The 55,156-nt window shown below is 69.9% G+C and carries 55 protein-coding genes (1 of these 55 cut by a window edge); 24 read left to right on the top strand and 31 right to left on the bottom strand.

The genetic code is table 11. The annotated features are described in order from the left end of the window. Positions 1-103: 103 nt before the first annotated feature. The 4 genes from ACFYXH_RS28310 to ACFYXH_RS28325 all read right to left on the bottom strand — a co-directional run bounded on the left by ACFYXH_RS28310 (position 104) and on the right by ACFYXH_RS28325 (position 4,209). Positions 104-1,099 carry a carbohydrate kinase family protein gene (locus ACFYXH_RS28310; protein WP_389568568.1) on the bottom strand — a complete coding sequence of 332 codons (996 nt, stop codon included), beginning with the start codon at positions 1,097-1,099 and terminating at the stop codon, positions 104-106. A gap of 68 nt (positions 1,100-1,167) precedes the next feature. Further along, positions 1,168-2,394 (bottom strand): methionine adenosyltransferase, encoded by a 1,227-nt coding sequence (gene metK / locus ACFYXH_RS28315; protein WP_385311901.1) that lies wholly within the window; start codon positions 2,392-2,394, stop codon positions 1,168-1,170. 94 nt (positions 2,395-2,488) lie between these two features. After that, positions 2,489-2,941, bottom strand: coding sequence for an SCP2 sterol-binding domain-containing protein (locus tag ACFYXH_RS28320; RefSeq protein WP_327327196.1), 453 nt, complete (start codon positions 2,939-2,941; stop codon positions 2,489-2,491). Continuing rightward, positions 2,938-4,209 (bottom strand): NAD(P)-binding domain-containing protein, encoded by a 1,272-nt coding sequence (locus ACFYXH_RS28325; protein ID WP_389568572.1) that lies wholly within the window; start codon positions 4,207-4,209, stop codon positions 2,938-2,940. The genes ACFYXH_RS28320 and ACFYXH_RS28325 overlap by 4 nt, the downstream gene beginning before the upstream one ends. A gap of 152 nt (positions 4,210-4,361) precedes the next feature. Between ACFYXH_RS28325 and ACFYXH_RS28330 the strand changes: the two genes are divergently transcribed. The 9 genes from ACFYXH_RS28330 to ACFYXH_RS28370 all read left to right on the top strand — a co-directional run bounded on the left by ACFYXH_RS28330 (position 4,362) and on the right by ACFYXH_RS28370 (position 15,285). Continuing rightward, positions 4,362-4,841, top strand: a complete 480-nt coding sequence (locus tag ACFYXH_RS28330; protein ID WP_389568575.1) for a hypothetical protein — start codon at positions 4,362-4,364, stop codon at positions 4,839-4,841. Then, the gene (locus tag ACFYXH_RS28335; protein ID WP_389568578.1) at positions 4,838-6,457 is read left to right on the top strand and encodes a multicopper oxidase family protein; all 1,620 of its coding nucleotides are present in this window, start codon (positions 4,838-4,840) and stop codon (positions 6,455-6,457) included. Before ACFYXH_RS28330 ends, ACFYXH_RS28335 begins: the two co-directional genes overlap by 4 nt. A gap of 145 nt (positions 6,458-6,602) precedes the next feature. Further along, the gene (locus ACFYXH_RS28340; protein WP_389568581.1) at positions 6,603-7,790 is read left to right on the top strand and encodes a nucleotide disphospho-sugar-binding domain-containing protein; all 1,188 of its coding nucleotides are present in this window, start codon (positions 6,603-6,605) and stop codon (positions 7,788-7,790) included. Continuing rightward, positions 7,778-9,628 (top strand): asparagine synthase (glutamine-hydrolyzing), encoded by a 1,851-nt coding sequence (asnB, locus tag ACFYXH_RS28345; RefSeq protein WP_389568583.1) that lies wholly within the window; start codon positions 7,778-7,780, stop codon positions 9,626-9,628. The genes ACFYXH_RS28340 and asnB overlap by 13 nt, the downstream gene beginning before the upstream one ends. A gap of 15 nt (positions 9,629-9,643) precedes the next feature. Next, the gene (locus ACFYXH_RS28350) at positions 9,644-10,312 is read left to right on the top strand and encodes a TenA family protein (RefSeq protein WP_389568586.1); all 669 of its coding nucleotides are present in this window, start codon (positions 9,644-9,646) and stop codon (positions 10,310-10,312) included. A gap of 41 nt (positions 10,313-10,353) precedes the next feature. Next, a complete protein-coding gene (locus ACFYXH_RS28355) occupies positions 10,354-11,556 on the top strand; it encodes a cytochrome P450 (protein WP_389568589.1) in 1,203 nt (400 codons plus the stop codon). A 10-nt stretch (positions 11,557-11,566) separates the two neighbouring features. Then, positions 11,567-11,806: a ferredoxin gene (locus ACFYXH_RS28360; protein WP_362676415.1), complete on the top strand. Its 240-nt coding sequence runs from the start codon at positions 11,567-11,569 to the stop codon at positions 11,804-11,806. Then, positions 11,803-13,929, top strand: a complete 2,127-nt coding sequence (locus ACFYXH_RS28365) for an MMPL family transporter (RefSeq protein ID WP_389568593.1) — start codon at positions 11,803-11,805, stop codon at positions 13,927-13,929. Before ACFYXH_RS28360 ends, ACFYXH_RS28365 begins: the two co-directional genes overlap by 4 nt. A 138-nt stretch (positions 13,930-14,067) precedes the next feature. Continuing rightward, on the top strand, positions 14,068-15,285 hold the full coding sequence (locus ACFYXH_RS28370; RefSeq protein ID WP_389568595.1) for an FAD-dependent monooxygenase: 1,218 nt from the start codon (positions 14,068-14,070) through the stop codon (positions 15,283-15,285). A gap of 57 nt (positions 15,286-15,342) precedes the next feature. Here the strand turns inward: ACFYXH_RS28370 and ACFYXH_RS28375 are convergent, their stop codons facing one another. Beyond that, positions 15,343-15,888, bottom strand: a complete 546-nt coding sequence (locus ACFYXH_RS28375; RefSeq protein WP_389568598.1) for a VOC family protein — start codon at positions 15,886-15,888, stop codon at positions 15,343-15,345. A gap of 167 nt (positions 15,889-16,055) precedes the next feature. On the opposite strand from ACFYXH_RS28375, the gene ACFYXH_RS28380 reads away from it, so the two are divergent. The 5 genes from ACFYXH_RS28380 to ACFYXH_RS28400 all read left to right on the top strand — a co-directional run bounded on the left by ACFYXH_RS28380 (position 16,056) and on the right by ACFYXH_RS28400 (position 21,282). Continuing rightward, positions 16,056-16,193, top strand: coding sequence for a hypothetical protein (locus ACFYXH_RS28380; protein WP_389568601.1), 138 nt, complete (start codon positions 16,056-16,058; stop codon positions 16,191-16,193). A 113-nt stretch (positions 16,194-16,306) separates the two neighbouring features. After that, positions 16,307-17,710: an NAD(P)/FAD-dependent oxidoreductase gene (locus tag ACFYXH_RS28385; protein ID WP_389568603.1), complete on the top strand. Its 1,404-nt coding sequence runs from the start codon at positions 16,307-16,309 to the stop codon at positions 17,708-17,710. Continuing rightward, the gene (locus ACFYXH_RS28390; RefSeq protein WP_389568605.1) at positions 17,707-19,257 is read left to right on the top strand and encodes a peptide MFS transporter; all 1,551 of its coding nucleotides are present in this window, start codon (positions 17,707-17,709) and stop codon (positions 19,255-19,257) included. Before ACFYXH_RS28385 ends, ACFYXH_RS28390 begins: the two co-directional genes overlap by 4 nt. Then, positions 19,254-20,273: a methyltransferase gene (locus ACFYXH_RS28395; protein ID WP_389568608.1), complete on the top strand. Its 1,020-nt coding sequence runs from the start codon at positions 19,254-19,256 to the stop codon at positions 20,271-20,273. Before ACFYXH_RS28390 ends, ACFYXH_RS28395 begins: the two co-directional genes overlap by 4 nt. Before the next feature lie 151 nt (positions 20,274-20,424). Further along, positions 20,425-21,282 carry an LLM class flavin-dependent oxidoreductase gene (locus ACFYXH_RS28400; protein WP_389568611.1) on the top strand — a complete coding sequence of 286 codons (858 nt, stop codon included), beginning with the start codon at positions 20,425-20,427 and terminating at the stop codon, positions 21,280-21,282. Between the two features lie 71 nt (positions 21,283-21,353). On the opposite strand, the gene ACFYXH_RS28405 is transcribed toward ACFYXH_RS28400, so the two are convergent. Together ACFYXH_RS28405 and ACFYXH_RS28410 are read right to left on the bottom strand one after the other, a co-directional pair. Further along, a complete protein-coding gene (locus ACFYXH_RS28405; RefSeq protein ID WP_389568614.1) occupies positions 21,354-22,649 on the bottom strand; it encodes a cation:proton antiporter in 1,296 nt (431 codons plus the stop codon). Positions 22,650-22,743: 94 nt separating this feature from the next. Further along, entirely contained in the window at positions 22,744-23,265 is a 522-nt protein-coding gene (locus ACFYXH_RS28410) for a hypothetical protein (protein ID WP_389568617.1), read from the bottom strand. Between the two features lie 112 nt (positions 23,266-23,377). Between ACFYXH_RS28410 and ACFYXH_RS28415 the strand changes: the two genes are divergently transcribed. Next, positions 23,378-23,839, top strand: a complete 462-nt coding sequence (locus tag ACFYXH_RS28415) for a MarR family winged helix-turn-helix transcriptional regulator (protein ID WP_389568620.1) — start codon at positions 23,378-23,380, stop codon at positions 23,837-23,839. 21 nt (positions 23,840-23,860) lie between these two features. Here the strand turns inward: ACFYXH_RS28415 and ACFYXH_RS28420 are convergent, their stop codons facing one another. Together ACFYXH_RS28420 and ACFYXH_RS28425 are read right to left on the bottom strand one after the other, a co-directional pair. Continuing rightward, positions 23,861-24,892: a methyltransferase gene (locus tag ACFYXH_RS28420; protein ID WP_389568623.1), complete on the bottom strand. Its 1,032-nt coding sequence runs from the start codon at positions 24,890-24,892 to the stop codon at positions 23,861-23,863. A 14-nt stretch (positions 24,893-24,906) separates the two neighbouring features. Then, positions 24,907-26,529 (bottom strand): FAD-dependent monooxygenase, encoded by a 1,623-nt coding sequence (locus tag ACFYXH_RS28425; RefSeq protein ID WP_389568626.1) that lies wholly within the window; start codon positions 26,527-26,529, stop codon positions 24,907-24,909. 208 nt (positions 26,530-26,737) lie between these two features. Here ACFYXH_RS28425 and ACFYXH_RS28430 point away from each other — a divergent pair, with 208 nt between their 5' ends. The 3 genes from ACFYXH_RS28430 to ACFYXH_RS28440 all read left to right on the top strand — a co-directional run bounded on the left by ACFYXH_RS28430 (position 26,738) and on the right by ACFYXH_RS28440 (position 30,174). Continuing rightward, positions 26,738-27,754: a methyltransferase gene (locus tag ACFYXH_RS28430; protein ID WP_389568629.1), complete on the top strand. Its 1,017-nt coding sequence runs from the start codon at positions 26,738-26,740 to the stop codon at positions 27,752-27,754. A gap of 44 nt (positions 27,755-27,798) precedes the next feature. Continuing rightward, positions 27,799-29,397 carry an FAD-dependent monooxygenase gene (locus tag ACFYXH_RS28435; protein WP_389568632.1) on the top strand — a complete coding sequence of 533 codons (1,599 nt, stop codon included), beginning with the start codon at positions 27,799-27,801 and terminating at the stop codon, positions 29,395-29,397. Between the two features lie 90 nt (positions 29,398-29,487). Further along, on the top strand, positions 29,488-30,174 hold the full coding sequence (locus ACFYXH_RS28440) for an SDR family NAD(P)-dependent oxidoreductase (RefSeq protein WP_389568635.1): 687 nt from the start codon (positions 29,488-29,490) through the stop codon (positions 30,172-30,174). 80 nt (positions 30,175-30,254) lie between these two features. Here the strand turns inward: ACFYXH_RS28440 and accC are convergent, their stop codons facing one another. From accC to ACFYXH_RS28495, 11 genes are all read right to left on the bottom strand, one after another. After that, the gene (accC, locus tag ACFYXH_RS28445; protein ID WP_389568638.1) at positions 30,255-31,604 is read right to left on the bottom strand and encodes an acetyl-CoA carboxylase biotin carboxylase subunit; all 1,350 of its coding nucleotides are present in this window, start codon (positions 31,602-31,604) and stop codon (positions 30,255-30,257) included. Continuing rightward, entirely contained in the window at positions 31,601-32,128 is a 528-nt protein-coding gene (locus ACFYXH_RS28450) for an acetyl-CoA carboxylase biotin carboxyl carrier protein (RefSeq protein ID WP_389568640.1), read from the bottom strand. Before ACFYXH_RS28450 ends, accC begins: the two co-directional genes overlap by 4 nt. A gap of 65 nt (positions 32,129-32,193) precedes the next feature. Further along, positions 32,194-33,885: an acetyl-CoA carboxylase, carboxyltransferase subunit beta gene (gene accD / locus ACFYXH_RS28455; RefSeq protein ID WP_389568643.1), complete on the bottom strand. Its 1,692-nt coding sequence runs from the start codon at positions 33,883-33,885 to the stop codon at positions 32,194-32,196. Between the two features lie 14 nt (positions 33,886-33,899). Further along, a complete protein-coding gene (locus tag ACFYXH_RS28460) occupies positions 33,900-34,190 on the bottom strand; it encodes an antibiotic biosynthesis monooxygenase family protein (RefSeq protein ID WP_389568647.1) in 291 nt (96 codons plus the stop codon). Between the two features lie 10 nt (positions 34,191-34,200). After that, the gene (locus tag ACFYXH_RS28465; RefSeq protein WP_389568651.1) at positions 34,201-34,581 is read right to left on the bottom strand and encodes an antibiotic biosynthesis monooxygenase family protein; all 381 of its coding nucleotides are present in this window, start codon (positions 34,579-34,581) and stop codon (positions 34,201-34,203) included. Then, on the bottom strand, positions 34,581-35,333 hold the full coding sequence (locus ACFYXH_RS28470) for an SDR family NAD(P)-dependent oxidoreductase (protein WP_389568654.1): 753 nt from the start codon (positions 35,331-35,333) through the stop codon (positions 34,581-34,583). Before ACFYXH_RS28470 ends, ACFYXH_RS28465 begins: the two co-directional genes overlap by 1 nt. Before the next feature lie 19 nt (positions 35,334-35,352). After that, on the bottom strand, positions 35,353-35,814 hold the full coding sequence (locus tag ACFYXH_RS28475) for an anthrone oxygenase family protein (protein ID WP_389568657.1): 462 nt from the start codon (positions 35,812-35,814) through the stop codon (positions 35,353-35,355). Between the two features lie 10 nt (positions 35,815-35,824). Further along, a complete protein-coding gene (locus tag ACFYXH_RS28480) occupies positions 35,825-36,292 on the bottom strand; it encodes an SRPBCC family protein (protein WP_385306736.1) in 468 nt (155 codons plus the stop codon). A gap of 36 nt (positions 36,293-36,328) precedes the next feature. After that, positions 36,329-37,561, bottom strand: coding sequence for a ketosynthase chain-length factor (locus tag ACFYXH_RS28485; RefSeq protein WP_389568661.1), 1,233 nt, complete (start codon positions 37,559-37,561; stop codon positions 36,329-36,331). Between the two features lie 2 nt (positions 37,562-37,563). Next, on the bottom strand, positions 37,564-38,841 hold the full coding sequence (locus ACFYXH_RS28490) for a beta-ketoacyl-[acyl-carrier-protein] synthase family protein (protein WP_389568662.1): 1,278 nt from the start codon (positions 38,839-38,841) through the stop codon (positions 37,564-37,566). Further along, positions 38,838-39,272, bottom strand: a complete 435-nt coding sequence (locus tag ACFYXH_RS28495) for a cupin domain-containing protein (protein ID WP_266538673.1) — start codon at positions 39,270-39,272, stop codon at positions 38,838-38,840. Before ACFYXH_RS28495 ends, ACFYXH_RS28490 begins: the two co-directional genes overlap by 4 nt. Positions 39,273-39,453: 181 nt before the next feature. On the opposite strand from ACFYXH_RS28495, the gene ACFYXH_RS28500 reads away from it, so the two are divergent. Then, positions 39,454-39,840: a SchA/CurD-like domain-containing protein gene (locus ACFYXH_RS28500; RefSeq protein WP_327327160.1), complete on the top strand. Its 387-nt coding sequence runs from the start codon at positions 39,454-39,456 to the stop codon at positions 39,838-39,840. Positions 39,841-39,850: 10 nt separating this feature from the next. Further along, positions 39,851-41,269: a multicopper oxidase family protein gene (locus tag ACFYXH_RS28505; protein ID WP_389568663.1), complete on the top strand. Its 1,419-nt coding sequence runs from the start codon at positions 39,851-39,853 to the stop codon at positions 41,267-41,269. Positions 41,270-41,307: 38 nt separating this feature from the next. Here the strand turns inward: ACFYXH_RS28505 and ACFYXH_RS28510 are convergent, their stop codons facing one another. From ACFYXH_RS28510 to ACFYXH_RS28560, 11 genes are read right to left on the bottom strand one after another with little or no spacing between them, the layout of a single operon-like run. Further along, positions 41,308-41,763 (bottom strand): DUF1772 domain-containing protein, encoded by a 456-nt coding sequence (locus ACFYXH_RS28510; protein WP_389568665.1) that lies wholly within the window; start codon positions 41,761-41,763, stop codon positions 41,308-41,310. A gap of 5 nt (positions 41,764-41,768) precedes the next feature. Next, positions 41,769-42,143, bottom strand: coding sequence for a SchA/CurD-like domain-containing protein (locus ACFYXH_RS28515; protein WP_389568667.1), 375 nt, complete (start codon positions 42,141-42,143; stop codon positions 41,769-41,771). After that, positions 42,143-42,898 (bottom strand): SDR family NAD(P)-dependent oxidoreductase, encoded by a 756-nt coding sequence (locus ACFYXH_RS28520; protein WP_389568670.1) that lies wholly within the window; start codon positions 42,896-42,898, stop codon positions 42,143-42,145. The genes ACFYXH_RS28515 and ACFYXH_RS28520 overlap by 1 nt, the downstream gene beginning before the upstream one ends. After that, complete coding sequence (locus ACFYXH_RS28525; RefSeq protein WP_327327155.1) at positions 42,895-43,155, bottom strand: acyl carrier protein; 261 nt, start codon at positions 43,153-43,155, stop codon at positions 42,895-42,897. The genes ACFYXH_RS28520 and ACFYXH_RS28525 overlap by 4 nt, the downstream gene beginning before the upstream one ends. Further along, positions 43,152-43,460, bottom strand: coding sequence for a TcmI family type II polyketide cyclase (locus ACFYXH_RS28530; RefSeq protein ID WP_389568673.1), 309 nt, complete (start codon positions 43,458-43,460; stop codon positions 43,152-43,154). The genes ACFYXH_RS28525 and ACFYXH_RS28530 overlap by 4 nt, the downstream gene beginning before the upstream one ends. Positions 43,461-43,468: 8 nt before the next feature. Continuing rightward, the gene (locus ACFYXH_RS28535) at positions 43,469-44,683 is read right to left on the bottom strand and encodes a hypothetical protein (protein ID WP_389568676.1); all 1,215 of its coding nucleotides are present in this window, start codon (positions 44,681-44,683) and stop codon (positions 43,469-43,471) included. Further along, on the bottom strand, positions 44,680-45,873 hold the full coding sequence (locus ACFYXH_RS28540; protein WP_389568679.1) for a beta-ketoacyl synthase N-terminal-like domain-containing protein: 1,194 nt from the start codon (positions 45,871-45,873) through the stop codon (positions 44,680-44,682). The genes ACFYXH_RS28535 and ACFYXH_RS28540 overlap by 4 nt, the downstream gene beginning before the upstream one ends. After that, a complete protein-coding gene (locus ACFYXH_RS28545; protein WP_389568682.1) occupies positions 45,873-47,255 on the bottom strand; it encodes a class I adenylate-forming enzyme family protein in 1,383 nt (460 codons plus the stop codon). The genes ACFYXH_RS28540 and ACFYXH_RS28545 overlap by 1 nt, the downstream gene beginning before the upstream one ends. Then, positions 47,252-48,949, bottom strand: a complete 1,698-nt coding sequence (locus ACFYXH_RS28550; RefSeq protein WP_389568685.1) for a thiamine pyrophosphate-binding protein — start codon at positions 48,947-48,949, stop codon at positions 47,252-47,254. The genes ACFYXH_RS28545 and ACFYXH_RS28550 overlap by 4 nt, the downstream gene beginning before the upstream one ends. Then, the gene (locus ACFYXH_RS28555) at positions 48,946-49,545 is read right to left on the bottom strand and encodes a hypothetical protein (protein ID WP_389568688.1); all 600 of its coding nucleotides are present in this window, start codon (positions 49,543-49,545) and stop codon (positions 48,946-48,948) included. Before ACFYXH_RS28555 ends, ACFYXH_RS28550 begins: the two co-directional genes overlap by 4 nt. Then, entirely contained in the window at positions 49,542-50,795 is a 1,254-nt protein-coding gene (locus tag ACFYXH_RS28560; protein ID WP_389568690.1) for an aldehyde dehydrogenase family protein, read from the bottom strand. The genes ACFYXH_RS28555 and ACFYXH_RS28560 overlap by 4 nt, the downstream gene beginning before the upstream one ends. Before the next feature lie 240 nt (positions 50,796-51,035). Here ACFYXH_RS28560 and ACFYXH_RS28565 point away from each other — a divergent pair, with 240 nt between their 5' ends. From ACFYXH_RS28565 to ACFYXH_RS28580, 4 genes are all read left to right on the top strand, one after another. After that, positions 51,036-51,191, top strand: a complete 156-nt coding sequence (locus tag ACFYXH_RS28565; RefSeq protein ID WP_389568693.1) for a hypothetical protein — start codon at positions 51,036-51,038, stop codon at positions 51,189-51,191. 26 nt (positions 51,192-51,217) lie between these two features. Further along, a complete protein-coding gene (locus ACFYXH_RS28570; protein ID WP_389568696.1) occupies positions 51,218-52,585 on the top strand; it encodes a hypothetical protein in 1,368 nt (455 codons plus the stop codon). A 78-nt stretch (positions 52,586-52,663) separates the two neighbouring features. Next, a complete protein-coding gene (locus ACFYXH_RS28575) occupies positions 52,664-53,938 on the top strand; it encodes an MFS transporter (protein ID WP_389568699.1) in 1,275 nt (424 codons plus the stop codon). Between the two features lie 3 nt (positions 53,939-53,941). Beyond that, positions 53,942-55,156, top strand: partial view of a condensation domain-containing protein gene (locus ACFYXH_RS28580; RefSeq protein ID WP_389568702.1) — the 5' portion only. It continues 129 nt past the right edge of the window; 1,215 of the gene's 1,344 nt are visible here — the first part of the coding sequence; it begins with the start codon at positions 53,942-53,944; its stop codon lies off the right edge, out of view.

Here is a 55,156-nt window from a genome sequence, read left to right on the forward strand (position 1 = left end):
TCAAGCGTCGGATCCTGCGCCTGCAACATCGTGCCCATCGCACCATCAGCCACCACCACACGCGTGGCAAGCGCCTCACGGAGGGCGTCGATTCGAGCCGCGCTCATCCCGCTGCCGCCATGTGCGGAGTGACATACGCCGACAGTTCGGCGGCGGCCGCCGCGCCGTACGTGCCGCGTACCCGGGCCAGCAGGCCGGCGCCGTTCAGCTCGTCCGGCTGCGTGCCCGTGGTCTCCAGCACGGTGGTGGCCAGTGCGCTGCCCAACTGCGTTGCGCGTTCCAGGCCGAGGCCCCACGCCGTGGCGGCGAGGAAGCCGGCCCGGAAGGCGTCTCCGGCACCGGTCGGTTCGGTCGTGCCCACCGGCGGGACCGACGGTACGTCGATGGGCCGCAGCCCGGCCCCTTCCACGCGTGCGCCGTCCGCGCCCCGGGTGGTCACCCAGGTGCCCACCCGGCCCAGGATCTGCTGTTCGGTCCAGCCGGTCTTCTCCTGGATGAGCACACTCTCGTACTCATTGGTGAACAGATAGGCGGGTCCCGCGAGCAGTTCGCGCACGTCGTCACGTTGCATGAACGCGAGCTGCTGCGAGGGGTCGGCGGCGAACTGCAGGCCGAGCTCCGTGCATTCGCGGGTGTGGCGGACCATGGCTGCGGGATCGTTGGGCGAGATCACCACCAGGTCGAGGCCGCCGACCCGCTCGTGCAGCGGCCGCAGTTCGATGGTGCGTGCTTCGCTCATGGCTCCGGCGTAGAAGGAGCCGATCTGGTTGTGGTCCGCGTCGGTGGTGCACACGAAGCGCGCGGTGTGCAGCGACTCGCTGATGTGCACCGAGTCGGTGTCGACGCCGTTCTCCTTGAGCCAGACCTGGTAGTCGGCGAAGTCCGTGCCCACCGCTCCGACGAGGTGCGGGCCGAGACCCAGGCGGCCGAGGCCGAAGGCGATGTTCGCTGCGACGCCACCGCGCCGGATATCGAGCTCCTCGACGAGAAAGGAGAGCGAGACCTTGTCGAGGCTGCCGGCGATGAGCTGCTCGGTGAACCGGCCGGGGAAGACCATGAGGTGGTCCGTTGCGATCGAACCAGTTACGGCTATGCGCACGGTCACTGCTCCTTGGTTCTACGGTGGAAGTTGCGTTGTTCCGTCGGCCGGCCGGTCCGTTCGGACGGTCAGTCGGCGATGGCTGCCTGGCGGAGCTTCTCGGCGCGGTCGGTGGCCTCCCAGGTGAAATCGGGGAGGTTCCGGCCGAAGTGCCCGTACGCGGCGGTCTGTGCGTAGATGGGCCGCAGCAGGTCGAGGTCGCGGATGATGGCGGCCGGGCGCAGGTCGAAGACCTGGTCGATGGCGGCCTGGATGCGCGGCACGGGTACGGTCTCGGTGCCGAAGGTCTCGACGAAGAGTCCGACCGGCTCGGCCTTGCCGATGGCGTACGCGACCTGAACCTCGCAGCGTGCCGCGAGGCCGGCGGCCACCACGTTCTTGGCGACCCAGCGCATCGCGTACGCGGCCGAGCGGTCCACCTTCGACGGGTCCTTGCCCGAGAACGCGCCGCCGCCGTGCCGGGCCATGCCGCCGTAGGTGTCGATGATGATCTTCCGGCCGGTCAGACCTGCGTCGCCCATCGGGCCACCGATCTCGAACCGCCCGGTCGGGTTGACCAGCAGCCGGTAGCCATCGGTCTGCAACCGCACGCCCTCTTCGGCGAGTTCGTGCAGCACGGGCTGCACCACGCAGTCGCGGATGTCGGGGATGAGGAGCGAGTCCAGGTCGATGCCGGGAGCGTGCTGCGAGGAGACGACGACGGTGTCCAGCCGGATCGCCTGGGCCCCGTCGTACGCGATGGTGACCTGTGTCTTGCCGTCCGGTCGCAGATACGGGATGGTCCCGTTCTTGCGGACCTCGGTGAGCCGTGCGGAGAGCCGGTGGGCGAGGGTGATGGGCAGCGGCATCAGCTCGGGTGTCTCGTCGCAGGCGTAGCCGAACATCAGGCCCTGGTCGCCGGCGCCCTGCTTGTCGAGCTCGTCCCCTCCCTCACCTGTGACGGCACCCTCGACGCGCTCCTCGTACGCGGTGTCGACGCCCTGCGCGATGTCCGGCGACTGCGCGCCGATGGAGACCGAGACACCGCAGGACGCGCCGTCGAAGCCCTTGGCGGACGAGTCGTAGCCGATCTTGAGGACGGTCTCCCTGACCAGGCTCTGGATCTCGGCGTAGCCCTGGGTGGTGACCTCGCCGGCCACATGGACCTGGCCGGTGGTGATCAGTGTCTCGACGGCGACCCTCGACTTCGGGTCCTGGGTCAGCAGCGCGTCGAGGATCGCGTCGCTGATCTGGTCGGCGATCTTGTCGGGATGACCCTCGGTCACAGACTCCGAGGTGAACAGACGAAGGGACACGGAACCTCCAAGTGAGGCGCGCAGTTGCCGGACGGTCGTTCCCGGCAGACTGCGCGCCACTGCTGCAGGAGGGCTCAAAGGCAGCTAAACACCGTCAGTCGTCCTTGGGCGGTGTGCTGCGGGAGCCGAACCACTCGATCCAGTTCATGGCGAAGAAAACATCGCCGGAGATCTTCAGACGTCCGTTGACGAACGCGTCCGTGCCCTTGAGTTCGCCGACGGCGAGGGCGACGAGATCGCCGAGGTCCACGCCGATGGTGGCGTCCGCCGGGCGGTCGACGGAGGTGGTGGCGGTGCAGGTGCCCGGGTCGCTGTCGACGACGATGTACCAGTGCCGTACGCCCAGGGGGGTGTTGACCGCGTAGCGGAAGATGCCGGACCGGCCGTGGGCACGCTCGGGGCTGAAGCAGGAGCGGAACCATTCGAAGACCAGCCCCAGCAGCCGCTCGATGTCGTCGTCCGGAAGCGAGAGGCTGCCGCCGGCCGCCGCGCCGGCCTCGGCGAGATGCTTGAGCTGGAGGTGGCGCGCGTCGGGCGGCCGCGTCATGACACGGCGCCTTGGGAGGAGGCCGCCGCGGTCGTGTGCTCGATCAGGACGGAGGCGTCCTTGTCACCGTCGCCCGCAGCGACCACGGCGGCGAAGCCGGCCCGGACCGTGTCCAGGACGGGGAGTTCGACTCCTGCCACGGTGGCGTCGTCGATGGCCAGGCGCAGATCCTTCTCCATGAGGGTCGAGCGGAAGAAGGCCGGTTCATAGCTCCCCTTGCGCATCAGCTCGGCGCGGAAGCGCATGACGATCGAGCTGAAACCGCTCCCGGCGATGGCGGAGAGCAGCCGGTCGCGGTCGAGTCCGGTCCGTACGCCGTACGCCACCGCCTCGGAGAGCGAGGCGACCTGGGCACCCAGCAGGAGGTTGAAGATGAGTTTGAGGGTGGCGGCGGTGCCGGGGGCTCCGAGGTGCAGGACCTCGGCGCCGATGGTGTCGAGCACGTCCGCGACCTCTGCGACGTCCCGCTCCGCTCCGCTGGTGTAGACACGGAGCTTGCCCTCCCGGGCCTGGAAGGGGTTGCCCACCACACAGGCTTCGACCCGGCGCAGTCCGGCGTCGGCAAGGCGGCCTGCCGCCTTGCGCGCGTACGCCGGGGAGACGGTGGAGGTGTCGATGACGATGCTGCCCGGCGCGAGCACCGGCACGATCTTGTCGAAGAGCACATCGTCCACGGCGGCTTCGTCGCTCAGGCTGAGCAGAACGATTGAGTGTCCCGCGGCAGCGTCCGCGGGGCTGCCGGCCGCGGTGGCGCCTGCGTCCACCAGGGGGCGGGCCTTGGCGGCGGTGCGGTTGTGGACGGTGAGGCGGTGGCCGGCGTCGATGAGCGCGTGAGCCATGCCGCGGCCCATGTTGCCGAGGCCGATGAAGGCCAGCGGCGCGCGGTCCGCGGTGGCGGACGGCGCTTCGGGCCCGGGTACGGCTCTGGGTCCCGGAACGCCTTCGGGCTGCGGCGCCGGCGGGATGTCGTGCACGGTCTGCGTCGTGATCATCTCGCCGCTGGTGCGGTACTTCCCGAGCCGACGGCGGTGCTCGACATGGGCCTCGCCGATTTCGAAGGCCCGGAACGCCGCCTCGTCGGTCCAGTCGGTGATCACGTAGTAGACAGGGGAATCGCCCTCCGTCGCACGCGTCAGCGTCTGTCCGCGGTTGGCGGGCTGCCGGGAGATCGCCGATCCCACCTCCCACCATGTCCTTTCGAACTCGTCCTGGGTTCCGGACTGGATTTCCATCCGCAGGATCACGCGGAAGAGGGGGGTCTCGGCCATCGGTCAGCCTCCAAGGCGTAGGGATGCTGCATTACGTTCTCCGCCGCCGCTCGACGGCGGATCGAGGACCGGTCCGGCCCTCGTCCCGCTCAAGTCCCACTCGAGTCGCGCCTGTCACCGTCGAAGGTGTCGACGACTTGGAGGAGTTCCCCATGAGCCAGACACCGGACGTCCGCCCTGCGGACTCCTTGGACCCTGGCGCGGCGGCGCGTTCATCCCCTCGGCGGCGGGCGGGTGGGACATCGGCGGTGCGGAAGGTCCGGCGGTGGCCACTGATCGTGCTGCGCTGCGTGATCACCGCGTTCCTGTTGCTGACTCTGGTGCAGCCGGTGCTGGCCGGGATGTTCATCACGGGCGATGTGGATCTGCTGGACCTGCACGAGATCAACGCCCACACCATCAGCTTCCTGAGCTGGCTGCTGGTCATCAACACCGTGCTCCTGTGGCGGCCGGGACGCGGGCCGGCCTGGCCGATCGCGCTGGCGGTGGTGGTCGCCTTCCTCGTACAGACACAGACGGGCTCGGGCTACTCGAGGGCGTTGGGTCTGCACATACCGCTCGGGGTCGCGCTGGTCGCCGGTGCGACCGCGCTCACCTACTGGGCCTTCGCGTACCGCGGCGGCCGCCGATGAGCGCGGGGCGCGGCCGGTCCGAACTGTCCCGCCGGCGGCTGCTCGGGGTGGCCGGCGCCGCGGGTGTGGCCGCCGCGGCCGGAGTCGCCGGCTGCGGCAGCATGACCCGGGAGGTCTCCGGCGAGCTGCTCTCCAGCGGCGGCCGGCTGCCGGAGCCGTTCCGCGTGCCGCTGCCGGTGCCGAGGACGGCCGTGCCGGTGCGTACGACGGGCGGTGTGGACCACTACGAACTGGTGCAGCGCGTCGCCGACATGGAGATCCTGCCGGGTCGGAAAACCCGGGTGTGGGGGTACGACGGGAGCTTCCCCGGCACCACGATCGTGGGCCGGTCGGGGCGTCAGATCGTCGTGCGGGTGCGCAATGAGCTGCCCGTACCGACGTCGACGCATCTGCACGGCGGGATCCAGGCCCCGGAGTCGGACGGCTATCCGACAGATCTTGTGGTGCCGAAGGGGTACCGACACAATCCCGCGGCGCACGGCAAGGGCGGCCATGGGGCCGGTCACGGCGGGGCGATGCAGGTCGCGCCGGCCGACTGGAAGCTGTCGCAGGGCGCCAAGGACTATACGTATCCGCTCGATCAGCCGGCCGCGACGCTCTGGTACCACGACCACCGGATGGACTTCAGCGCCCCTCAGGTGTGGCGCGGGCTCGCCGGGATGTTCCTTGTGCGCGACGACGAGGAGGAGGCGCTGCACCTGCCGGCGGCCGAGCGGGACATCCCGCTGATGATCTGTGACCGCTCGTTCGAGGAGGACGGCGCGCTGCGCTATCCGTCCGTCGATCCCTCGCTGACCGGCGTCCCGGGCGTCGAGGACGCCTATATGGAGGGCGTCATGGGCGATGTGGTGCTGGTCAATGGTGCTCCGTGGCCCGAGCTCGAGGTGGACGCCGCCCGCTATCGCTTCCGGCTGCTCAACGCCTCCAACGCGCGCCGCTACCGCCTTGCGCTGGAGCCCGGTCCGCGCGAGGGCGCCCCCTTCGTGCAGGTGGGCAGTGATGCCGGGCTGCTGGCCGCACCGCGCTCGCACAAGGAGCTGCCGATCGCTCCCGCCGAACGCTTCGATGTGGTGGTCGACTTCTCGGCGTATCCGGTGGGGTCCACGGTCACGCTGGTCAATACGCTCGGCGAGGACGGCACCCGGCGGGTGATGCGGTTCAGGGTCGCCCGGCGTGCCAAGGACGACAGCAGGGTGCCTGCCAGGCTTGCCGACGTCGAGCCGCTGCGTGCCGCTTCGGCCGTGGCCGAGCGGCAGTTCAACTTCCGTCAGACGAGCACCTCGGACGGCACCAAGATCTGGACGGTCAACGGAAAGCCCTTCCGCTCCGCCGAGTTCGCTGCCCGGCCGCGGCTCGGCACGGTGGAACGGTGGCGCTTCACCAGCGACTTCCATCACCCCGTGCATCTGCACCTGGCCCACTTCCAGGTGGTGGCGCGCAGCGGCAGGGCTGCGCTGGACACGGACGCGGGCTGGAAGGACACCGTCGATGTGCGGCCCTTCGAGGTGGTCGATGTGCTGGCCCGCTTCTCGGGCCACCGCGGCCGGTACATGTTCCACTGCCACAACCTGGAGCACGAGGACATGGCCATGATGGCGAACTTCCAGGTCGTCTGAGGGCATTGGCGTCGGCCGGTCCGGCCTGCTTCGAGTGGGCTGCGACCGGACCGATAGGCCGCTGCGTCACCGTCGGCGCATCGCGGACCCGGCCCTGTGTCACGGGCGGGGACGCAGTCGGCACTGAGAGGGGTTGGGGCGAGCCATGCGCGTACTGTTCACGACCTGGGCCTGGCCTTCGCATCTTTATGCGGTGGTGCCTTTGGCATGGGCTTTCCGGGCCGCGGGTCATGACGTGCTGGTCGCGAGCCAGCCGGCCCTGCGCGAGGAGACGGCGAGGACCGGTCTGCCCGCCGCGTCCGTCGGCAGGGATGTCGACGCCGTGGGGATGGTGCGCGGTTACGTCCTCCCCACCGCGAACGACCCGGCGGACGGCGGCGGGCAGGCTCCGCGCAGCGGCAAGGGTCCGCGCGCGATGCAGATGTTCTACGCGCACGCCGACTCCATGACGGACGATCTGGCGGCGCTGGCCCGCGACTGGCGTGCGGACGCGGTGGTCTTCGAACCGACCGCGCTGGCCGGGCCGTTGGCAGCAGCGGCGGCCGGTATCCCCGCCGTGCGGCTGCTGTACGGCACCGATCTGATGGCGCGGGCCCGCGGCCTGCTGCCGCAGGTGCTCGCCCCGCTCGCCGAACGCAACGGCGTCGGCGACTTCGACCCCTTCGGCCTGCTGACCGTCGACCCGTGCCCGGACGACTTCCAGGTTCCGGTCGACCATCCGCGTCTGGCCATGCGGTACGTCCCCTTCAACGGCCCCGGCGGGCCGCTTCGTCCCCCGCTCGGCCCGCCGGGGACCACCAGGCGCCGTGTGGTGGTGACCTGGGGTCACACGATGGCGCGGCTGGCCCCGGAGCGGTTCCTGGCCGGACAGGTCGCCGCCGCCCTGGCAGGGCCCGGGACCGAGGTCGTCCTCGCGGTCACCGCAGGGCAGCGTGCGCTGCTCGGCGAGGTGCCGGGCGAGGCCGCAGGGGATGTACGTGTCGTCGAGGACACTCCGCTGCATCTGCTGGTCGACGACGCCGATCTGGTCGTCGCGCACGGCGGCGCGGGCACGGTGCTGACCTCACTGCGGGCCGGCGTGCCGCTGCTGCTCGTACCCCAGCTCCCCGACCATCTCGGCCATTCGGGCCGGGTGCTGGCCACCGGCGCCGGCGAGGTGCTCACCCGCGACGAGGCGACACCGGAGCGGCTGCGCGCCGAGGCGGACAAGCTCCTCACCGGCGATGCGTACCGCGCCGCCGCTAACAAGCTGCGCGAGCAGATGCTGAGTCTGCCGTCCCCGGCCGAACTGGTCGCCGAGATCGAGTCGAGGGTGGTCGCATGTGCGGCATAGCGGGCTGGGTCGACTTCGAGCGCGGGCTCAGGGAGGAGGCCTCGACGGTACGCACCATGGTGGGAACTCTCGCCAACCGCGGGCCCGACGACGAGGCCGTGTGGACCGATGAGCGTGCCGCTCTCGGTCATCGCAGGCTCGCCGTCATCGACGTGGACGGCAGCCCGCAGCCGATGGTCGCCGAGGAGGACGGCCGCACCCTCGCGGTCCTGGTGCACAACGGAGAGATCTACAACTTCCGCCAGGTGAGGGCCCAGTTGGAGTCGCTCGGCCACCGCTTCCGTACGGCCGGGGACACCGAAGTGGTGCTGCGCGCCTATCTGGAGTGGGGCGAACGGTGCGCGGAGCGGCTGGAGGGCATGTTCGCCTTCGCCGTCTGGGACCCGCGCGCCGGGAAGCTGGTGATGTTCCGGGACCGGCTCGGCATCAAGCCGCTGTACTACGCCAGGGCCCGCCGGGGCCTCGTCTTCGGCTCCGAGCCGAAGGCACTGCTCGCCCATCCGTCGATCGAGTGCGCCGTCGACACGGAGGGCCTGGCGGAGCTGCTCGCGTACATCGCCACCCCGGGCCATGCCGTCTACCGCGGGATGCGCGAAGTCCCGGCAGGCCATGTGACGGTGGTACGGGACGGCTCGGTCACCGAGTCCCGGTACTGGACGCTGCCGAACCACGAGCACCCGGACGATCTCCCGACCACGGTGGACACGGTGCGGGGCCTGCTCCAGGAGGCCGTCTCCAGCCATCTCGTCTCCGATGTCCCGCTGTGCACGCTGCTCTCGGGCGGCGTCGACTCCAGCGCGATCGCCGCGTTCGCCGCCCAGTCCGTCACGGACGGCCGGCGGCCCAAAACCTTCGCCGTCGACTTCGAGGGGCACACCGAACGGTTCCGCAAGGACTTCTGGCACGAGGACCCGGACGCTCCGTACGCCGCCGAGGTCGCCCGCCATGTCGGCACCGACCATGAGCCGGTGGTACTGCGCACCGCCGACCTCGCGGATCCGGTGGTCGATGCGGCGGCGCTGCGCGCACAGGATCTGCCGCGCCCGATTCCCGACATGGACCGCTCGCTGTATCTGCTGCTGCGTTCGGTGCGCCAGCGCTCCACGGTCGCTCTGATGGGCGAGGTCGCCGATGAACTCTTCGGCGGCTACCAGTCGTTCCGCGATCCGACGCTGGTGGACACCGCGAACTTCCCCTGGGTCACCATGGGGCTGCGGGTCGCCCCGCACGGCATGAGCACGGGTCTGCTCGACCCCGGCTTCCTCAAGAAGATCGATGTGCCCGGGTACTCGGCACAGCGGTACGCCGAGACGGTCGCCGAAGTCCCGCGGGTACCGGGCGAGTCCGACCAGGAACACACCATGCGGGTCGTCGGCCATGCGCATCTCTCGCGCTGGCTGCCGCTGCTCCTCTCCCGCGACGACCGCCTCAGCATGGCCGTGGGCCTGGAACTGCGGGTGCCGTACTGCGACCACCGGCTGGTGGAGTACGTCTACAACATCCCGTGGGGGATGAAGACGGCCGACGGCCGGGAGAAGAGCGTGCTGCGTTCGGCGGTCGCCGATCTGCTGCCCGCATCGGTGACCCAGCGCCGCAAGAGCCCCTTCCCGATCACTCAGGACCCGCGCTACGGCGAGGTGTTGCGAGACCGCTTCAACGCCGTCGTCGCAGACCGGTCCAGCCCGGTGCGTCCGCTCCTTGACAGCCCGGCCTGCGCCGAGCTCGCCAAGGAGGACCGGCCGATCGCGGTCGACGGCTGGGGCGAGCGGAGGAACGTGGAGATGGTGCTCCAACTGGACGCGTGGCTGCGGCACTACCGCGTACGACTCGACATCTGAGAGGGGCAAGGGCCCATGCTGCAAGAAGAGCTCAAGGAGCTCGCCGCGCCGATCCTGGACAAGGTCACGGCGCATCCGTTCTGGTCCGGCCTGCGGGACGGGTCGCTGCCCGGTGAGTCGCTGGCCCATTTCGTCCAGCAGGACACCGGATACCTGCTGCCCTCCTACACCCGGGGCCTGGCGCGGGCGGCCGCGGCCGCCCGCAGCGACGAGTGCACCTCGCTGCTCGGGCGGTCGATCACCGGGACGCTCGAGGCGCGTGACAAGCTGCGCGAGGCATACGGAAATCTCGCCGGGGAGCTGGGCGCCCCGGCACTGGTGCCCGACGCGCCCGTGGACCCCGCCACCCATGCCCACTGCTCGTTCTTCCAGGCGGCGACCGCGACGTCGTTCGCCGCCGGCTTCGGGGCGCTGCTGCCGATGGTCTGGTTCAACTACCAGGTCTCCAATGATCTGTTGGAGCGGCACACGCCCGGCTCGCGATATGCGCCCTGGATCGAGATCTACCACCCGGGCGAGGGCTACAGCTACGCGGTGAAGGCCTTCATGGGCCTCGCCGACCGGCTCGGCGACGAGCTTTCCGGGGCCGAACGCGCCGAGCTCGTCGACCACTTCGCCGTCAGCACCCGCTACGAGTGGGCCTTCGCAGAGGCCGCCTGGTCCAGGCCGTCCTGGCCGTTCTGACGCTACAGCTACCGCATACACACTGATCGGAAGGGACTACCGTGAGCACCCAGACCCCGCCCAGGTATCCGTTCGCGTGGACCCCGCCCATGCAGGTTCCCGAGGCGCTGCGGAACGTACACAAGACGTCGGCGATCGAAGTGACCCTGCCGAGCGGGGACGTCGCCACGCTGGTGACCCGTTACAAGGATGTGCGGGCCCTCTTCGCCGACAAGCGGCTCTCCCGCAACATTGCCCGCCCCGACTGCGCCCGGATCTCCAAGGACAACGACCTGTTCATGGATCCGAACATCGACCCGGACCCGCCGGAGCACACCCGGGTGCGGTCGCTGGTCACCAAGGCGTTCACCGCCCGCCGGATCGAGGCGCTTCGGCCGTATGTGCAGCAGGTCGCCGACCAGTTGCTGGACGAGATGGCGGCCGGCCCCCAGCCGGTCGAACTGAACGAGGCGCTGGCCTTCCCGCTGCCGATCATGGTGATCTGCAAGCTGCTCGGTGTGCCGCCGGAGGACCGTGACCAGTTCCGTGCGTACGTCGACGGCTTCCTGTCGGTGACCAAGCTGCCGCCGGAGGAGGTCGGCAAGTGCCGGCAGAATCTGTGGAAGTACCTGGGCGACCTGATCGACTCCAAGCGTGAGAACCCGGGCGACGACCTGGTCAGCGAGCTGATCCGGGTGCGGGACGACGAGGACGACAGCCGGCTCAATGAGCATGAGCTGCACTTCTGGACGCAGGGTCTGCTGATCGCCGGCTATGTCACGACGGCGAGCCAGATCGGCACCGGCACGGCGGTCCTGCTGCACCACCCGGAGTTCGTCCGCGCGATCCAGGCGGACTGGTCGCTGGTTCCGTCGACGGTCGAGGAACTGCTGCGTACGCAGATCATGGGCTCGTCGGTGGGCACGATGCGGTACGCCATCGACGACATCCCGCTCTCGGACGGGTCCGTCATCAAGAAGGGCACCAGCGTTCTGCTCTCCGAGGAGGGCGCGAACATGGACCCGGAGGTCTTCGACTGCCCCTTCGAGCTGGACATCCGCCGCAAGGAGAACCACCACATGACCTTCGGCGCGGGCCTGCACTACTGCGTCGGCGCGGCGCTGGCCCGGATGGAGCTGCAGGTCGCCACGGAGTCCCTGCTGCGCCGGTTCCCGGACATCAGGCTGGCGGCGCCCGCCGAGGAACTGCCCCGTGCACTGGGCGGGTTCATGGAGGGCTTCACCGAGATCCCGGTCGAATGGTGAGGAGAGTCCGATGCGTGTGACGGCCAACTCCGATACCTGTGCGGTGAGCAGTCTCTGCGTCTACCGCGTGCCGGGGGTCTTCGACCAGGACGAGGACGGGCTGGTGCTCGTCCTGGACGAGTCGCCGGCCGAGGCCCTGCACGAGGAGATCCGACGGGCCGCCCGGGGCTGCCCGACGAAGTCCATCCGGGTCGTCGAGGAGTCGGCGGCCGAAGAAGCAGTCGAATTGGCACGGGGAGATGCCGGATGAAGCGCCTGGCGACCGTCCCGGGCGGCAGACGGGCCAAATGGTTCGTCCTGGCCGGCTGGCTGATCATCGCGATGGCTCTGGGGCCGCTGGCCGGCAAGGTCGCCGACGTCGAGGACAACAACGCCAATGCCTATCTGCCGGGCAACGCGGAAGCCGCCCTGGTCAACGACCGGTTGGAGGAGTTCCGTACCGACGAGGTCATGCCCGCCGTCATCGTCTATGTGCGCGACAGCGGCATCACCACGGCGGACCGGGCGAAGGCGGAGGCAGACCGCAAGAAGCTGACCCCGCTCGTTCCCGGCGGAGCGATCGAGGCCGTGACGCCGTCCAAGGACGGCAAGGCGCTGCTGCTGACCGTGCCCGTTCCGTACAGCGACGAGTTCTCCGACACGGTGAACGCGGCACGCGATGTCGCCGGCGAGGACGTGCCGACCGATCTGCGGGTCAAGGTCGCCGGCCCCGCCGGCGCACTCCAGGACACCATCGACGTCTTCGACGAGCTGGACGGGACGCTGCTGCTCGGAAGCGCGCTCGTGGTCGCCCTGCTGCTTCTCCTGATCTACCGCAGCCCGGTGCTGTGGTTGGTGCCGCTGATCTCGGTGGGCTTCGCCGCCGTGCTGTCCCAAGTAGCTACGTACCTGGGCGGGAAAGCCGGCCTGCCGGTGGACGCTCAGAGTTCAGGCCTGCTGACAGTGCTCGTCTTCGGTGTGGGCACGGACTACGCCCTGCTGCTCATCGCCCGCTACCGGGAAGAGCTGACCCGCAACGAGGACCGGCACGGCGCCATGCAGATCGCGCTCCGCCGTTCAGGACCCGCGATCCTCGCCTCGGCGGGGACGATCGTCATCGGGCTGCTCTGTCTGCTGCTGGCCGACCTGAACTCCTCGCGCAGCCTGGGCTGGGTGGGCGCGGCAGGTGTGCTGTCCGGCTTCCTCGCCATGGTCACCGTACTGCCCGCGCTGCTGGTCATCCTGGGGCGCTGGATCTTCTGGCCGTTCGTCCCCCGATTCGGGCAGACGCAGCGGGCCGGGCACAGCGGCTGGGCGCGCGTCGGCGCGGCCGTGGCGCGGCGCCCCCGGCTGTCCTGGCTGGCGGCCACGGTCGTCATGGGAGCACTGGCACTGGGGGCGACGGGCATCAGCTTCGGTCTGACCCAGTCGCAGATGTACACCACGACTCCCGATTCGGTCGCCGGTCAGCGGCTGGTGGCTGCTCACTATCCGGGCGGGGAGTCGGCGCCGGCGGATGTGATTGCGAAGGCCCCGTCCGAGAAGGCGCTCGTCGCGGCCGTCGGGCGGCTCGACGGCATCGCCGAGGTGCAGCCGGTCGCCTACTCGCGCGACCGTGCACTCGTCCATGTCCCCGTGGTGCTCAAGGACGACCCGGACACTCCCGCCGCCGAGCGCACCGTCGACAGGCTGCGGGACACGGTGCACGGGATCGCGGGCGCGGACGCCCTGGTCGGCGGGACCACCGCGAGCGCGCTGGACACACAGCGAGCCGTCTCGCGGGACAGCAAGCTGGTCATCCCGGTGGTGCTCGCCGTGGTGCTGCTGGTGCTGATCGCCCTGTTGCGGGCGCTGGTTGCGCCTCTGGTGCTGCTGGCGACCGTGGTGCTCTCCTACTTCGGAGCGCTGGGAGCGAGCAGCCTCCTCTTCGGGCATGCATTCGACTGGGCCGGGGTGGATCATTCTCTGCCGCTGCTCGGCTTCGTCTTCCTCGTGGCGCTGGGCATCGACTACAACATCTTCCTGATGACCAGGGTCCGTGAGGAGGTCCGTCTGCTGGGCCACGTGCACGGAGTGCAGTCCGGCCTGACCAGTACGGGCGGCGTCATCACCAGCGCGGGCCTCGTCCTTGCCGCGACCTTCTCCATCCTGGTCTCGCTCCCCCTGGTGACCACGGCCGAACTAGGCGTACTGGTGGGCCTGGGCGTCCTCCTGGACACTTTCCTGGTGCGCACCGTCCTGGTACCCGCTCTCTCGTTGGACATCGGCAAGAGCATGTGGTGGCCGGGCGCTCTCCACCGCCTGCTGCGCGACGGCGGTCCGCCCCAATCAGGGGGATCTCAGGGTCATATCGCCGACAACTCTCGCCCGCGGGGGGAAGACATCCCTCTCTGAGTACACATCGCACCGGCCGGTCCGCCCTGTTGGGAGGACCGGCCGGCTCCAGGCCCCTGGCCCCGGTGTCCGCCGGGGCCAGGGGCCACACGACCGAACCGGCACAAGCACACGAACGCACAGGAAGTGAGACTGAGCATGGGCAACACAGCAGCGGCAGGAACGCGGAGGGCCGTGCTGATCGGCTGCGGCATCGCGGGCCCGGTACTGGCCATGTTCCTGCAGCGCATCGGCGTCACCGCCGTCATCTACGAAGGGAGCAGCGTGCCCCGGGACGAGGCCGGGGCGTTCTTGAACCTGGCCCCCAACGGAATGGCCGTACTGGACACGCTGGGCATCCGTGACGAGGTGGAGAAGTACGGCACCCAGACCACCAGCACCGCCTTCCTCAACCACAAGGGCAAGCAGCTGGGACTCAACCCGGCCGAAACCCTGCTGATCAAGCGGGGGTTGCTCAACAAGGCGCTGCGCGACGCGGCCGTCTCCCGCGGAGTGCAGATCGAATTCGACAAGTTCTTCGAGAGCGTGGAGCACACCGCCGACGGGATCGTCGCCCGCTTCAAGGACGGTTCCACCGCCGAGGGCGACTTCCTGATCGGCTGCGACGGCATTCACTCCAAGACCCGGTACACGGTGCTGCCGGACGCTCCGCACCCGCAGTACACCGGGGTCGTCGGCACCGCCGGCTACACGCGCAGCGACCAGGCCGCGCCCGCGGACGGTGTGATGCGGATGTCGTTCTGTCTGGAGGGCTTCTTCGGCTACCAGACCACCTCGTCGGGCGAGATCTATTGGTTCGAGAACTTCCACCAGGCCAAGGAGCCCGCGCGCGGCGAACTGGAGCGGACCCCGCACGAGGAGTGGAAGCCGAAGCTGCTGACCAAGCACCGCAGGGACCATCACCCGGTCTCGGCCATCATCGAGTCCACCGAGAGCGGCATCCTCGGATATCCCATCTACGACATGCTCTCGATCCCGAAGTGGCACAAGGACCTGGTGTGCCTGGTCGGGGACGCGGCCCACGCCACCTCGCCCCACGTGGGCCAGGGTGTCTCCATGGCCATGGAGGACTCGATCGTGCTCGCCAAGTGCCTGCGCGATCTGGACACTCCGCAGCAGGCGTTCGCCGCTTTCCAGTCGATCCGCAAGGACCGGGTCGAGAAGATCATCAAGGAGGGCCGCAAGACCGGTAACCAGAAGGCCGCGTCGAACGGCTTCCAGCGTGGCGTACGCGACCTGGTGCTGCCGTTCTTCCTCAAGCTCGGCGTCAAGGCGACCGAGCCGGTCTACTCCTACCGCGTCGACTGGGACGAGACGGTCACTCCGGCCCATGTCGCGGCGGCCGCAACGCACTGAGGCACGCGCCCCGAGGGGCGCGTGCCTCGTGCACCACCTGTGACGCCGGCTCTCCGGTCAGCCTTCGGTGTGGGTGGAGATCTGGACGAAATTGCCCTCCGGGTCGGCCACATACGCGGACCGCTCGCCCCACGGCTGATTCTTGGGCGCCATCAGGATCTTCGCCCCTGCCCTCTTCGCCCTGGCGAAGAGGGCATCGACGTCCGGTGTGAGCACGGCGACCTCGGACTGGTGAATCCTGGTCCGACCGATGCCCGGAATCCCGGTCGCCTGCTTCACCGTGTCGTACGTGGTGAAGGTGATGTAGTAGTCCGTCCCCAGCCGGACCGTTCCGAACAGCGCCGGGCCCGTCTCCGGCAGCCGGAACAGCACCTCGAATCCGAGGGCGTCCCGGTAGAAGTTCAGCAGTGTGTCGACGTTGGTGGTGTAGAGGGTCGTCTGGCCGTGTCGGACCTCCGCCGTCGGCGTGGCCGTGGCCGTGGGCCTGGGCCGGGGCTTGGCGGTCTCGGCGCCCGCCGTCGTGCCGGCGGCGACCAAACTCACGGCCAGCAGCGCGGTCGCCGTCGTGCCGGCCGCCCACATCCGGGCCGTACGTGCAGCCATCAGGCTCTCCCTTGTTCGATGGAATCCGGCCATTACTGAGCCAGAACTCGGCAGGGTCTCGCTCGAGCGACGCTCGACTCCGGTCGGTCACACTCCCCCCAACTCCCGATGTCTGCACCAGAAGCGAGGCACGGCATGACGACCGCCGACCAGAACAGGACGACGGAGTGACCGGCCCGAGCACCGCGGCGAGCCCGCCTTCGGCCTCGGGCTTCAGCTGGTTCACGATCGGCGGGCTCGTCCTGGTCGCGCTGGTGGCGCAGGCGATGCCGCGCCGGGTGGCCGGGTACGCCGACACCGGCTGAGCCGGAGCGGAGCGGGCATCAAGTTCTTCTCCAGTACTCCTCCGGCGCCCCGGTGCACGGTGCAGCGGACGGTCAGAACTCCGTTTCGCGTGCTCGGAGGATTGGAGAAATACATGCGTGGTTCCACCCAGATCCTCGTCATCGGGGGAGGGCCCGCGGGCTCCACCGCTGCAGGTCTCCTGGCCAAGGAAGGTTTCCAGGTCACGCTGCTGGAGCGTGACCAGTTCCCCCGCTACCACATCGGCGAATCGATCCTCCCCTCGTGCCGGCCGATCCTGGAACTGCTGGGCGTCTGGGACAAGGTGGAGTCGCACGGCTTCCAGCCCAAGGGCGGCGCCTACTTCTTCTGGGGCCCGGAGGAGTGGGAGGTCAAGTTCAACAGCCTCGGCGACGACGGCGCCAACGCCTGGCAGGTCGTGCGCTCCGAGTTCGACGAGCTGCTGTTGCGGCACGCGGCGGAACTCGGCGTCGAGGTCGTCGAGAACATCACCGTCAAGGAACTCGAATTCGACGGCGAACGCCCGGTGGCGGCCCTGTGGGCGGGCACCAAGGACGCCTCTCAGAACGGCCGTATCGCCTTCGACTACGTCATCGACGCCTCCGGCCGCGGCGGGGTCTTCGCCGCCCGGCACCTCAAGAACCGCGAGTACCACGAGATCTTCCGCAATGTCGCGGCCTGGTCGTACTGGAAGAACGTCAAGCCCCTGGACCGCGGGCCCGACGGTGCGATCGCCGTCCTGTCCTCGGCCGACGGCTGGTTCTGGAACATTCCGCTGCACAACGGCACCACCAGCATCGGACTTGTCACCGGCCGGGACATCTTCAACGAGAAGAAGAACTCCCTCGGCGGCATCCAGCAGGTCTACGACAAGGCCATCGCGGAGTGCCCGCACCTGCTCACCCTCCTCGAGGGCGCCGAGCAGGTCTCCGGCATGAAGGTCGAGCAGGACTACTCGTACACGGCCGAGAGCTTCGGCGGCCCCGGCTATCTGCTCAGCGGCGACGCCGCCTGCTTCCTGGACCCGTTGCTCTCCACCGGTGTGCACCTGGCCACCTACAGCGCGATGCTCGCGGCCGCCAGCGTCTCCAGCGTGCTGCGCGGCGAGGTGGAGGAGAAGGAGGCCTGGGACTTCTACAACACCGTCTACCGGCATGCGTACGAGCGGCTGCTGGTGCTCGTCTCCGTCTTCTACGAGAGCTACCGCGGCAAGGAGCACCACTTCTACAACGCCCAGAAGCTCACCAGCGCGCAGCGCGAGAACCTCAGCATCCAGGACGCCTTCGACCGCATCGTGACCGGCATCGCCGACCTCGAGGACGCGCAGGACGTCTACTCACGGGTGCACGCCCACCTCAACGGCGCGGAGAGCGGCGACCCCAACCCGCTGGCCAACCTGAACAAGGTGCACGAGCAGAAGCAGGCGCCGATGAATCCGCAGAACGCGGTCGGCGGCCTGTATCTCTCCTTCCGGCCCCGCCTGCACCTGGCGCGTACGGAGGGAGAGAACACCGCATGACCACCGCACGCGCTGATCAGGATCCCGGTGTCGGCGGGGCCGGCACCGGATCCGTCAGAAGCTGGCCGCCGTGGTACCGCACGCTGTTCATGAGCGATGTGTGGGAGCGCTTCGGCTTCTTCGGGATGCAGGCCATCCTGGTCCTGTACGCGGTCGCCCCGCGCTCCGAGGGCGGACTGGGGCTGGCGAAGGCCGACTCCGCGGCCCTGTTCGGCGCGTGGATCGGGCTCGCCTTCATGCTCTGTCTGCCCGGGGGCTGGGTGGCCGACCGGCTGCTCGGCCCGCGGCGGACGCTCATCATCGGGGCCTGCGTCATCACGGTCGGCCATTTCGCGCTGGCCACACCCTGGCTGTGGACGACGCCGCTGGGACTCGTCCTGCTCGCGCTCGGCCTCGGCCTGTACAAGCCGAACCACCAGGCCATGCTCAACCTGATGTTCGGCAAGGACAGCGGCCGGCGCGAGGCCGGTATCTCGCTGATGTACGTCGGCATCCAGGTGAGCGCCCTGCTCTCGCCGCTGATCGCCGGATTCCTCGGCGAGCGCGTCGACTGGCAGCTCGGCTTCGCCGTCTCCGGTACGGCCATGCTGCTCGGCACGATCCAACTCTGGGTCAGCCAGCACCAGTTCAGGGATGTCGGGAGCCGCCCCGGGCGACCGCTGAACCCTGATGAGTCCCGGCGCGCGTTCCGGCTGATCGGCACGACCGCCGCCGTGGTGATCGTGCTGGTGACGGGCGGAGTGGTGTCCGGCGGACTGAACGCGGGCGGCGCCATCGGTCTGGTCGGCACCGTCAGCATCCTCGCCCCGGTCCTCGCCTACCTGGTGCTCTACCGCAGCCATGAGCTGAGCACCGGGGACCGCAGGCGGCTGCGCGCCTTCCTCTGGATCTTCCTCGGCTCGACCCTGTTCTGGTCGATGATCGCTCAGGACGGCTCCTCGCTCACTCTGTTCGCCAAGGAGTCGACGGACCGTCATGTGTGGGGCTTCGACGTGCCGGTGAGCTGGCTGCAGTCGGCGACGCCGCTGTTCATCCTGGTCCTGGCGCCGGTGTTCGCCTGGGCGCTGCTGAAGTACGGCGGCGGCCGCAACGGTGTGCCGGTGAAGTTCTCCGTCGGACTGACGCTGACCGGCGTCAGCTTCCTGATCATGGCGTTGGCCGCGACGCTCGCGTCGGGCGACGAAAGGGTCTCCCCGCTGTGGCTCCTCGTCGTCTATTTCATGCATGCCTGCGGTGAGCTGATCGTCGCCGCGGTCGGCATCGCGGCGGTCGCCGACGTACTGCCGCGGAAGTTCATCGCCCATATGCTCGGACTGCTGTGGCTGTTCGCCGCGCTGGGTGGCGGCGCGGGCAGCGGCATGGTCCGGCTCATCGACGTCATCCCCGAGCCCGCCTACTACCTGATGCTCGCGGTGATGGCACTGGCCATGGGTGGTGCCCTCGCGCTGCGGCGGCACGCCGTGCAGCGGGGCCTGTCCGGCGACGAAGAGCACGTGCCGGGCGACGACACGGACGACACGCCCCTCAAGGAGGACAGCCCGGCATGACCACCACACATCTCGCGACCGACCCCAAGGACCCCTTCGGCATCAGCCAGTTGGGGCTGGGGTTCGCGTCGTCGAAACTGCTGCTGACCGCCCTGGAGCTCGGGGTGTTCAGCACGCTAGCCGAGACCGCCGACAGCGAGGCGGAGGTGGAGGAGCTGAGGGCGGCGCTCGGGCTGCACCCGCGGGCCGCCACCGACTTCTTCGACGCCCTGGTCGCACTCGGCCTGCTGGAGCGCTCGTCCGGCCGCTACCGCAACAGCGAGGCCGCGCAGCGGTACCTCGTACACGGGGAGGAGTACGCGGGCGGCTTCCTCGAAGGTGCCAACTTCGTGCTGTATCCGGCTTGGGGGCGCCTCACGCAGGCGCTGCGCACCGGCACCCCGCAGGCCGAGGGTGACTTCGAGGCGATGCTCAGCGATCCGGCGGCGCAGCGGGTGTTTCTGACCATGCAGGACTCGCTGAGCGCTCCCCTGGTTCCGTATCTGCTGGGGGCCGTGGAGTGGAGCGGCTGGAGCACACTGACCGATGTCGGCGGCGCGCGGGGCAATCTCGCGGGGCTGCTGCTGCGCGCCCAGCCGCATCTGAGGGGCCGGGTCTTCGACCGGCCGCAGAACCAGGCGCCGTGCGCCGAGCACGCGCAGACGCTCGGCGTCGCGGACCGGCTGGCCTTCACCGGCGGAGACTTCTTCGCCGACGAGCTGCCCGGGGCCGACGTCGTGGTGATCGGCCACGTGCTGGCGGACTTCTCGTTGGAAGAGCGCAAGCAACTGATCGACAAGGCGTTCAAGGCGGTACGGCCGGGCGGTGCGCTGCTCGTCTACGACCCGATGCCCGGCGACAAGCCCGATCTGGCCAGTCTGGTCGCGAGCCTGCACATGCTCGTGATGACGCCCGCCGGGGCTGGCTACCACCCGGGCGACTGCGGCCAGTGGATGGTGCAGGCGGGCTTCACCGGCATCACCGAGCACGAACTGCCGCTCGGCAACACCCTGGTGACCGGCCGCAAGCCGCGCTGACGTAAGCCCTCGAACCCGTACGGCCTTCGGCCGTGTCCTCAATCGCCGGACGGGCTTGAGTTGCCGGACCGGCAACCCCGAGCCCGCCGGCGATTGAGTGCGGAGGCTCGGGGGCGGAGCCCCGAACCAAACCGACGATCAAGGAGACCCCGTGGAGATCGGAGTGGGCCTGCCCACCACAGTGCCGGACATCGACGGGCGCCGGCTCGTCGACTGGGCGCGGCTGGCGGAGAACCACGGGTTCTCCAGCCTCGGCACGCTCGACCGTCTGGTGTACGACAGTTATGAGCCGCTGACCTCGCTCGCCGCGGCGGCCGCGGTGACCGAGCGGATCCGGCTGACGACATCCATTCTGCTCGCCGCCTACCGTCCCGGCACCCCGTTGCTGGCCAAGCAGCTCGCCACGATCCATGAGATCTCGGGCGGCCGGCTGACGGTCGGAGTGGCGGCCGGCGGCCGCGACGACGACTTCCGGGCCACCGGCGCCCCGTACGGCGACCGCGGGAAGCGTCTTGACTCCATCCTCACCGAGCTGGCGGAGGTCTGGGGCGGCAAGGGCCCGGTCCCCGGCATCGGCCCCTTCCCGAAGGGCGAAGGGCCGGAGATCATCGTGGGCGGCCACACTCCCGCGGCGATGGCTCGCGCGGCCCGGTTCGCCGGCGGCTGGATCGCAGGCGGCAGCTCGGCGACCGCCTATGCCGAGCTGGCCCGCCAGGCCCGTGCGGCGTGGCAGGCCCGGGGCCGTACGGACGCACCGCGGCTGGTGGCGCTGGTGTACGCCTGCCTGGGGCCGGGCGCCCAGGCGGTCGCCGAGTCGTATCTGCGGGCGTACTACTCGTTCATCGGCCCGAAGGCGGAGATGGCGGCGAAGGCGGTCATCACCGATACGGCACGGCTGCGGGAGACGGCCGCGGCGTACGAGGCGGCGGGCTGCGACGAGCTGCTGGTCTTCCCCTGCACCGCCGAGGCGGGGCAGCTGGAGCTGCTGGCAGGGGCGACGCTCGGCTGAGGGACCGGGCGCCGCACACAGGAGGGTCCGCCGGCGAGGCCGACGGACCCTTCTGTTCTTGCTGTGTTCGCTCAGCCCGCGGGCCGGCCGGCCGACGCGACGGGCCGCTGCTTGTCCACCTCGCTCTCCGGCACGGCCTCGGCGTAGTCGCCGATGGCTTCGGAGCCGCCCGCGCGCCGCTTCAGCAGATGCAGCAGCGGTCCGGCCATCGCGGTGGTCACCAGGGCCATGACCACCATCAGGGCGTACAACCCGGCGTCGATGACGCCCAGTTGGAGTCCGATGGTCAGGATGACGATCTCGGTGAGCCCGCGGGTGTTCATCAGGGTCGCGAGCACTCCGCTCTGCAGCGCGGGCACACCGTTGGCCCGCGCTCCGACGAAGGCGCCGATGAACTTCCCCGAGATGGCGACGAGCAGAATGAGCCCGAGCTCGCCGAGCCCCTTCAGACCGGTCTGGGAGAGATCGACCTTGAGGCCCGCGACGACGAAGAACGCGGGGAGCAGCAGCAGCCGGCTGAGGTGTTCGAACCGGTCGACGACCTGTATCCGGACCAGCTCGGTGGTGCTGCGGGGCATCACGACGCCGAACAGGAACGCGCCGAAGACGAAATGCACCCCGAGCCATTCCGTGGCCCAGCAGGACAGCATCAGACCGCCGAGGACGACGATGAGCCGGTCGGCGGTGATCCGGCCGCTGCCCCGGCGTTCGTCGAACAGCCACCGCAGACCTGGCTTGACCGCGAAGAACATCACGGCCAGATAGACCGGCGCGAGCAGCATGGCCCACTGCCCGCCGCCGCCCGAGACCGTGACCACGACGGCCAGCAGCGACCAGGCCACGATGTCGTCGAAAGCCGCGCTGGCGAGCGCGATTCCGCCGATTCTGGTCCGGCCAAGACCGCTGTCGGCCAGGATTCTGGCGAGTACGGGGAAGGCGGTGACGGACATGGCCGCGCCCAGGAAGAGCACGAACCCGGTCCGGTTCCCGGTGTGGTGACTGCTGCTCAGATGGAGAGCGAGCAGCACTCCGAGGGAGAACGGCAGTACGACCGAGCAGAGCGAGACGCTCGCCGCGACCTTTTCCTTGCCGCGCAGCAGGGCCAGATCGAGTTCGTATCCGATGACGAACATGAACAGGACCAGGCCGAGGTTGGCCAGTGCGGCGAGCAGCGGGCGGATGTCGATGGGGAAGAGGAATTCGGCGACGGCGCCACCGAACAGGCTGGGCCCCACCAGAATCCCGGCGAGTATCTCGCCGACCACGGGTGGCTGCCCCAGACGGCGGGCGGCGGCGCCGAGGACCCGGCTGAGCACGAGAATGGCCGCGAGTCCGATGAACAGAGACTGAACCTGATGAGGTGTCATACGCATGCCCCCTAAGCCTGCGGAGAGCTGCCGGGGGGACCCGGAAGCAGCTGCTCCGAAGCTAAGGGGGCACACTCAAGGCCCTGTTGAGGGATCAGTGGGCATCCCTCGGGGTTCCCTCGCGGACACTCTCGGGGGCATGGACGGTGGGCAGAGTGCCGTCTCGGTGTGCCGTACGGCAGTCGTCGACGAACTCACGGGAGAACATCGCGGTGAGGGTCGCCACGCCGCCGCGGACGATACGGACCTCGCTGCGCTTGAGGAGGCCGGTCAGCCGGAGGACACGGCCGCCGGAGGCGGTGTGCCGCTGCATGTCCTTGACCTTGGAGCGGCCGACGTACTCCAGCTCCGACTCGTCGACCACGGTGCCGTCCGGCACCAGGATCTTGAGGATGGAGCGCTCGCCGGCGATCCGGACCTCGATGTCGCCCTCGGGGATTTCGGCGGACCGCAAGTCCATTTGGACCGAGCTGCGGCGGGCGGTCACTTCGATGGTGCGGGCGGCGGTCCAGTGGCCGAGTCGCTTCTCATTGGTGTAGTACGCCTCGATTCGTGCGGCTTCCTCCGTCCCGGCAGTGCCGGTCTTGACCGTGGAGACAGTGTGCTGGGTGTTCATCGCAGTGTTCCTTCCTGGAACCCGGGCAACGACCCGATCTTGACTTCCCTTGGAGCTCGACTATCTTGATAGCCAAGCTATCGATATTTATCTTGAAGGTCGAGTTACTTGGATGTCAAGCGATAAGAGAAAAGATCTTCAGCAGGAGCTCGCCGGCGAGATCCGCGCGCTCCAGACAGCAGTCGACTCCTTCGATGCCGCGGCCGCCGAACGGCTGGGAATCAACCGCACCGATCTGCACTGCCTGGACATCCTCATGCAGCGCGAAAGCGCCGCACCCAGCGAACTGGGTGCGGCGCTCGGACTCACCACGGGCAGTGTCACGGCCCTGCTGGACCGCCTGGACCGGCTCGGCTATGTGACCCGCTCCCCCGATCCCAGGGACCGGCGCAAGTCGGTGGTGCGGCCGGCACCGGAAGCCGTACAGGCCGTGGCGGAGCTCTTCGGCCCGCTCGCGCAGGACGGCTTCCGGCATGTCGCGCGCTACACCACCGAGCAGCTGGAACTGCTGCTGGACTTCATGCGCAGCAGCCGGGAGCTGCAGGAGCGGCACCTCGACCGGATCCGGTCCTGACCCCGCGACCCCACGAACCGCTCAGTCCTTGTGGGCGATGACCAGAGTGACGTCGTGCCCGAGTGAGGTGCGGGTGACCTCGGCATAGCCGGCCTCCCGCATCCACTCGGCACACTGCTCGAACCGGTAGCCCTTGCCGTGCGGCGTCATCAGCTGCAGGTTCAGACTGCGGATCAGATTGCGCAGATAGCTCTCGTCGTCATCGACGATGACCGGGTCCCAGACCAGGAACGCCCCGCCGGGACGCACCGCGGCGAAGGTGTTCTTCACCAGCTGCTTGCGCTGCTCGTCGTTCCAGTCGACCAACGCATGCCCGATCATGAGCACATCGGCCTGCGGCAGCGGATCGGCGAAGAAGTCACCTCCGTGGTAGCGGACCTTGTCCGCCATGCCGATGGCGGACATATGGGCGGTGAAGTCCCCATCCAGCTGCGGCAGGTCGAAGACACACGCATCCAGATGCGGATGCGCCTTCACCAGCCCGGCCAGTACGTTGCCCCGGCAGCCGCCGAGTTCGAGGACCGAGGAGTACTTCGCCCATCCGAACGACTCGGTGAGCGCCGGGATCAGCGGGCGGCTGGCGTCCTCCGCCATGCCGACCAGACCGTCCTTCTTCTCGTCGCTCTCGTAGAGCTCGCCGAACATGTCCTCGCCGGTGTACGTGGCGGCCTGCGGGGCACCCGTGCGCAGCGCCTCGCCCAGCTTGTCCCACGCCGGGTACATCACCTGGCCCGCGATCCGCAGGAAGCCGCCCAGATACCCCTCGTCGCCGGGTACCAGGAACTGCTGCGCCACCCGGGAGTTGGAGAACTCCGCGCCGTCGGAGCGCTCCAGGAAGCCGAGTTCGACCAGCGCGGCCAGAAAGTGGTCGGTGCCCCGTGTGTGCAGGCCCAGCCGCTCCCTGATCGCGTCCTCGGTGGCCGGCTTCTTCGCCAGCTCCGTGAACAGCCCGATCTCAATGCCCGTCAGGACCAGCCGCGCGGGCTGGAAGGCCATCGCCTGCGCCAGCACGGCGCCGGGATGCACTGCAGCGCCTGCTTCGTATCCGGTCATCTGCGCCCCTCCTCTCACGGAGCCGGTACGGCGGCGGTCTCGGCGCCCGAGGCCCGGGCGAGCACATCCGCGAGCACACTCTGCGGATCGTCGCCTCCCCCTGCCGTCCGCCAGGCCACAAAGGCGTCCGGCCGCACCAGCACCGCGCCGCCACGGCCCACGCCGTAGACCTCCGCCCAGTCGCGGTCGGTGGACTTGAGCTCCTCGTCCGGTCCGATCGCGTACGTACGCAGCGGAATGCCGAGCTTCTCCGCGATCGGCACCGCGGCCTCGGCCCAGGCACTGCCGTCGGGCCCGGTCAGCAGCACGAACGAGTCCCAGAACAGGTCGATCGTGGAAATCGTCTCGCCGCCCCGCTCCAGCCAGACGTGCGGGGCCCTGGTGCCGGGTTCACCGGTCAGCTCCAGGTGCGGCGTGAGTACCTTCGTACCCTCGGCGCCGACGATGGACGTGGAGCGGTACCGGTAGCCGAGCGTGATGATCACGTCGTCCACGAAGTCGGCCCGGTCCTGCTCGGTGGAGTAGCCGTGCCGGATGCGGTTGCGCACCAGCGCCTGCTCCGACATGGCGGTGCCCAGCGGACGGCGCTCGGCGTCATACGTGTCGAGCAGCGCCTCGGAGCCCCAGCCGTGCTGGACGGCGGCGAGCTTCCACGACAGGTTGTGCGCGTCGTGGATACCGGTGTTGGCGCCGAACCCGCCGGCCGGCGGGTGCACATGGGCGGCGTCCCCCGCCAGGAAGACCCGGCCGGCGCGGAAGGTCTCCGAGACCAGCTGGGCGCCCTGCCACGGCACCTTGTCCATGATCTCGACGTCGATGTCCTTGCCGGAGGCCCGGCGGACGATGTCGATGCACCGCTCGTCGGTGTAGTCCTCGGGCTTCTCGCCCTTCTCCGGGAAGTAGATGGGCGCGGCCAGCCACGGGTCGCACCCGTGCAGCCGGGACAGGCCCATCAGGGTGCCGCCCGCCGAGGCGTAGCACAGGATGAACTTGGTGTCCTTGAGCAGCGTCTCCAGCTCCGGCGCCCGGAAGTAGATACTCAGGGCGTTGAACACCGTGCCGCGACCGACCCGCTTGACTCCGAGCGCCTCACGGATGCGGCTGCCCGCTCCGTCGGCGCCCACGAGGTAGTCGGCGCGGATGGTGAACCGCTTTCCGCTGCCGCCCTCTTCGGCGATGGCGGTGACGCCGTCGGCGTCCTGCTCGAACGAGATCAGCTTCGTGTTGAAGCGGACGTCCGCGCCGTACTCCTTGGCCTTGGCCACCAGTACCTTCTCGTACCGGTCCTGGCCGCAGCCCATCACACGCTCGGGGCTCACCGTCTCGCCGTCCAGCGACGGCGACTCCAGCAGCTCCGCGTTGTCGATGTCGGAGAACGTCTCGACCTTGATGATCCCGCCCTCGAAGTAGGCATGGGAGTCACCCATTTCGAGCGCGCGGATGTCCTTGCCGAGTCCCGCCGCGCGGAACAGCTCCATGGTCCGGGCCTGCAGGCCCGGGGCGCGGGGCAGCATGGAGGTGCTGTCCCTCTTCTCCAGGAGCATCGTGCGTACTCCACGCCGGCCGCTGAACAGTGCAGTGGACAGGCCGACGGGACCACCACCGACGATCAGCACCGGGATCTTCACGTCATACATGCATATCCCCTCTGGGCAAGCTGGGCTTCCGCCGGGATCCCTCCACGGCACCCAAGATGAGTAGCCACGCCGACTTGAGGGCCAGTGGAGATGCGGCGGTGAGGTGGCTGCCCCAGTCCCCCTTGAGGTGACCTCAACCCGCGGCGTGGATTCTCCGCCACAGCGGCCTGGCGCCAGGCCATGCGCCGTGTTGGAAGGAGTCCTGCGCATGACGCAAACCAGCCCGGATGTCAGCACGTCGGCCGGAATCATCCGGCTGAGCAACGCGTTCTGCGACGCCAAGGCGCTGCTGACCGCAGTCGAACTGGATCTGTTCACCACGCTGCACACGAAGGGGGCCTCCACCGAGGAGGAGATCCGCAAGGAGCTCGGACTGCACGGGCGGGGCCTGAGCGACTGGCTGAACCTGCTGACGTCGCTGGGCCTGCTGGAGCGTGCGGACGGCGGGTACCGCAACGCCAAGGGCGCGGACACCTACCTGGTGCGCGGCGAGCGCACCTGGGTGGGCGGCTTCCTTGAGCGCTCCAACCGCAACCTGTACCCGGCCTGGGGCCGGCTCGGCGAGGCGCTGCGCACCGGTGAGCAGCAGTCCGGCAGCCACTTCGACGTGGTCGTCGAGAATCCCCACATCCTCAAGCAGTTCGTGCACATGATGGACGCCCTCACGCATGTCGTCGGTCCCGAGCTGGTCGGCAAGTTCGACTGGTCCGGCTCCAAGTCGGTACTCGACGTGGGCGGCGCCCGTGGCAACCTCTGCTCGATCATCGTGAAGAACCAGCCGCACCTGCAGGGCCATGTCTTCGACCTGCCCCCGATGGAGCCGCTGTTCGACGAGCACGTGGAGAGCTACGGCCTGACCGGCAAGGTCCACTTCCACGGCGGCAGCTTCTTCACCGACCCGCTGCCCGTGAAGGCGGACGTGGTGACCATGGGCCACGTCCTGCACGACTGGGACGAGAAGCAGCGCGGTGAGCTGGTGGCCAAGGCGTTCGAGGCGGTGAACCCGGGCGGTGCGCTGATCGTCTACGACCGGATGCTCGACGACGAGCCCGACCACGTCGAGAACCTGGTGATCAGCCTGGACATGCTGCTCGTCACCGACGGCGGCTCCGAGTACCCGACCTCCGAACTCCTCGCGCACGCCAAGAACGCCGGCTTCGCATCGACCGAGGTCTCCCCGCTCAGCGACTACGACACGGTCGTCGTCTGCCGCAAGGCCGCGTGAGCGCGGTCCGGTCGGCTGAACGCCCCGAGGAAAGGAATCCGTCAATGAGCAAGACCCCTGAGGAGGTCCCGGTCCTCGTCGTCGGAGGTGCGGTGACCGGATTGTCGACCGCGGTCTTCCTCGGCTGGCACGGGATACGTTCGCTGGTGGTCGAGCGGCACCCGGACACCCTCAGCCACCCGCGTTCGCGTGGTGTCAATCCGCGTACGGTCGAGCTGTACCGGCAGGTCGGGCTCGAGGACCGGTTGTGGTCGGAGGCCAGCCTCGCCACGGACTTCAGCAAGCTGCTGATGATCCGTGCCGAGACCCTGGCGGGACAGGAGATCTTCAGCGGTCCGACCGACCAGCCCGACCCGAGCGGTTCGGTCAGCCCCTGCGAGTGGGCGCCGATCGACCAGGACCGGCTGGAGCATCTGCTGCGCGAGCGCGCCGGGGAACTCGGCGCGGAGCTGGCGTTCTCCACCGAGCTGGTCTCCTTCGAGCAGGACGACAGCGGAGTCACCGCCGTCCTGAAGGACACCGGCACGGGGGCCGAGCGCACGGTCCGCGCGAAGTATCTGGTGGCGGCCGACGGCAGCCGCAGCCCGATCCGTAACACGCTCGGCATCGAGTCCGACGGACCCGGCGAGTTCGCCACCACCGTGTCGGTGCTCTTCGAGGCCGATCTGAGCAAGGCCGCCAGGGGCCGTCCCGTCGGGGTCTGCTACCTCGACAAGCCGGCGCCGTCGACGATCCTGTTCGCGCACGACGGCAAGAAGCGGTGGATCTTCGCCACCGGGATGCCGCCCGGGGACACCCTCGACGACATCACCGAGGAGAAGGCCGTCGAGCTGGTGCGCGCCGCGATCGGAGAACCCGATCTCGAAGTCGGGATCATTGCGCAGCTGCCGGCCGGCGGGGCGAAGTGGCTCAGCTTCGTCATCGGCGCGCAGGTGGCCCGCGACTACCGTCAGGGCCGGGTCTTCCTGGTCGGTGACGCGGCCCATCTGGTGCCGCCCACCGGCGGGTTCGGGGCCAGCCTGGGCATCCAGGACGCGAACAACCTCGCCTGGAAGCTCGCGGCGGTCCTCGACGGTGAGGCCGGTCCCGAGCTGCTCGACACGTACCAGGCAGAGCGCCATCCGGTCGCCTGGATGACGCTCCAGCAGGCCCTGGGAATGATGCAGGAGCGTACGGGCGACGAGGGGGAGGGCCAGGACCAGGCAGACGCCTACGGCACCACGGTGTTCGGCTACCGCTACAGCTCCGGCCCGCCCGTGTCGCCGCAGCAGCTCAGTGGGGAGCCGGGCACGCGGGCCCCGCATCTGGAGCTGGAGCGCGACGGGAAGAGCATCTCCGTGCTCGATCTGTACGGCCGGACTCCGGTGGTCATCACCGCCGAGGGCGGGCAGGCATGGGTGGATGCGGCGAAGGCCGTCGCCGACGACCTCGGCGTCACGCTCACCGCGCACCGGATCGGTGGTCCTGGCGCGGAGATCGTCGCACCGGGCAACGGGGTGGCCAAGACGTACGGCATCGAGGCGGGCGGCGCCGTCCTGGTCCGCCCCGACGGGTTCGTCGCCTGGCGCTCGGCGGGCTCCGTCGCCGATCCGCAAGGTGAACTGGCCGCCGCAGTGGGCCAGTTGCTCTCCCGTACCACCTGATCGACCCAGCTGGTACGTGGGAGGGCCGGCACCCCTGGCCGGGGTGCCGGGCCCTCCCTTCGTCGTCCCGACCCCGGAAAGGCACCTGTCATGGCTACTGTTCCCCGCACCGTGCTGGTGACCGGCGGCAATCGAGGACTGGGGCTGGCGGTCGCGGCCCTGATGCACGGTCAGGGCCATCGCGTCGTCGTCGCCGCGCGTGACGAGGAGGCGGCCCGCAAGACCGCCGCCGCTCTGGGCGACGGCGCGTCCGGCGTCGCCCTGGACATCACCGACCCGGACTCCGTGGCGCGCGCCGCCGCCGGAACGGCAGCTGTCGACATCCTGGTCAACAACGCGGGTGTACAGCTGGACTGGGGCAATACGCCCTCCGCAATCCCGCTCGATCTGGTGGAGCGGACCCTGGAAGTGAATCTGCTGGGGTCCTGGCGGGTCGCGCAGGCGTTTGTGCCCGCGATGGTGCGGCGCGGCTGGGGCCGGGTCGTCAATGTCTCCAGCGGCACCGGCACGTTCACCATCGGCATCGCCGCGCAGTGCCCCGCGTACTCGGTCTCCAAGGCCTCGCTGAACGCCCTCACCGTCATGCTGGCCAAGGAAACGGAGGGCTCGGGCGTCCTGGTCAACGCGGTCAACCCCGGGCTCGTACGCACCCGTATGCGACCGGAGGCCGCACAGTCCCCCGAGGCCGCGGCCGAAGCCGTCGCCCGTGCGGCGACGCTCCCCGACGACGGCCCTTCAGGGGTTCTCTTCCGCCGGGACACCGTCGTCGGCTGGTGAGACACGACCGCCGACGAGTCCCGACGCACGACGCCCGCGGGCCCTGACAGCACGCTGTCAGGGCCCGCGGGCATCCCGGTTCAGGGCCGGGTGTCGAGGAACGAGGTGTCGTGCTTGCCGTCCCGGAACACCGGGTCGGCGATGACCTCCCGCAGCAGCGGGATGGTGGTGTGCACCCCGGGGCCGGCGATGCGGAACTCGGCCAGCGCCCGGTCCATCCGGTCCAGCGCCTGGTCCCGCTGGGGCGCCCAGGTGATCACCTTGGCGAGCAGCGAGTCGTACTGCGAGGGCACCCGCCAGCCCGCGTAGCCATGGGTGTCCACCCGGACGAACGGGCCGCCGGGCGGCACGAACTCCTCCAGCGTGCCGGGGCACGGCGCGAAGTTGCGGGCCGGGTCCTCTGCGTTGACCCGGCATTCGACGGCGGCACCGCGCGGGGCGAGGTCCTCCTGGCAGAAGCCGAGGCTCTCCCCCGCTGCGACGCGGATCTGTTCGCGTACGAGATCGACCCCGAACACCGCTTCGGTCACCGGATGTTCCACCTGGATACGGCAGTTCATCTCCATGAAGGAGAAGCCCTCGTCGTGGACGAGGAATTCGAAGGTGCCCGCGCCGGTGTAGCCGACCGCCCGGGCGCCGCGCACCGCGGCACGCGCCATCGCTGCCGTGAGTTCCTTGTGCAGGCCGGGTCCCGGACTCTCCTCGATGAGCTTCTGGTGCCTGCGCTGCACGGAGCAGTCGCGTTCGCCGAGGTGCAGAACCGTGCCATGGCCGTCCGCGAGTACCTGGACCTCGATATGGCGTGCGCTGTCGCAGAAGCGCTCCAGGTAGACCCGGTTGTCGCCGAATACGGCCTGCGCGGTGGCGCGGGTCTGGCGGTAGGCGGGAAGAAGTTCGCTCTGCTGGCGTACCACGGTCATTCCGCGCCCGCCGCCGCCCGCCGCGGCCTTGATGATCAGCGGGAAGCCGATCCGGCCGGCGAGGTCGGTCGCTTCGGCGGCGCTGTCCACCGTGCCGGGGCTGCCCGGCAGTACGGGCAGTCCCGCGTCCGTCATCAGCGCCCTGGCCACGGCCTTGTCCCCGAGGCGGGAGAGCACTTGGGGCCGCGGGCCGATGAAGACCAGTCCGTTGTCGGCGCAGATCTCGGCGAAGTCGGGGTCCTCGGACAGGAAGCCGTAGCCGGGGTGGATGGCGTCGGCCCCGGTGCGCAGCGCGGCCTCGATCACCGCGGGCGCGGAGAGGTAACTCTTACGCGGCATTCCGGGGCCGATCTGCACCGCGGTGTCGGCGGCCCGTACGTGTGCGCTGTCCTTGTCGGCGGTGGAGTGCACCGCGACGGTTCGGATGCCCATCTCCTTGCAGGTCCTGATCACCCGCAGCGCGATCTCGCCCCGGTTGGCGATCAGGATCGTGTCGAAGGCCATGGTCATACCTCTCCGGCCGTGCTCACGGAGTCCTCGGGGTCGAGGAGCACCAGTGGCTGTCCGTACTCGACCGAGGTGCCGTCGTCGACGAGCACCTCGACCACCCGTCCCGCCCTGGTGGCCTCGAGCGGGTTCATCAGCTTCATCGCCTCGATGATGCCGAGCTGCTGGCCCACCTCGATACGGTCGCCGGGGCGGACGAAGGGCGGGGAGCCGGGTGAGGGTGCGATATAGAACGTGCCGACCAGCGGCGCGCACTCGTGGTATCCGTCGACCGACTCCTCATCGTTGGCCGGCGCGGCGGCGGGCTCGCGGGCGGTGGGTGCCTGCCCCTCCTCCCACTCCACCTCGATGCTGGCCGCACCCAGGGCCACCCGGACCCGGCGCGGGTGGCTGGTGCCGACCCGTACGACGTCCGCGATGCTGCGGCAGATATCGGTGAGAGCCAGCGCGCTGGTGTCGTAGTCCAGACCGGCGAGCGGATCGCCGGTCCTGGTGGTGCCGAGGCTCTCCTTGGTCACTTCGCTCATCGGTCTCTCTCCGTAGAACCTGCCGTCGTATCTGCCGTCGTATCTACCGTTGCCGTGGGGCCTGGTCACGTCCGTGATTCCAGGTCGTGGGCCAGTCCGAAGGCCCGGAAGCGCCGTCGGCGCGAAGCCGGTGACGCGGTGACGCCGCGCAGCTCGCGGAGCGCGACAACGGCCGCGCGGCGCACGGCGTCGCTCATCGCGGTGGTGTCCGTGTGTCCGCCGCCCTCGGGCTCCGGGATCACTCCGTCGACCACGCCGAGGCGCAGCAACGAGGCAGCGTCCAGGGCGAGTTCGTCAGCAGCCACCGCCGCTTCGGCCGCGTTCTTCCAAAGGATCGCCGCACAGCCCTCCGGGCTGATCACCGAGTAGGTGGCGTTGGCGCACATCAGCACCCGGTCGGCCACGCCGAGCGCGAGCGCTCCGCCGCTGCCGCCCTCGCCGGTCACCACGGCCACCACCGGCACGGACAGCGAGCCCATCAGCCGCAGATTCTCCGCTATGGCGTTGGACTGGCCCTTCTCCTCGGCGGTGAGGCCTGGATAGGCGCCAGGGGTGTCGATCAGGGTCACCACAGGAATGCCCAGCTTGGCGGCGAGCCGCATCAGCCGGGCGGTCTTGCGGTATCCGGCCGGTGAGGGCATACCGAAGTTGCGGCTGACGAGTTCGGCCGTGGTGTGACCCTTCTGGTGGCCGATCACCATGACGGGCAGTCCGTCGAGGCGGCCGAGGCCGCCGACGATCGCCGGGCACTCCTCGCCCGCCCGGTCGCCGTGCAGTTCGACAAAGCCGTCCAGCCAGTAGCCGATGTGCTCGAGCGCCGTGGGCCGGCCGGCCTCACGGGCCAGCTGGACGCAGTCCCAGGCCGGGAGCTGGTCCAGGAGCTGGCTGTCGCGGACCACCGGGTCCTCCTCGCCTGCGCCCCAGTCGGGGCCCGGCTCCTCGGCCACGGCGAGCAGTCTGCTGAGCCGCGCGCGCAGTTCGGTACGCGGCCAGACATCGTCCACCAGGCCGTGTTCCAGGAGGAATTCGGCGGTCTGGAAGCCTGCGGGAAGCTGCTGCCTGATGGTCTGCTCGATGACCCGCGGTCCGGCGAAGCCCATCCGGGCGCCCGGTTCCGCGACCACCACGTCGGACAGCGTCGCGAAGGAGGCGGCCACCCCGCCGTACGTCGGATCGGTGACCAGAGTGACGGTGAGCAGTCCGGCCTCGTCCAGCTCGGCCAGCGCGTTGCTCGTCTTGGCCATCTGCATCAGGGAGAGCGCGCCCTCCTGCATGCGCGCTCCGCCGGACGCGGTGACGATCAGCAGCGGCACCCGGTCCTTCAGTGCGGTCTCGGCGGCCGTGGTGATCGCCTCACCCGCCGCCACCCCCAGGCTGCCTCCGAAGAAGCGGAAGTCCATGACGGCGGCGACGAGCGGCCGTCCGTCGATCCGGCCGCGGACCACCAGCACGGCGTCCTGCTGCCCGGTACGGGCCCTGGCCTGCTGCAGCCTTTCCGCGTACGGCTGTTGGTCGACGAAGTCCAGTGGGTTGAGCTGGGTGGCCGGTACGGGCACCGCCTGTGTGCTGCTCGAGTCGAAGAGCTGCGCGATACGGCTGGGTGCGTCGAGCCTGGCGTGCGCCCCGCACTCCGGGCAGACCCGCAGCAGACGCGCGTAGCGCTTGCCGTAGACCAGTGAGCGGCAGCCGGAGCAGGAGACCCATGCCGCCTGCTCGCCGGCGGTGGCGTTGGCTGCGGGTTGAACCGTGGTGGTCATCTCTTACTAGCCCTTCAGTAGGCCGCCTCTACCTCGTAGATGCCGAACGGCACGGCGAGCCGGGTGTCGCGGTACGGGCGCAGAGGTGCCGTGTCCTCGCGGTGTCCGGCGCCCTCTTCCCAACGCCGGAACGCGGCCAGATCGGCCCAGCGGCTCACGACGACGAGCGAGGTGGGGTCCAGCGGTGAGCGCAGCAGTTCGTTGCCGAGCATGCCGGGCACTTCCGCCAGTCGCTTGCTGACCAGGTGGTACGCGGCGCGTACCGCCTCCAGCTGCTCGTCGTCGTGGGCCGCCTGGTGGACCATGACTCGTACCTCACGCGGCATGCGCGGAGGCCTTGCCCTGGATGTGCGCGACCACCTGCATGGTGTTGAACGAGCCCTTGCCGCGGTAGGGGTGGAGCCGTTCGCGGTGGGCGAGGTGGGCCTCGCTGGACTCGAACTCGCGGAAGCCGGGCTCGTCGGTCCAGTCGCTGACGATGAAGTAGACGCTCTCCTCGGCGGTGTCCTTGGACAGCCACTGGCCCAGGCAGGCGGGGTGGCCGGTGACCGCCTCGGTGCTGCCGCGCCAGGCCTTCTCGAAGTCCGCCTCGAGGCCCGGGTTGATCTCCATCCGCAGGAGTACCCGGAACGCGCCTTCGTTTCCTGAGCGGTTGCGGTTGCTGTTGCCGTTGCCGTTGCTGTTTCCGTTGGTCATCAGGAGATCCCCCCGTCGACGCCTATGGTGGCCCCGGTGACGTACCGGGACAGATCGCTGGCAAGCCAGAGGATCGCGCCCGCCACCTCCTCGGGGGTGCCGAGCCTGCCCAGCGCCGTCTTGGCGCTGTACCGCTCGATCATCAGCTTCTGCTGCTCCGCCGGCATCTTGTGCAGGTTCTCGGTCTCGATGACGCCGAGTGCGACGACGTTGAAGCGGATGCCCTTGGAGCCGAACTCCTTGGCCAGGGACCGGTTCAGACCAACGATGGCCGCCTTGGTGGTGGTGTAGTGGGAGCGGAGCGGAATGCCGGCCTCGACGGCCTTGGAGCCGATGGTGACCACCGAGGAGCCCCTGCGCAGCAGTGGCAGGGCGTTCTGGATCACCAGATGGGATCCGGTGATGTTGGTGTCGATGATCCGCCGCCACTCGTCGAACGGCAGCTCCGCGTACGGGATGTGGCTGATGGCGCCCGCGTTGTTGACCACGAGGTCGAGGCGGCCGTAGTGCGCCTTGGCCTGCGCCAGCAGCGCGGTGACATCGGCCGGATCGGCGACGTCAGCCTTGACGACATGGTGGTCGCCGCCGGTCTCCTTGAGTTCCTTCTCCAGCGATGTGACAGCGTCGCTGGAGTTCTGGTAGCAGGTCAGGACATCGACGCCGGCCTGGGCCAGCGCCCGTACGATGCCCCGGCCGACTCCTCGGGTGCCGCCGGTGACCAGGGCTTTCTTGCCCGTAAGGCCGAGATCCATGGTTCTCCTCCACAAGAGTTCAGAGCAACAGTGCGAGGGCACAGCAGTTGGCGAGCAGCGCAAGCACGGTGAGCACGCTGCGCCGCTGGTTCCAGGCGCCCCAGTTCCAGCGCGGGTCATTGGCCTCGAAGTCGTCCGGCAGATTGTCCGGATCGAGCGTCTGTACCCACTTGTTGACCGGGACGTTCTTGGTGAGCGAGATGGTGACGGTGGCGGCCGCGAGCACGGCGCCGGTGATGAACAGGGCGCGGACCGCCTGGCCCGGGGCGATCACCGCCAGTACGACATCGCCGATCAGCGTCCCGAGCAGGCACAGCGGCATCGCCGGGTCGTAACGGGTGGCGAAGAAGGAGTGCGCGTGCACATAGCGGTCGGCGGGCAGTGCGGCGAGCAGCGGCCAGCCGCCGAGCTGGGTGCCGAAGAGCACTCCGGCGGCCAGTCCGTTGACCAGGACGACCAGGGGGACCAGAAGGGCGATCACCTGATTCCTCCTAGCCCGCCGTGGTCCGGCGGGCGGCCTCGGCCTCGACCTTCTGCTTGATCAGGTTCATCTGGATACCGGTGTTGCGGTTGAGGTGCTCGGTCATACCGGCGTCGCTGGCCGGGGCCTCGGGCTTCATATGGAAGTCCTGCACCCAGCGCATCCGTACGCCGTCGTCCTCCTGGGTGTACTCCCAGTACAGGCGCATGAATTCGAAGGGTCCGGTCTCGACCCGGAAGGCCTGGACGGTCCTGGTCTCGGGGTCGGGGATGCGCTTGGAGACCCAGCTCCAGACATTGCCGTCCTCGTCCGGGTGCATGGTCAGCCGGAAGGTGATCTCCTTGCCCTCCTCCTCGAGCACCTCGACGGACGCGTACTCGCTGAAGAGCTGCGGCCAGGACTTCAGATCGTTGGTCAAGTCCCAGACCAGGCCCATCGGCGCGTCGATCACAATGCTGTTGTCGGTGTGTCCCGCCATGGCGGCCTCCTGCCGGTAGTCGGTGTGGCGCGGTGGTCAGTCGGCCCGCCCGAGGACGAGCGCGGCGTTGAAGCCGCCGTGCCCGCGGGCGACGACGAGCGCGGTGCGCAGTTCCTGGTGGCGCGGTTCGCCGAGCACCAGGTCGATCTCGTGTCCGGGGGCGACCGCGGTGGGTCCCACGGTGTGCGGGATCACCTGGTCGCGCAGCGACAGCAGCGCGGTGGCGACGTCGAGGGGCGCGCCCCCGCCGTACAGCCGGCCGGTCAGTGTCTTGGGCGCGGTGACAGGGACGCCACGCGCGCCGAAGATCTCGGCGAGCGCCTCGGCCTCGGCCAGATCGTCCGCGGGCACGCCGACCGCGTCGGCGAACACCACGTCCACGGCGCCGGGTTCGAGCTGTGCGTCCGCGAGCGCGGCGGCGATGGTACGGCGCAGCGACGGCGGGCGCTCGGAGCCGGGCGGCGGATCGAAGCCGGCCGCGTAGCCGAGCACCCTGCCGTAGATCTTCTGAGCGCCGCGGGCCTCGGCGGCTTCGGCGCTCTCGACGATGAGCATCGCGCCGCCCTCGCTGGGCAGATAGCCGGATGCCTCGGTGTCGAAGGGCAGATAGGCGCGGGCGGGGTCCTGAACGGTGGAGAGATTGCCCGTGGACAGCTGCGCGGTGAGTCCGTACGGGCACAGGGAGGCATCCGTCCCGCCGGTGACGACGAGGCGGGAGCCGGTGCGGATCAGCCGCCGGGCCTGGCCGATGGCGTCAAGACCGCCGGCCTGCTCGCAGCAGATCACTCCGCAGGGGCCGCGCAGCCCGTGCCGGATGGAGACCTGGCCGGTGGTGGCGGCGTAGAACCAGGCGATCGACTGGTAGGCGCCGACCCACTCGGGGTTGTGCTGGTAGAGGTTCTCCATCTCGTGCTGGCCGAACTCGGTGCCGCCGGATGAGCTGGAGGTCACCACGGCCAGTTCGTACTCCGGCAGTTCGGCCGGGTTCACCTCCGCGTCGGCGATGGCCGCCTCGGCCGCGGACAGCCCCAGATGCGTCCAGCGGTCGGTCTGCGCGATCAGCCGGCTCGGCACCTGTTCCTTGGTGACGAAGTCCGGCACCTCGCCCGCCAGCCGCACCGGGTACGCGGACGGGTCGAAGCGGCTGATCCGGCCGATCGCCGGTGTCCCGCCGAGGACGGCGGTCCAGTGCGCCTCGGCGCTCAGCCCGGTCGGCGCGACGACGCCGAGACCGGTGATGACCGGGGCCTGTGCTGTGGCAGCGCTCACCGTCAGCTCCTCCCGTACTCGACCATGCCCGGCCGGGCCAGCAGCATGGCGCTCTGGAAGCCACCGAAGCCGCTGCCGACGCTGAGCACCACATCCATCCGGTGCTCCCGGGCGGTCAGCGGCACATAGTCCAGATCGCACTCCGGATCGGAGGTGCGCAGATTCGCGGTGGGCGGCACCACTTGGCGGTCCAGCGCCAGGGCGCAGGCCGCGACCTCGATGGAGCCGATGGCGCCCAGCGAGTGGCCGACCATCGACTTGATCGAGCTGACCGGCACCTTGTACGCGTGGCCGCCGAGTGTGCGCTTGAAGGCGGCGGTCTCGTGCCGGTCGTTCTGCTTGGTGCCCGAGCCGTGCGCGTTGATGTAGTCCACGGAGGTCGGCGCGAGCCGGGCCCGGTCCAGCGCCACCTTGATCGCCTCGGCCATCTCTCGTCCGTTGGCCTTCAGGCCCGTCATATGGAAGGCGTTGCTGCGTCCCGCGAAGCCGACGAGCTCGCCGTAGATATGGGCGCCGCGACGCTCGGCGGCCTCCTTCTCCTCCAGGACAAGGACCGCCGAGCCCTCCGCGAGGACGAAACCGTCGCGGTCCTGGTCGAAGGGGCGGGAGGCGTGCTCCGGGTCCCCGTTGTTGGGCGAGGTGGCCTTGATGGCGTCGAAGCAGGCCGCGGTGATCGGGGAGAGCGGGGCGTCGGTCGCGCCGGTCAGCACGACATCGGCCGTCCCCTCCTCGATGAGCTGCGCACCGTGCCCGATGGAGTCGAGTCCGGAGGTGCAGCCGGTGGAGATCAGGGCGACGGGTCCTTCCGCGCCCACCTCCCAGGCGACTTCGACGGCCAGGGTGCTCGGCACCATGTAGCCGTACAGATGCGGCACTCCATAGGTGTGGTCCACCAGCCAGTGTCGGCCGGCGTCGCTGAGCAGGACGTACTCCTCCTCGAGCCCCATGGTGCAGCCGACGGCGCTGCCGATGCTCACACCGATGCGCTCGGGCGGGGTGTTCGCGAAGTCGAGACCGCTGTCCTCGACGGCCTCACGCGCGCTGACCACCGCGAACTGCGCCGCGCGGTCCATGCGGCGGACCTGGCGCGGGTTCAGGCCGGCGGCCACCGGGTCGAAGTCGGCCTCGGCTGCCACCTGCGAACGGAAGGCGCTGGGGTCGAACAGCGTGATCCGGCGGGTCGCGGTGCGCCCCGCGGAGAGCAGGTCCCAGAAGGCTTCCCTGCCCACCCCGCCCGGCGCCACCACACCGATACCGGTGATGACGGCCCTACGGCTCACTGGGCACCGCCCACCTGGGGGTTGGACTCCTGCGGCCGCTGGACCTTCTCGGTGTCCACGTGCCCGAGTTCGGGGCGGGGCGCCAGAGGTGAGAGATGGAACGCGCCGCTCGCCGTCTCGGTGCCGGTATTGACCAGCCGGTGGCGTACGCCGATCGGCACCAGCAGCGAGTCGCCGGGGCCCAGCGTGATCGGCTGACCGTCCATCGTCATCTCCAGCTGGCCGGAGACGACATGCAGGAACTCCTCGGAATACGGGTGGTAGTGCTCGGTGACGAAGTCGCCCGGCTCCAGGGTCAGCACACCGCCGAATCCGGAAGTGCACCCCACTGTCCTGGGGCTGAGCGTCGTCCGGATGTCGCCGCCGCGCCGGGTGTTGGCCTCGACGTCGTCAGCGTGCACCCGCACGGTGCGCGTGATCTCGGTGGTCACTGCCCGCCTCCTCAACGACCTGGTCCGTCCAGTGGCTGGAACCGTCGCAGCCGTTCCTACAGACCGGCTCGAAGAGGCATTGATGTGCCTGCACCACGCCCCGGTGTACTCACGCTCGAGCCCACGGCGAGCGTGGTGACCTGCCATGGCGCGAGACACAGCACCCATCGAGGGAGCAGCCATGCCTTTCGCTGCCATCACGTACGACATCAAGGCCGGCTACGAGAAGGAGATCACCGAGATCTTCACCGGATTCCGCCGGGTGGGCTCCCCCGTCGTCAAGGGCGACGGGGGCGAGGAGGCCGCGCGGATTCTGGCCACCGCCGTCTTCATCCGCGACGACACCATGGTCCGCGTCATCGAGTACCAGGGGGATCTGGGCGCCATCGCCCGGCACATGGCGACGCAGCCGGGCGTACGCGAGGTCGAGGAGAAGCTCGCCCCCTATCTGACCAGGCCACGTGCGACGGACACCGTCGAAGGCTTTGTCGCCACCTTCGAGCGGTCCCTGCTCACCTGCATGGCGCAGATGTCCGTACGCGACGCGACAGTCCAGTCCACGAACTGAGGGAGATTCCGTGCTGAACCGCAGAAGTCTGCTCAAGGCGGGGGCGGCGGCCGGTGTTCTGGCCGCCGTACCCGCCGGTCTCGTTCTCGGGGCGCAGCCCAAGCGCACCGTGGACGCCACCACCCCGTTCACCGTGCCGCTGAAGGTGTCGCCGCCGCTGAGGCCGGTCCGGCTTGCCGATTACGACCTGTACCGGCTGACGACACGGGAAGCGGATGTGGAGATCCTTCCCGGGACGACCTCCACGGTCCGTACGTTCAACGGCGCGCTGAACCCGCTGATCGTGGCGCGGCGCGGGCGGCCGGTGGTCATCGAGCAGGCCAATGCCCTGAACGTGCCGTTCTCGATGCATCTGCACGGTGGGCACGTCCCGGCGCACTCCGACGGCCACCCCAGGAACGAGGTGGCTCCCGGCAAGAGCCGGCTGTTCCACTACCCCAACACCCAACTGGCCTCGACGATGTGGGTGCACGACCACTCGCACCACGCCCATGCGGAGAACATCTACCGCGGTGCCGCCGCCACCTATGTGCTCACCGACCCCGAAGAGGACCGGCTGCCGCTTCCCAAGGGGCAGTACGACGTCACGCTGCAGCTGCGTGATGCCAAGATCGAGGACAACGGCACGCTCGTGTACGACCTGCACGGCTTCCAGGAGCGGCCGACATTTCTGGTGAACGGCTCGCCCAGGCCCTACTTCCGGGTGGCCGCCCGCAAGTACCGCTTCCGCCTGGTCAACACGTCCAACGAGCGGGCCTTCGTGCTGCGGCTCGGCGAGGGTGACGAGTTCACGCACATCGCCACGGACGGCGGTCTGCTGCCCGCGCCGGTGCCGAGCCGGATCCTGCAGCTGTGGCCGGCCGAACGGCAGGAGATCGTCGTCGACTTCTCCAAGTACCCGGTCGGTTCGAAGATCGTGCTGCAGACGATGATGACGTATCCCGGCGAGGCCCCCGAGGTGATGCGCTTCGACGTGGTGCGCGGCGCGGACGACCCGAGCAGTGTGCCGGGCCGGCTCCGGCCGGTGGCGGACCTCGGTACGCCGACGGTGGAGCGGCAGTTCGCCATGTCCTTCGACCCGCAGAGCCAACAGCACCTCATCAACGGCAAGCCGTTCGACGTCAACCGCGTCGACTTCCGTCCCAAGCTCGGCACCACCGAGATATGGACGATCGAGAACAAGGACGTGGCGTTCACCATCCCGCACTCCCTGCACCCGCATCTGGACCATTTCCAGGTCGTGGAGCGCAATGGCAAGCCGGCCGGGCCGAGCGAGGCGGGGCTGAAGGACACCGTCTCGGTGATGCCCGGCGAGAGTGCCCGGATAAAGATCAAGTTCACCGAGTACACCGGGATGTTCATGTTCCACTGCCATCTGATGGGCCATCTGACGATGGGCATGATGGGCCAGATGGAGATGGTGCGCTGAGCGTACGTACCGGCAGAACCGCCGCGGCGGTCACCGTGTCAGATCACGGTGACCGCCGCGGCATTGAGCGCGAGCGCGATGACGGCGAGCAGAGTGCGCAGCAGGTGCCAGCGGCGCCACAGCGGGCGCGGGTCCTGCCAGTCGGCCGGTAGCTCGTCCGGGTTCTCGACGGCTTTCACCCTGCGGTTGATCGGCACGTTGCACAGGTGCGAGACGGCGGAGACCCCCAGCAGCAGGACCGCGGCGGCGGTGAACAGGACCTGGGCTGCGCCGTCGTCGGCCATGACGGCGAGCGCCGCGGTCAGCAGCGTGGAGGTGAGGACGACGACCGGCATGGTCGGGTCCCAGTTGCGGCCCAGCAGTTTGTGCGCGTACACATAGGTGCCCGTCTCCATGGCGAAGAGTGCCGGGAGCACGCTCAGCGCCACGGCGAAGAGCACCCCCGCGGTGACACCGCTGCCGAGGAGAACAGCTATCCCCAGCACCTCGGTCATGGCACTCAGGCCTGTGCCGGGTGGGAGTCGACGCTGAGCTGCGCGATGGACCGCATCGTGGCGTTGCGGAAGTACGCCGCGAAGCCGGCCGGCGAGGAGGTGTCACGCTCCTCGGCCAGATACGGCTGGAGCTTCTCCTCCAGGATGTGCACGCCCTTCTGGGTGGCCATATGGCGGCCGATGGCGGCGAAGTCGCCCTCGTAGTGGATGACGCGCACCATCACGTCGTCCTTGATGAACACTCCGGTGCCCAGGAGCCGTCCCGCGCCGTCCTCGCCCTGGTAGTCGGGGGTGTCGACCCGGGTGAAATGGGCGAAGATCTCCGCGATCTCGTCCTCGTGCCCGGGCTTGACCCGGTAGGTGATCGCTGCGTACGGCATCAGATTCCTCCATCGACGGTGATCGTGGCACCGGTGACATAGCGGGAGGCGTCGCCCGCCAGGAAAAGCACCGCCCCGGCCACGTCCTCGGGCCGGCCAAGACGGCCCAGAGCGGTCATCGAGGCGATCCGCTCCCGCAGTTGCGGCGGCAGATCTCCTCCGGTCTCGGCCTCGGTCACACCCGGGGCCACGGTGTTGACGCGGATGCCGCGCGGCCCGAGCTCCTTGCACAGCGCCCGCCCGAAGCCGACGAGGGCCGCCTTGGACGCGGAGTAGTGGGCGCTGAACGGCCGGCCGCGCAGGGCGACCGACGAGCCGATGTTGACGATGGACGCGCCCTCGGTGAGCTGATCGAGCACGGCCTGGGTGACCAGATAGGCGGAGGTGACATTGTGGTCGAACAGCCTTTGCCACTCCGCCGCTTCCAGATCGCCGAACTTGGCGTGGCCGTCGATGCCGACGTTGTTCACCAGGACGTCGAGCCCGCCGAGCTGCTCCTCGCAGGCCTCGGCGAGCTCTCGGGCTCCGTCAGCGTTGGTGACGTCGGCGCGTACGGTCAGATGACCGGCGCCGAACTCGCCCAGTTCCCGCACGAGCGACTCGGCGGCCTCGCCGTCCCTGCTGTGTCCCGCCACCACCTGTGCCCCGGCACGGGCGAAGGCAAGAGCCGTCGCCCGTCCGATGCCGCGAGTGCCCCCGGTGATGAGCACTCGCTTTCCGGCCAGACCCGAAGTGATGGCATCTTCGGTGCTCATGCCGCCTCAGGAAGATTGACGTTGATCATCTTGAGCAGGATGCGTGGTGTCTCTGCCTCCACCACGGCGTCGTCGGAGAGCTCGACTCCGCGCTCGCGCTTGATGACTCCGGTCACCTGGAGCAGCGCCAGCGAGTCGTAGCCGAGGTCGATGAAGGGAACGTCCAGCACCGCGTCGCTGTCGAGGTCGATTCCCTCGGACTCTCCGGCGCATTCGCGGAGCTTGCCGGCAAGCTCCGCCAGGGTGAACTCGCTCACTGGATCCTTCCTCCTTCTTTGGTCCACACGTAGAAGGGCTGCGCCATCGCGTCCTTGGGCTCCTGCCAGTTCGGGTCGTACGGCGAGACACACTCGGCGAGCCGGGTGTTGATGTCGTCGTAGAGGGGATGGCTGCGGGCCTGGTAGAGACGGGGGCTGATGTCGTTGTCGGCCTCGACGAGATGGAAGTAGAGGTCGTGGAAGGTGAACAGCGACCGCCTCGCCACACCGATCATGTGGGGCAGCTCGCTCGAGTCCGACTCCTCGAAGATCTTGGCGATGTCGCCGGCTTTGCCCGGCTCCATCCGAGCCACTATGAGCGTCCGATGTGCCACCGTCGGCCTCCTTCGTGGAATGTGCTGGGAAGCCCTGCGGTTGGCGGGCCTTCCAGAACCGTGACAGGCAGCGCTGGAGCACCGCTTGACCCGTCGTCCAACTTCGCCCGCGGGGAAAGGAATTCATCGAGGTCCACGGCGCGGAACCGGTCGACGCCCGCGCTGCGCCACGCCACATCATCCCGCACGGGCCGCGTCCGGTCGTGGAAGTAGACGGCTTCAAGACCGCCACCGGGCACAGTGGCGAGCAGAGGGTTGGCCACCAGGAAATCGCGTACTCCCGCACTGTCCCGCGCGATGTGCAACCACGTCCCGAGATGGCGTACGGGGGTGGGCGCGGGCACGATCTCGGCGTTCAGCCGCATCTTGTACTGGACGATCGGGCGGGACAGGAACGGAGCGCCGCCGGAGAGGTCGACCGCGGCGACGCCGTGCCGCCACGCCCAGTCGAAGACGAAGTACTCGGCGGCGATGAGGGCGCCCGCCCTGCGCAGCTCGGGGTCGGCGTCGAGCACTCCGGTGAGCCGGAAGCGCAGGGTGCGCCGTCGTGCGTCCCAGCGGCACAGTGCTCCCGCGATGCGCTCTCCGCCGGGGCCGCCGGCCCGTACGAAGAAGAGATGGCCCTGGCGCAGCAGGCACTCCCGCATCACGGTCGGGTCCTCGCTGACGGCGTAGGGGCCGTACCGGTCGCGCACGGTCGGCAGCAGCATCCGCTGGTGGAAGAAGTCGAGGTCTTCCTGGGTTCCGGCGTGTTCCCAACTCCAGCCTCCCACGCGCTGGTTGCGCCGGAATCTGTCCAGATTCCGGCGGCTGCGGCCGGCCAGCACGGTTGCCAGGTCGCCCCGGATCGGCACGATCTGGTGGACGCGGGCCGGCAGCAGCAGCGAGCGGTCGCCGGGCAGTGCGGCCAGCCGGCGGGCCGATGCGGTGACCATGACCAGCTCGGGTCCGGCGGCGGCCGGGGAGCCGGGGCTGCCGCTGTGGCACTCGATCTGGGCAAGCAGCCCTTTGCCGATCTCCTGCGGGCCGGTGTACGAGACGCTGGGTCCGCCGCCCGCGCCGTGGGTGTGCACGGACCTGCGGGGCAGGGCGGCGCGCAACTCGCCTTCGTACAGCCGCCGCAGCTGGGCCACGGCGGGCTCGGCGCTGTGCCGCCAGCCGTAGTCGGCCCGGGCGCGCAGCGTGCGGATCATCGGGTGCTCCCATCCGGTGCGGTCAGGACGAGGGAGGAGTTGTTTCCGGCGAAACCGAAGCTGTTGACGAGGCAGCTTCGGGGCGCGCCGGGCAGCTCACGGGGCGTGGTCAGCAGGCATAGCGACCGGCCGGCCACTTCCGGGGTGTCGAGGCCGGGCGTGCCGGGGGCCGTGCCGGTGCGCAGATAGCCCAGGGCAGCGGCGATTCCGGGGGCGGACGAGGCGTGCATGAGGTGGCCGATGCCGCCCTTGTGGCCGCTGACGGGAACGGCCTCCCAACCGCGTGGAGCGCCCACGGCCTCCAGCGCGGCCAGTTCTACGGTGTCGCCCTGGACGGTTCCGGTGGCGTGGGCGTGGATGTAGCCGACGCGGTCGAGTCCGGCGTCGTCCAGGGCTGCACGGACGCAGTCGCTGATGGCTTCCTCGTCCGAGGCGGCCGGGCTGCGGCCGTTCACCCGGGCGGCGGCGCCGGCGAGAACGGCCTGTGGTCGCACTCCGCGCCGATCGGCGGCCGCCGCGGTCTCCAGCAGGAGCGCTCCGGCGCCTTCGCCGAGGCTGGTGCCGTCGCGGGCGGTGTCGAAGGGGCGGGCGCCGGTGGGGCTGAGCGCCCCGGTGATGGCCATGCCCGCGTATTCGTAGGCGTTGAGTACGCAGGTGCCGACGACGAGCGCGGTCGTGCCGCAGCCGGAGCGCAGCCAGGTGCGCGCGTAGTCGAGGGCGAAGGAGACGGAGGCACAGGCCTGGGAGAGATAGACGGTCTCGGCGCGCGGGGAGATGCCGGGCAGGTCTGCGGGCGAGGGGCCGGCAAGCTCGTCCCGTCCCCAGCGTGGCGCCGCGCCTTCCCGCGCGCCTTCCCTCGCGTCGTCGGCCTGCGGCGCCTGACCGACCGTCACCACCAGGGTGCCGGGGCCGAGTTCGGCCAGAGCGGCCTCGCGCATCGCCTGGCCGGTGGCGACCCGGGCCAGGACGCTGCGGCGGGAGCCACGCCGCTCGCCGCTCGCCGCGCCGTCCGCCATGGCGACCGGCGCGGTCACATTGCGCTCGAAACCCGCGGCGGCCAGGGCGGCGTGCGGGCGCAGCGCCCGGGATCCGGCCAGCAGTCCGCTCCAGTAGGCGCCGGTGCCGTCGCCGTAGGCGGTGATCAGGCCCATGCCGGTGATGACAGTGTCGGGTGTGGTTCGTGGGGCCATCAGCGCGCTCCTCCCGAAGTGGCTGCAAGCCGGCGCAGCCGCTGCCGGTCGGCCTTGCCGCCGGGCAGCCTCGGCAGGGCGCCGACCTGGATGACGCGGGGCCTCAGCAGCGGCGGCAGACCCTGATAACAGCGGGTGCGCAGCGCCCGTTCGCTCGGCGGACGCCCGGGGTCGGCCGCCTCGACGAAGGCGAACACCGAGTCGCCGTGGGCTTTCTGCGTGGGCACTCCGACCACCACGGCGTCGGCGACCGCCTCGTCCGCGCGCAGTACGTCCTCGATGGTGGCCGGTGCGTGGTTCTCGCCGAGCACGATGATGATGTCCTTGAGCCGGCCCAGCACGCTGAGGTAGCCGTCCGGGTCGAGCGCGCCGGTGTCCCCGGTGCGCAGCCAGCCGTCACCGGACAGCGCGTCCCCGGTCGCGTCCGGGCGGCCGAGATACCCGGTCATCAGTCCTGGTCCGCGTACCAGGACTTCGCCGGTGTCGGGGGCGATACGTACGTCGGTGCCGGGCAGGGGCCTGCCGACCGTGCCCGTACGGGAGTGCGCGGCCGAGGACAGAGCCACGTTGGGGCCCGCCTCGGTGAGTCCGTAGCCGTCGTGCACGGGTGCTCCGACGACGTCGAGGAAGTGCGCGGCGACGGTGGCGGGCAGGACGGCGCCACCGCAGCCCCGTACGGTCAGCGCCCTTAGCCCTGCGCGCAGTACGGGGTCGGACTCGGCGGCCTTGGCGAGCAGCGTGTAGAGGAAGGGCACACCGTCCAGCGAGGTCGTACGGCGGCCTTTCACATCGGCGGCGACCGCCTCCGGACGCAGCACGGTGTGCAGATTGAGCTCACCGCCGAACCGGCGCCAGATGCCGAACACACTGAATCCGTAGGCGTGGTTGAGCGGCAGCGGCAGCAGCAGCGCGTCGTCGCCGTCGTCGATGCCGAGATGGCGGGCGGTGGCCTCGGCCTGGTAGTCGAGTGCGGACCGGGACAGGGCGACCGCTTTGGCGGTGCCCGAACTGCCGGAGGTCCAGAACACCGCGCCGGTGCCGGGGGCCGGTGGTTCCAGGGGCCGGCGGGGCGTCGCCGTGACGACGGGGGCGAGCTCACCCGCGTTCGGGGCTGCGACGGCAACGACCTGCGGTGGCCAATGCTGTACGGCGGCCGAGTGGCCGCGCAGGAAGAGGGGCACGTGCAGCCGCTCGGCGGCGAGCGCCGTGACGATCACGGCGGGGCCGGTCGTCGCGTCGACTCCCACGGCCAGGGGCGGGCGGCCGGTCGCGGGCCCGAGTTCACGGCTCAGGGCCTTGGCGGTCCGCTCGACCGCGGTGGCCAGCGCGGTGGGGGTGATGAGGTCCCCGTCGATGACAAGGGAACCCGGAGCTGCGTTCATATCAGGTCTCCCGCGCCTTCTCCGCCGGTCAGGAACAGCCGCCTGACGCCGGGCGGCACATCGTCGTCGGGCACCTTGATACGTACGAGGGCGATACACCCCGACGCGGCGGCAGCCCGGGCCCGGCGGAGCGCGGCGGGGATGGCGTCTGCGCCGTCCGGCGACTCGACCTGCCCGCCTAGGCCGCGTACCACGTCGTCGACGGGCAGTGGTCTGGCGAACCGGGTCAGCCCCGTGGGCGCGTCCAGTTCGTGGCGCAGCAGCCGGGGCCAGCCGTAGCCCTGGTTGTCGAATACGACCAGGACGAGGCCGAGGCCGAGTTCGGCCGCGGTGGGCAGGGCGTCCAGGCCCATCTCGGCCCCTCCGTCGCCGCACACCACGACGGTCGGGCGGCCCGCTGCGGCAAGAGCGACTCCCGGCGCGGCGGCGGTGCCGAAGCCGAGCATCGTCTGCTCGCCGGGTACCACGGTCCGGGCATGCGGCCCGACCCGGTGGACCGGCCAGTGGTACGACCAGATGTCGTTCATGCCGTTGTCGTGGACGGTGGTGGCTTCCGGGAAGATCTCGGCGAGGGCGTGCAGCGCGGTACGGGCGGGCGAGTCGGCCCGGTCGCCGTCGGCGGACCAGCTCAGCTGTGCCGTTCGGCGGGCGTGTGCCGCGGTCTGAAGCCACTCCTCCCGTTCCCGGGTGCGCTGCGGCAGCAGCCCGGCGAGCAGCGCCACGGTGGCGGCCCCGTCTCCGAGCAGCGCGGCGGCGGGCTCCACCACGCCCGCGCCGAACGCCGCCGGGTCGCTGTCGATCTGCACCAGCCGGACCGACTCCAGGGTGTCCCAGCCCATGCGGGCGGTCTCCTCGAGCCGGCTGCCCACGGCGAGCACCGTGTCCGCGCCGCACTGGACGGTCTCCAGCGGCGGCGTCGCGTACAGACCGACCGAGCCGCAGACCAGCGGGTGGTCCTCGGGGACGGTGGAGCGGCCCGCCGCGGTCGTCATCACCGGCGCTCCCCAGCGCTCGGCCAGCGCGAGGGCAGCGGGTCCCGCCGCCGCCGCGCGGGCGCCGCCGCCGAGGAGCAGCAGCGGGCGTTCGGCCACGGCCAGAATCCCGGCGGCGCGCCGCAGTTCGGCCTCCTCCGGTACGGAGCGCAGCCGCCGTACGGGCCCGTTGCCCGGCGGCACATCGGCGGGGATCGCGGCCTCGGTCACTTCGTGGCCGACCTCGACGACGCTCACCCCGGGCCGCCCATTGACCGACATATGGACGGCTCTGCGCAGCGCCCAGGCCAGCGTCCCCGGGTCCTGGACCCGCAGATACGTCGTGGTGAACGCGGCGGCCAGGGCCGCCTGGTCGACGTCCTGGAAGCCGCCGCGGCCCAGCCCCTCGGCGGGGATGCGCGTGGTCACCACGACCACCGGCGCGCACAGTGAGTCGGCTTCGACCAAGGCGGTGACGGCGTCGCCGAACGGCGGTCCCGCGCCGAGGGCCAGCACCACGGGCCGGCCGGTGACCACGGCATGGCCGATCGCCATGCAGGCTCCGGCGCGGTGGGCACGTACCCCTACGGCGCGCAGCTTGGGGTGCGCGTCGGCCGCGTCCAGCAGTCCCGGTTCGTCGGTGGGCAGTCCGAAGACGGTCTCGCAGCCCGCGTCGGCGAGGCAGTCGGCCGCCTGCTGCCAGGCGGAGGGGATGCCGCTCATGCCCCTGCCCCCTCGCCCCGTGCGGCGCGCAGCAGCACGCTGTCGAGGGCGTTGACGTCGAGGTTTTCGGCGAGGGTGCATACGCCGGTCGTGGCCGCGCCGCTCCGCCCGATGAGCCCGGCGACCGCCACCACGCTTTCCTGGCCAGCGAGTTGACCGTGGACCACCTCGCAGACCACCGCGGCGGGCACGCTGCCGCTGCGCACGGCGGCCGTCGCCCAGCGCAGCGCGCCCGCGCCCGCCCCGCCGGGCGTCACCAGGGCGTAGCACGGCGCGGCCCACCCCTGGTCGACGGTGAACCGGCCCAGCAGCAGCGAGGGTTCGAGCGCCAGGGACACCGAGGGCCGCAGCCGCCGTGCGGTGTCCTCGCACTTCGTCACATATTCGGCGACGGCACGCAGGCAGTGGTCGGTCGCGGCGAGCACGATGGGCGCAGCGCGCGGCGGCGGATCCGACTCGGCCACCAGAGCGGCAAGGACACGCGTGACGAGTTGTACGGTCCCCGGTCCCGGCCTCCCCGCGCCCGCCACCAGCGTCCGCGCAAACCCCGCCTGCGCGCCCGTGTAGGTGCCGTACACCTGGGTCGCGACGCTCACCGCAGCGGTCCGGTGATGACGGACTGCCGCAGGCCTGCCTCCGCCGACAGCAGCAGCGGCCGGCCGATCAGCCGCCCGTCGCGCCGGATGCTGCTGGCGTGCACGCCGTAGCCGCCGAACGGCTGGTTGCCGTCCTCCGCGTCCAGTGTGGTGGCGTTGCGGCTGATGACGCCGGTGCCCAGGGTCTCGCCCGTCAGCCGGGGCTCGCCCAGCGCCGAGACATACATGCCCCGCTCCAGCTCCTCGGGGCTGCGGGCCCACTCGCGGAGCATCTCCGGGTCCTCGTACGGCACGATGCAGAAGACCGGCGAGAAGAGCTCCGGCGGGTGGAAGTCCACGCCTTCCGGGAACACCAGCAGCGAGGGTTCGACCAGCATCCGCTCCAGGTCCACCTCGCCGCCGCTGACCACGTGGTCGGCGTTCTCGGCGAGGAACTCCGCCGCGCCTTCGGCGGCGTCGTCGTAGACCAGCGGGGTCAGTACGGTGTCGGGCCAGCTGCGCGCGCCCACCGTGAGTACGGACAGCTCGGCGCGCAGCTGCTCGACGATCGCGTCGAGCCGCAGCCGGTGCACGAAGATGACATCCGGGCACAGGCAGTCCTGGCCGGAGTTGTACAGCCGGGCGCGCAGGATGGCTCGGCAGGCGGCACCCGGGTCCGTGCGCGGGCCGACGATCAGGGGGTTGGGCCCGGAGCCCATGACGAGGAACAGCGGCCGGTCGCCGACGGACTTCATCACGGCATGGGCGTTGGACGGCTGACCGGTGAAGACCACCGCGTCGGACCCCGAGCAGATCGGCTTGAACTGCCGCTGGGAGACGTCGACCATCTTGATGCGCTGGGCGAGATCCGGGTCGAGACGGCTGCTGATCAGCTTGTGCACGGCATACGCGGTGTCCCGGATACGCGTCGAGGGACGGATGATCACCTCGTCGCAGTAGAGCGCGGGGATCAGGCCGAACAGGGCGTACGAGTAGAGGATGTTGTTCGACGGCAGGAACACCGAGAGCCGCGACAGCTGGGGCGGGCAGTTGCGGGCCAGCTCCCAGGGCGCGCCGGTCAACGCCCCTACAGAACGCAGTAGTTCATCGCGGGCACTGCTGTAGGTGGCGACCCGCGTCAGCACCGACAGCAGGTCCGCGCGGCAGGTCAACAGGGCGGAGGCGGACCTCATCGCCTTCTCGTGCGCGGCTTCGAGGTTGGGCCAGGTGCGGGTGAACGACTCCAGAACGGGCATGGACGGATGGCTCATCGAGCTGTCTCCTCGCGGCACAGGGATGTCGGGGCGGGACCGACGGGAACCGGTGACGGCCGGAGGGTCTCCAGTGGTTCTCGAGACCGTCCGACTAACTTTCCTGCGGCTCTTCGCACGAGAGCCCGGAACTCAGCCCGGCGCAGCGATGAATGACAGAATAAACAGAAGAAGGAATACGTGTCCAGAAGGAAGAAGGAGAAGGAGCGGGGCGGAGAATTACTCTCGAAAGAAATAGAAATGCGCTCGATTCCCGCTCGCACCGCGCTTCCCGGAGTTGAACTCTACGGCCTGCAGAGGGTCGTCTTCGTCGACAGCGAGAACCGCATCCCCGGCACCAGGGCCGACCTCGCGGAGCCGGTCGCCGGCACCCTGCGCGGCGAGTTCGTCCGCTGAGCGCAGCGGCGAGTGAGGAGAGGGCCATGACCAGCACGGCGTCCGCGCCGAGAGGCACCGATCACCCGTGGTTCCGGGACACCGACCGTCCTGATCCGGCGTCCTTGCGGCGGCTGTCCGCCGCCGAGACGCATGAACTGCTGCACCGGGAGCTGGCGGGGCTGAGTGTGCCGCTCGACGGCCCGCTGCCGGCGCAGCCGTTCGTGGTGCCGCAGCAGTCGTACGAGGAGCTGTTCGACATCGCCCGTACGCTGCTGGCTCTGGTACGCCGGGCGGTCCTCGCCCTCGACGGCGGCTGGCCGGGCCGTATCGAGGCGCTCGGCGCGGATCCGGACGACTATCCGCTGTTGTCCGGGCAGGACAACACCGAGACCGCGTACTGCTCCATGATGGCCCGCCCGGACATCGTCATCGGCGAAAACGGCCCGCAGCTACTGGAGTTCAACGTCAGCGGCACCTTCGGGGGACCGAACGAGACCCATGGTCTGACCGAGGTCTGGCAGCACACCCACCGTGAACTCTTCTTCGGATATGACCCGCTGGAGACCCGGGTGCGGGCATTCGAGGACGTGTGCGCGAGCCGCCGGCTGCCCAGGGCGATCGCGATCATCGGAAGTCTCGGGGATCTGCTCGACACTGCCGACATCCGCTTCCAGGAACGCGAACTGGAGCAGTTCCGCCGCCGCGGCTTCACCGCCGACTTCTTCGAGCCCGGCCGGCTGCCGGAGGCGCTCGGCCGCCCCGGCAGCCTGCGCTACCCACTCGGACTGCGCAACTTCGCCCCGGCCGACTGGAGAGAAAGCGGCATCGGCATCGATCCGGTGCGGATCGCGCAGCGCTCCGGGCTGCTGCTGCTTCCGCCGCAGAGCAGCGGTCTGCTCGCCAACAAGAAGGCCCTCGCGCTGGTCTCGGAGGGCCACCCCTGGATGACCCGCGCCGAACGCCGACTCGCCGAACGGCATCTTCCCTGGACCCGAATCACCCTCCCCGGCCGCACCCGCTGGCACGGTCAGGAACACGAGCTGCCACCACTGCTCCTGGCCCAGCAGGAGCGGTTCGTCCTGAAGAAGGCCATCGGCATGACGGGCCGCGAGGTCCTCGTCGGCCGGCACGCCGAGCCCGCCGACTGGCGGCAAGCGGTCGAGTCGGCCTTCGCCGCCGGCGACAGCATCGTCCAGGAGTACGTCGAGCCCGCCACCTGCGCTCTCGAACTCACCGACGGCACCAGCACGTTCACCGCCCAGGTCGCACCCGTCCTCAGCCCGATGCTCTTCGGCGACCGGCCCGGCGGATGCTGGGCACGCTACTACGCGACGCCGAAACCCGACGCAGGCGGAGTGGTGAGTGTCAGCGCCTACGGGGCCTCCGAGAACGCCGTGCTCACCTGGGGCTGAGGCTTCGCCTCCAGTTGTCCTCAAGACCGTCCCGCTAACGTGCAGCGGCCGTCCGCATCGTTCAACAGGAGCGCCACTATGCGTGAGTCACTGCGGAACTGGCCGCTGCTCCGACTGGCCCTGTCCCTGTTCGCCCTGCGACTCGGCGCCACCATGACGGCCGTCGGACTGCCCCTGCTGGTGCTCAAGCAGTACGGGTCAGGGCTCCAGGCGGCGCTCACGCTCGCTCTGGAGCTGCTGCCGAATGTGCTGTTCGGGGCCGTGGTCGGAGATCTGGTCGACCGCGCGGACCCACGCCGGTATGCGATGGGCGGCGCGCTGGGCGGCGCCCTGGTGATCCCGCTGCTGCCGGCCGCGGGCGAGCTGTGGCAGGTCCAGGTGCTGGCCGTCGCCTCCGGCATCGCGTACGCCTTCGGGGTGCCGGCCCGGATGTCCCTGCGCACCGTGGCCGTCCCCGCCGGGTCCGAGCTGCGCGGCAACGCGCTGCTGGTGTCGGCGGGGCGGCTGCCGAATCTGATCGGGCCCGCGGTCGCCGGTGTGCTGGTGCCCTTCGGGCTGTCCCTGCTGTTCTTCACGGACGCGGCCTTCGCCCTGATCGCGGCCCTGCTGCTGATCGGCATGCCCGCACCCGCACCCGTGCCCCCGGACGAGCGGGCGACTGCCGTGGCCGCGCCGCCGGGGCGGGCCGCACTGCTGGCCGTCACCCTGCGCCGGATGTTCGTCGACAATGTGCGGGAATTGACGCGGATCGTCACCAAGGACCGCTTCCTGGCGGTGATGACGCTCACCTCCTTCACATACATGTTCGGCTTCGGAATCAGCAAACTGTTCCTCCCGCTCTATGCCCTCCACCATTACTCCGGCATTCCCGGGATGTTCGGTTATCTCTCCGCCGGAATAGGTCTCGGGGCCTCGCTCGGAGGATTTCTCGCCGCCGCGTTCGGCCGCTACCGGCAGGGCGCTGTCTATATGACGGTGAATGTGGTCGAGGGAGTCTGCTGGCTGACGCTTCCGGCGCTGGACCATCCGGCGCCTGCGATCGTCGTTCTGGTACTGGCGGGGGCTTTCGAGGCAGTCGGCACGGTGGTCTTCTACGCCGAGGTGCAGAGCCGGCTCGCGGCCCGGATGACCGGACGCTACTTCGCCCTTCTCGTCCCGCTGTGCGATGCCTTCCTGGTGCTCGGCGTCTGGGTCTCGGGAGCGCTGGCGGGCTTCGGCGAGCTGGGTCTGGCCGCGCTGATCGCGTTCGTCATGGCAGGTCCCGCGCTGATGCTCGCGCCCGGCCTGCTGAGCGGCCGGGCACGTGAGCCGGAGCCGGAGCCCGCAGCTGCCGTCACAGCCGAGGAGCGATAGCCGATGGACGCCGAACCGTACGGTCTGCAACGGGAGATGCTGCTGCGCGCTCAGTTCGGGGCCGACGGCCATCCGGTTGTGCACCGCTATCCGCCGGTGCATGAACTCCTGCTGCTGCGCGGCCCGTTGGACACCGCATTGCTGGGCCGTGCCGTGCGTCGGGCCACGGAGGGTGTGGATGTGCTGCGCGGGCGGCTGCGCGCTCGCGGTGACGGCACGGTGTGCTGGGTGCCGGACCGGGGCCGCCCGCCGGCCCGTCTGAAGGAGATCGAGCCGGGACCGGCGCGCCAGGTGATCCGGGCTTCGCTGCGGGAGGCCGCCGAGGCGTCGTTCCATCTCCAGGACGATCCGGCCGCGCGCTTCCTGCTCGCCCGCACCGGCCCCGACGAGCATCTGCTGCTGATCGCCCTCGACCACTCATGCGCCGACGGACGGACCCTGGTACTGATCATTCGTCATCTGCTGTACCACTACGCAGTATTGGCGGGAGAGACCGTCCACGCGCCGGCGTCGTTCCCTTCGTTCCACGCCTTCGCCGGGCAGTTCGGCGAATCCGCCGAGCGGACGGCCGCCCGGGCGTACTGGCAGAGGGCGCTCGACCGGGCGGCGGACGGACACCGACGGCCGCGCTTCCCCGGTGCCAAGGACAGCGAGGTCACCTCGTACAGCACCGACGCCGCCGCACAGCTGGCCCTCGGCGACGAGGACCTCGCCGTCCTCAACCGGCTTGCGCAAGCGGTGGGCAGCGACCGCCACCGGCTACTGCTTGGGGCGACCCAGCTGGTCCTCTCCGCCTGGAGCGACGAAGCCGAGCCGCTGTTCGTGCCCTTCAACTACTTCCGCAACGGCCGCCACCGGCGCGACCGGCTCAATGTCCCCGGCCCGCTCGCCGAGCATGCCGTCACCGTCCCTCCACAGCAGGAGCCACGTCTGCTCGGCGACTGGCTGGCGGGCTTCGTCCGCGCCAATGCCGCAGCGCCGCCCTTCCACGGCCTGTCGCTGCGGGAGCTGGAGACACCGGCCACCGAGGACAGCCGGATCGCCGTCTTCAACTTCCTTCCGCCGCTCGGCCGGCTGACCGCCGCCGGGCTCCGCGTCCTGCCCTGCCCGCCCGAACTGTCCGCGGAGATGGAGCCCGAGGACCAGACCGCGCGCTTCGCGCTGCGCGTCCGGCTGGTCCAGGACATGGACGCCCCGCTGATCTTCCGTATCGAGCAC

This window comes from Streptomyces sp. NPDC002730, from assembly GCF_042888805.1.
Taxonomy (GTDB): Bacteria; Actinomycetota; Actinomycetes; order Streptomycetales; family Streptomycetaceae; genus Streptomyces.

Excerpts from the sequence above, each read along its gene's own strand:
- ACFYXH_RS28370 (WP_389568595.1), top strand. The coding sequence starts at position 14,068 with ATGGGCAACACAGCAGCGGCAGGAACGCGGAGGGCCGTGCTGATCGGC.
- asnB (WP_389568583.1), top strand. The coding sequence starts at position 7,778 with ATGTGCGGCATAGCGGGCTGGGTCGACTTCGAGCGCGGGCTCAGGGAG.
- accC (WP_389568638.1), bottom strand. The coding sequence starts at position 31,604 with ATGACCATGGCCTTCGACACGATCCTGATCGCCAACCGGGGCGAGATC.
- ACFYXH_RS28460 (WP_389568647.1), bottom strand. The coding sequence starts at position 34,190 with ATGGTCCACCAGGCGGCCCACGACGACGAGCAGCTGGAGGCGGTACGC.
- ACFYXH_RS28510 (WP_389568665.1), bottom strand. The coding sequence starts at position 41,763 with ATGACCGAGGTGCTGGGGATAGCTGTTCTCCTCGGCAGCGGTGTCACC.
- ACFYXH_RS28340 (WP_389568581.1), top strand. The coding sequence starts at position 6,603 with ATGCGCGTACTGTTCACGACCTGGGCCTGGCCTTCGCATCTTTATGCG.
- ACFYXH_RS28365 (WP_389568593.1), top strand. The coding sequence starts at position 11,803 with ATGAAGCGCCTGGCGACCGTCCCGGGCGGCAGACGGGCCAAATGGTTC.
- ACFYXH_RS28540 (WP_389568679.1), bottom strand. The coding sequence starts at position 45,873 with ATGGCCCCACGAACCACACCCGACACTGTCATCACCGGCATGGGCCTG.
- ACFYXH_RS28500 (WP_327327160.1), top strand. The coding sequence starts at position 39,454 with ATGCCTTTCGCTGCCATCACGTACGACATCAAGGCCGGCTACGAGAAG.
- ACFYXH_RS28405 (WP_389568614.1), bottom strand. The coding sequence starts at position 22,649 with ATGACACCTCATCAGGTTCAGTCTCTGTTCATCGGACTCGCGGCCATT.
- ACFYXH_RS28465 (WP_389568651.1), bottom strand. The coding sequence starts at position 34,581 with ATGACCAACGGAAACAGCAACGGCAACGGCAACAGCAACCGCAACCGC.
- ACFYXH_RS28515 (WP_389568667.1), bottom strand. The coding sequence starts at position 42,143 with ATGCCGTACGCAGCGATCACCTACCGGGTCAAGCCCGGGCACGAGGAC.
- ACFYXH_RS28550 (WP_389568685.1), bottom strand. The coding sequence starts at position 48,949 with ATGAGCGGCATCCCCTCCGCCTGGCAGCAGGCGGCCGACTGCCTCGCC.
- ACFYXH_RS28330 (WP_389568575.1), top strand. The coding sequence starts at position 4,362 with ATGAGCCAGACACCGGACGTCCGCCCTGCGGACTCCTTGGACCCTGGC.
- ACFYXH_RS28420 (WP_389568623.1), bottom strand. The coding sequence starts at position 24,892 with ATGACCGGATACGAAGCAGGCGCTGCAGTGCATCCCGGCGCCGTGCTG.
- ACFYXH_RS28425 (WP_389568626.1), bottom strand. The coding sequence starts at position 26,529 with ATGTATGACGTGAAGATCCCGGTGCTGATCGTCGGTGGTGGTCCCGTC.
- ACFYXH_RS28545 (WP_389568682.1), bottom strand. The coding sequence starts at position 47,255 with ATGAACGCAGCTCCGGGTTCCCTTGTCATCGACGGGGACCTCATCACC.
- ACFYXH_RS28530 (WP_389568673.1), bottom strand. The coding sequence starts at position 43,460 with ATGGAGCCGGGCAAAGCCGGCGACATCGCCAAGATCTTCGAGGAGTCG.
- ACFYXH_RS28520 (WP_389568670.1), bottom strand. The coding sequence starts at position 42,898 with ATGAGCACCGAAGATGCCATCACTTCGGGTCTGGCCGGAAAGCGAGTG.
- ACFYXH_RS28470 (WP_389568654.1), bottom strand. The coding sequence starts at position 35,333 with ATGGATCTCGGCCTTACGGGCAAGAAAGCCCTGGTCACCGGCGGCACC.
- ACFYXH_RS28565 (WP_389568693.1), top strand. The coding sequence starts at position 51,036 with ATGCGCTCGATTCCCGCTCGCACCGCGCTTCCCGGAGTTGAACTCTAC.
- ACFYXH_RS28535 (WP_389568676.1), bottom strand. The coding sequence starts at position 44,683 with ATGATCCGCACGCTGCGCGCCCGGGCCGACTACGGCTGGCGGCACAGC.
- ACFYXH_RS28430 (WP_389568629.1), top strand. The coding sequence starts at position 26,738 with ATGACGCAAACCAGCCCGGATGTCAGCACGTCGGCCGGAATCATCCGG.
- ACFYXH_RS28360 (WP_362676415.1), top strand. The coding sequence starts at position 11,567 with ATGCGTGTGACGGCCAACTCCGATACCTGTGCGGTGAGCAGTCTCTGC.
- ACFYXH_RS28560 (WP_389568690.1), bottom strand. The coding sequence starts at position 50,795 with ATGAGCCATCCGTCCATGCCCGTTCTGGAGTCGTTCACCCGCACCTGG.
- ACFYXH_RS28450 (WP_389568640.1), bottom strand. The coding sequence starts at position 32,128 with ATGAGCGAAGTGACCAAGGAGAGCCTCGGCACCACCAGGACCGGCGAT.
- ACFYXH_RS28385 (WP_389568603.1), top strand. The coding sequence starts at position 16,307 with ATGCGTGGTTCCACCCAGATCCTCGTCATCGGGGGAGGGCCCGCGGGC.
- accD (WP_389568643.1), bottom strand. The coding sequence starts at position 33,885 with ATGACCACCACGGTTCAACCCGCAGCCAACGCCACCGCCGGCGAGCAG.
- ACFYXH_RS28395 (WP_389568608.1), top strand. The coding sequence starts at position 19,254 with ATGACCACCACACATCTCGCGACCGACCCCAAGGACCCCTTCGGCATC.
- ACFYXH_RS28410 (WP_389568617.1), bottom strand. The coding sequence starts at position 23,265 with ATGAACACCCAGCACACTGTCTCCACGGTCAAGACCGGCACTGCCGGG.
- ACFYXH_RS28440 (WP_389568635.1), top strand. The coding sequence starts at position 29,488 with ATGGCTACTGTTCCCCGCACCGTGCTGGTGACCGGCGGCAATCGAGGA.
- ACFYXH_RS28570 (WP_389568696.1), top strand. The coding sequence starts at position 51,218 with ATGACCAGCACGGCGTCCGCGCCGAGAGGCACCGATCACCCGTGGTTC.
- ACFYXH_RS28350 (WP_389568586.1), top strand. The coding sequence starts at position 9,644 with ATGCTGCAAGAAGAGCTCAAGGAGCTCGCCGCGCCGATCCTGGACAAG.
- ACFYXH_RS28435 (WP_389568632.1), top strand. The coding sequence starts at position 27,799 with ATGAGCAAGACCCCTGAGGAGGTCCCGGTCCTCGTCGTCGGAGGTGCG.
- ACFYXH_RS28575 (WP_389568699.1), top strand. The coding sequence starts at position 52,664 with ATGCGTGAGTCACTGCGGAACTGGCCGCTGCTCCGACTGGCCCTGTCC.
- ACFYXH_RS28480 (WP_385306736.1), bottom strand. The coding sequence starts at position 36,292 with ATGGCGGGACACACCGACAACAGCATTGTGATCGACGCGCCGATGGGC.
- ACFYXH_RS28375 (WP_389568598.1), bottom strand. The coding sequence starts at position 15,888 with ATGGCTGCACGTACGGCCCGGATGTGGGCGGCCGGCACGACGGCGACC.
- ACFYXH_RS28390 (WP_389568605.1), top strand. The coding sequence starts at position 17,707 with ATGACCACCGCACGCGCTGATCAGGATCCCGGTGTCGGCGGGGCCGGC.
- ACFYXH_RS28335 (WP_389568578.1), top strand. The coding sequence starts at position 4,838 with ATGAGCGCGGGGCGCGGCCGGTCCGAACTGTCCCGCCGGCGGCTGCTC.
- ACFYXH_RS28320 (WP_327327196.1), bottom strand. The coding sequence starts at position 2,941 with ATGACGCGGCCGCCCGACGCGCGCCACCTCCAGCTCAAGCATCTCGCC.
- ACFYXH_RS28325 (WP_389568572.1), bottom strand. The coding sequence starts at position 4,209 with ATGGCCGAGACCCCCCTCTTCCGCGTGATCCTGCGGATGGAAATCCAG.
- ACFYXH_RS28415 (WP_389568620.1), top strand. The coding sequence starts at position 23,378 with ATGTCAAGCGATAAGAGAAAAGATCTTCAGCAGGAGCTCGCCGGCGAG.